Annotated in this window: 53 protein-coding genes and 1 pseudogene (1 of these 54 cut by a window edge); 33 read left to right on the top strand and 21 right to left on the bottom strand. The window is 60.6% G+C overall.

From position 1 onward, the window contains the following. From C1722_RS08710 to C1722_RS08695, 4 genes are all read left to right on the top strand, one after another. Window positions 1-1,145 carry the 3' portion of a helix-turn-helix transcriptional regulator gene (locus tag C1722_RS08710; protein ID WP_102378882.1) on the top strand. It extends 325 nt beyond the left edge of the window, so only the last 1,145 of its 1,470 coding nucleotides appear in the window; its start codon lies off the left edge, out of view; it ends in the stop codon at window positions 1,143-1,145. A gap of 432 nt (window positions 1,146-1,577) precedes the next feature. After that, complete coding sequence (locus C1722_RS08705) at window positions 1,578-1,970, top strand: SpoVA/SpoVAEb family sporulation membrane protein (protein ID WP_102378881.1); 393 nt, start codon at window positions 1,578-1,580, stop codon at window positions 1,968-1,970. Window positions 1,971-1,982: 12 nt separating this feature from the next. Continuing rightward, window positions 1,983-2,339, top strand: a complete 357-nt coding sequence (locus C1722_RS16970) for a hypothetical protein (protein ID WP_180995105.1) — start codon at window positions 1,983-1,985, stop codon at window positions 2,337-2,339. Window positions 2,340-2,407: 68 nt separating this feature from the next. Further along, the gene (locus C1722_RS08695; protein ID WP_102378879.1) at window positions 2,408-3,370 is read left to right on the top strand and encodes a trigger factor; all 963 of its coding nucleotides are present in this window, start codon (window positions 2,408-2,410) and stop codon (window positions 3,368-3,370) included. A 233-nt stretch (window positions 3,371-3,603) separates the two neighbouring features. Here C1722_RS08695 and C1722_RS08690 read toward each other — a convergent pair. After that, window positions 3,604-5,106 (bottom strand): annotated as a pseudogene (locus tag C1722_RS08690) (FAD-binding protein); the annotation flags it as partial. Beyond that, window positions 5,058-5,186: a twin-arginine translocation signal domain-containing protein gene (locus tag C1722_RS17875; protein ID WP_425319377.1), complete on the bottom strand. Its 129-nt coding sequence runs from the start codon at window positions 5,184-5,186 to the stop codon at window positions 5,058-5,060. The pseudogene C1722_RS08690 and the gene C1722_RS17875, both read right to left, overlap by 49 nt. A 1,552-nt stretch (window positions 5,187-6,738) precedes the next feature. Here C1722_RS17875 and C1722_RS08675 point away from each other — a divergent pair. Beyond that, the gene (locus C1722_RS08675) at window positions 6,739-7,536 is read left to right on the top strand and encodes a helix-turn-helix transcriptional regulator (protein ID WP_180995103.1); all 798 of its coding nucleotides are present in this window, start codon (window positions 6,739-6,741) and stop codon (window positions 7,534-7,536) included. Window positions 7,537-7,622: 86 nt separating this feature from the next. Here C1722_RS08675 and C1722_RS08670 read toward each other — a convergent pair whose 3' ends face one another. Both C1722_RS08670 and C1722_RS08665 read right to left on the bottom strand, forming a co-directional pair. Continuing rightward, window positions 7,623-7,937: a type II toxin-antitoxin system RelE/ParE family toxin gene (locus tag C1722_RS08670; protein ID WP_102378875.1), complete on the bottom strand. Its 315-nt coding sequence runs from the start codon at window positions 7,935-7,937 to the stop codon at window positions 7,623-7,625. Continuing rightward, on the bottom strand, window positions 7,927-8,196 hold the full coding sequence (locus C1722_RS08665) for a type II toxin-antitoxin system prevent-host-death family antitoxin (RefSeq protein ID WP_102378874.1): 270 nt from the start codon (window positions 8,194-8,196) through the stop codon (window positions 7,927-7,929). The genes C1722_RS08670 and C1722_RS08665 overlap by 11 nt, the downstream gene beginning before the upstream one ends. Before the next feature lie 270 nt (window positions 8,197-8,466). Here C1722_RS08665 and aspS point away from each other — a divergent pair, with 270 nt between their 5' ends. Both aspS and C1722_RS08655 read left to right on the top strand, forming a co-directional pair. Beyond that, complete coding sequence (gene aspS / locus C1722_RS08660; protein WP_102378873.1) at window positions 8,467-10,245, top strand: aspartate--tRNA ligase; 1,779 nt, start codon at window positions 8,467-8,469, stop codon at window positions 10,243-10,245. Between the two features lie 260 nt (window positions 10,246-10,505). Continuing rightward, on the top strand, window positions 10,506-11,360 hold the full coding sequence (locus C1722_RS08655; RefSeq protein WP_102378872.1) for a DegV family protein: 855 nt from the start codon (window positions 10,506-10,508) through the stop codon (window positions 11,358-11,360). 155 nt (window positions 11,361-11,515) lie between these two features. Here the strand turns inward: C1722_RS08655 and C1722_RS08650 are convergent, their stop codons facing one another. Further along, entirely contained in the window at window positions 11,516-11,734 is a 219-nt protein-coding gene (locus C1722_RS08650; protein WP_102378871.1) for an acyl carrier protein, read from the bottom strand. 244 nt (window positions 11,735-11,978) lie between these two features. Between C1722_RS08650 and C1722_RS08645 the strand changes: the two genes are divergently transcribed. Continuing rightward, a complete protein-coding gene (locus C1722_RS08645; RefSeq protein WP_102378870.1) occupies window positions 11,979-12,809 on the top strand; it encodes a C39 family peptidase in 831 nt (276 codons plus the stop codon). Window positions 12,810-13,154: 345 nt separating this feature from the next. Next, window positions 13,155-13,628: a YbaK/EbsC family protein gene (locus C1722_RS08640; RefSeq protein WP_102378869.1), complete on the top strand. Its 474-nt coding sequence runs from the start codon at window positions 13,155-13,157 to the stop codon at window positions 13,626-13,628. Here the strand turns inward: C1722_RS08640 and C1722_RS08635 are convergent. Beyond that, window positions 13,615-13,908 carry a DUF3795 domain-containing protein gene (locus C1722_RS08635; RefSeq protein ID WP_102378868.1) on the bottom strand — a complete coding sequence of 98 codons (294 nt, stop codon included), beginning with the start codon at window positions 13,906-13,908 and terminating at the stop codon, window positions 13,615-13,617. The genes C1722_RS08640 and C1722_RS08635 overlap by 14 nt on opposite strands. Window positions 13,909-14,085: 177 nt before the next feature. Here C1722_RS08635 and C1722_RS08630 point away from each other — a divergent pair, with 177 nt between their 5' ends. Continuing rightward, complete coding sequence (locus C1722_RS08630; RefSeq protein ID WP_244902501.1) at window positions 14,086-14,742, top strand: histidine phosphatase family protein; 657 nt, start codon at window positions 14,086-14,088, stop codon at window positions 14,740-14,742. A gap of 96 nt (window positions 14,743-14,838) precedes the next feature. Next, entirely contained in the window at window positions 14,839-16,374 is a 1,536-nt protein-coding gene (locus tag C1722_RS08625) for a helix-turn-helix transcriptional regulator (RefSeq protein ID WP_102378866.1), read from the top strand. Between the two features lie 630 nt (window positions 16,375-17,004). On the opposite strand, the gene C1722_RS08620 is transcribed toward C1722_RS08625, so the two are convergent. From C1722_RS08620 to C1722_RS08600, 5 genes are all read right to left on the bottom strand, one after another. Beyond that, on the bottom strand, window positions 17,005-18,555 hold the full coding sequence (locus C1722_RS08620; RefSeq protein ID WP_102378865.1) for an FAD-dependent oxidoreductase: 1,551 nt from the start codon (window positions 18,553-18,555) through the stop codon (window positions 17,005-17,007). 136 nt (window positions 18,556-18,691) lie between these two features. Next, entirely contained in the window at window positions 18,692-19,612 is a 921-nt protein-coding gene (locus tag C1722_RS08615) for a hypothetical protein (protein ID WP_102378864.1), read from the bottom strand. Window positions 19,613-19,729: 117 nt separating this feature from the next. Then, complete coding sequence (locus C1722_RS08610; protein ID WP_102378863.1) at window positions 19,730-21,376, bottom strand: MFS transporter; 1,647 nt, start codon at window positions 21,374-21,376, stop codon at window positions 19,730-19,732. A gap of 195 nt (window positions 21,377-21,571) precedes the next feature. After that, window positions 21,572-22,381, bottom strand: a complete 810-nt coding sequence (locus C1722_RS08605) for a helix-turn-helix domain-containing protein (RefSeq protein WP_102378862.1) — start codon at window positions 22,379-22,381, stop codon at window positions 21,572-21,574. Between the two features lie 44 nt (window positions 22,382-22,425). Beyond that, window positions 22,426-23,091, bottom strand: a complete 666-nt coding sequence (locus C1722_RS08600) for a GNAT family N-acetyltransferase (RefSeq protein WP_102378861.1) — start codon at window positions 23,089-23,091, stop codon at window positions 22,426-22,428. Window positions 23,092-23,358: 267 nt separating this feature from the next. On the opposite strand from C1722_RS08600, the gene aguA reads away from it, so the two are divergent. Next, the gene (aguA, locus tag C1722_RS08595; RefSeq protein ID WP_102378860.1) at window positions 23,359-24,480 is read left to right on the top strand and encodes an agmatine deiminase; all 1,122 of its coding nucleotides are present in this window, start codon (window positions 23,359-23,361) and stop codon (window positions 24,478-24,480) included. A 68-nt stretch (window positions 24,481-24,548) separates the two neighbouring features. On the opposite strand, the gene C1722_RS08590 is transcribed toward aguA, so the two are convergent. After that, window positions 24,549-26,705 carry a molybdopterin-containing oxidoreductase family protein gene (locus C1722_RS08590; RefSeq protein ID WP_102378859.1) on the bottom strand — a complete coding sequence of 719 codons (2,157 nt, stop codon included), beginning with the start codon at window positions 26,703-26,705 and terminating at the stop codon, window positions 24,549-24,551. Between the two features lie 237 nt (window positions 26,706-26,942). Here C1722_RS08590 and C1722_RS08585 point away from each other — a divergent pair, with 237 nt between their 5' ends. Together C1722_RS08585 and C1722_RS08580 are read left to right on the top strand one after the other, a co-directional pair. Beyond that, the gene (locus C1722_RS08585) at window positions 26,943-27,752 is read left to right on the top strand and encodes a MerR family transcriptional regulator (RefSeq protein WP_102378858.1); all 810 of its coding nucleotides are present in this window, start codon (window positions 26,943-26,945) and stop codon (window positions 27,750-27,752) included. A 97-nt stretch (window positions 27,753-27,849) separates the two neighbouring features. Then, the gene (locus C1722_RS08580) at window positions 27,850-28,290 is read left to right on the top strand and encodes a hypothetical protein (RefSeq protein ID WP_102378857.1); all 441 of its coding nucleotides are present in this window, start codon (window positions 27,850-27,852) and stop codon (window positions 28,288-28,290) included. Window positions 28,291-28,331: 41 nt separating this feature from the next. Here C1722_RS08580 and C1722_RS08575 read toward each other — a convergent pair whose 3' ends face one another. After that, window positions 28,332-29,717: a helix-turn-helix transcriptional regulator gene (locus C1722_RS08575; protein WP_180995102.1), complete on the bottom strand. Its 1,386-nt coding sequence runs from the start codon at window positions 29,715-29,717 to the stop codon at window positions 28,332-28,334. 332 nt (window positions 29,718-30,049) lie between these two features. On the opposite strand from C1722_RS08575, the gene C1722_RS08570 reads away from it, so the two are divergent. Continuing rightward, window positions 30,050-31,891 carry a flavocytochrome c gene (locus C1722_RS08570; protein ID WP_102378855.1) on the top strand — a complete coding sequence of 614 codons (1,842 nt, stop codon included), beginning with the start codon at window positions 30,050-30,052 and terminating at the stop codon, window positions 31,889-31,891. Window positions 31,892-32,051: 160 nt separating this feature from the next. Here the strand turns inward: C1722_RS08570 and C1722_RS08565 are convergent, their stop codons facing one another. Beyond that, window positions 32,052-32,669: a helix-turn-helix domain-containing protein gene (locus C1722_RS08565; RefSeq protein ID WP_102378854.1), complete on the bottom strand. Its 618-nt coding sequence runs from the start codon at window positions 32,667-32,669 to the stop codon at window positions 32,052-32,054. A gap of 373 nt (window positions 32,670-33,042) precedes the next feature. Next, window positions 33,043-33,297, bottom strand: coding sequence for a hypothetical protein (locus C1722_RS08555; protein ID WP_102378852.1), 255 nt, complete (start codon window positions 33,295-33,297; stop codon window positions 33,043-33,045). Window positions 33,298-33,362: 65 nt separating this feature from the next. On the opposite strand from C1722_RS08555, the gene C1722_RS17595 reads away from it, so the two are divergent. Then, window positions 33,363-33,491 (top strand): hypothetical protein, encoded by a 129-nt coding sequence (locus C1722_RS17595; protein ID WP_279611956.1) that lies wholly within the window; start codon window positions 33,363-33,365, stop codon window positions 33,489-33,491. A gap of 16 nt (window positions 33,492-33,507) precedes the next feature. Here the strand turns inward: C1722_RS17595 and C1722_RS08550 are convergent, their stop codons facing one another. The 3 genes from C1722_RS08550 to C1722_RS08540 form a co-directional block, all read right to left on the bottom strand. Beyond that, on the bottom strand, window positions 33,508-34,917 hold the full coding sequence (locus tag C1722_RS08550) for an aldehyde dehydrogenase (protein ID WP_102378851.1): 1,410 nt from the start codon (window positions 34,915-34,917) through the stop codon (window positions 33,508-33,510). Between the two features lie 68 nt (window positions 34,918-34,985). Beyond that, complete coding sequence (locus C1722_RS08545) at window positions 34,986-36,161, bottom strand: iron-containing alcohol dehydrogenase (RefSeq protein WP_102378850.1); 1,176 nt, start codon at window positions 36,159-36,161, stop codon at window positions 34,986-34,988. Between the two features lie 9 nt (window positions 36,162-36,170). Beyond that, complete coding sequence (locus C1722_RS08540) at window positions 36,171-36,686, bottom strand: D-alanyl-D-alanine carboxypeptidase (protein WP_102379597.1); 516 nt, start codon at window positions 36,684-36,686, stop codon at window positions 36,171-36,173. 475 nt (window positions 36,687-37,161) lie between these two features. Between C1722_RS08540 and C1722_RS08535 the strand changes: the two genes are divergently transcribed. The 11 genes from C1722_RS08535 to C1722_RS08485 all read left to right on the top strand — a co-directional run bounded on the left by C1722_RS08535 (window position 37,162) and on the right by C1722_RS08485 (window position 49,079). Then, a complete protein-coding gene (locus C1722_RS08535; RefSeq protein ID WP_102378849.1) occupies window positions 37,162-38,643 on the top strand; it encodes a S1C family serine protease in 1,482 nt (493 codons plus the stop codon). Window positions 38,644-38,957: 314 nt separating this feature from the next. Further along, the gene (gene pyrH, locus C1722_RS08530) at window positions 38,958-39,674 is read left to right on the top strand and encodes a UMP kinase (RefSeq protein WP_102378848.1); all 717 of its coding nucleotides are present in this window, start codon (window positions 38,958-38,960) and stop codon (window positions 39,672-39,674) included. Window positions 39,675-39,742: 68 nt separating this feature from the next. Then, window positions 39,743-40,300 (top strand): ribosome recycling factor, encoded by a 558-nt coding sequence (frr, locus tag C1722_RS08525; protein ID WP_102378847.1) that lies wholly within the window; start codon window positions 39,743-39,745, stop codon window positions 40,298-40,300. Window positions 40,301-40,322: 22 nt separating this feature from the next. Beyond that, window positions 40,323-41,102 (top strand): undecaprenyl pyrophosphate synthase, encoded by a 780-nt coding sequence (locus tag C1722_RS08520; protein ID WP_102378846.1) that lies wholly within the window; start codon window positions 40,323-40,325, stop codon window positions 41,100-41,102. Then, a complete protein-coding gene (locus tag C1722_RS08515) occupies window positions 41,103-42,011 on the top strand; it encodes a phosphatidate cytidylyltransferase (RefSeq protein ID WP_102378845.1) in 909 nt (302 codons plus the stop codon). A gap of 52 nt (window positions 42,012-42,063) precedes the next feature. Then, window positions 42,064-43,302 carry a 1-deoxy-D-xylulose-5-phosphate reductoisomerase gene (gene dxr / locus C1722_RS08510; protein ID WP_102378844.1) on the top strand — a complete coding sequence of 413 codons (1,239 nt, stop codon included), beginning with the start codon at window positions 42,064-42,066 and terminating at the stop codon, window positions 43,300-43,302. 11 nt (window positions 43,303-43,313) lie between these two features. Next, on the top strand, window positions 43,314-44,225 hold the full coding sequence (locus C1722_RS08505) for a carbohydrate kinase family protein (protein WP_102379596.1): 912 nt from the start codon (window positions 43,314-43,316) through the stop codon (window positions 44,223-44,225). A gap of 249 nt (window positions 44,226-44,474) precedes the next feature. Next, window positions 44,475-45,566 (top strand): site-2 protease family protein, encoded by a 1,092-nt coding sequence (locus C1722_RS08500; RefSeq protein ID WP_102378843.1) that lies wholly within the window; start codon window positions 44,475-44,477, stop codon window positions 45,564-45,566. Between the two features lie 15 nt (window positions 45,567-45,581). Then, entirely contained in the window at window positions 45,582-46,685 is a 1,104-nt protein-coding gene (gene ispG, locus C1722_RS08495) for a flavodoxin-dependent (E)-4-hydroxy-3-methylbut-2-enyl-diphosphate synthase (protein ID WP_102378842.1), read from the top strand. Further along, entirely contained in the window at window positions 46,682-48,433 is a 1,752-nt protein-coding gene (locus C1722_RS08490; RefSeq protein ID WP_102378841.1) for a proline--tRNA ligase, read from the top strand. The genes ispG and C1722_RS08490 overlap by 4 nt, the downstream gene beginning before the upstream one ends. A 10-nt stretch (window positions 48,434-48,443) precedes the next feature. Then, window positions 48,444-49,079, top strand: a complete 636-nt coding sequence (locus C1722_RS08485) for an HAD family hydrolase (RefSeq protein ID WP_102378840.1) — start codon at window positions 48,444-48,446, stop codon at window positions 49,077-49,079. A 49-nt stretch (window positions 49,080-49,128) separates the two neighbouring features. Here C1722_RS08485 and C1722_RS08480 read toward each other — a convergent pair whose 3' ends face one another. Further along, window positions 49,129-49,368, bottom strand: coding sequence for a hypothetical protein (locus tag C1722_RS08480; RefSeq protein ID WP_102378839.1), 240 nt, complete (start codon window positions 49,366-49,368; stop codon window positions 49,129-49,131). A gap of 216 nt (window positions 49,369-49,584) precedes the next feature. Here C1722_RS08480 and C1722_RS08475 point away from each other — a divergent pair, with 216 nt between their 5' ends. The 4 genes from C1722_RS08475 (at window position 49,585) to C1722_RS08460 (ending at window position 52,771) form a co-directional block, all read left to right on the top strand. Further along, the gene (locus tag C1722_RS08475) at window positions 49,585-50,838 is read left to right on the top strand and encodes a radical SAM/SPASM domain-containing protein (RefSeq protein WP_102378838.1); all 1,254 of its coding nucleotides are present in this window, start codon (window positions 49,585-49,587) and stop codon (window positions 50,836-50,838) included. Between the two features lie 290 nt (window positions 50,839-51,128). Further along, window positions 51,129-51,686, top strand: coding sequence for a DUF2975 domain-containing protein (locus C1722_RS08470; protein WP_102378837.1), 558 nt, complete (start codon window positions 51,129-51,131; stop codon window positions 51,684-51,686). Between the two features lie 17 nt (window positions 51,687-51,703). Further along, entirely contained in the window at window positions 51,704-51,964 is a 261-nt protein-coding gene (locus tag C1722_RS08465; RefSeq protein ID WP_102378836.1) for a helix-turn-helix domain-containing protein, read from the top strand. Between the two features lie 102 nt (window positions 51,965-52,066). Beyond that, the gene (locus C1722_RS08460; RefSeq protein ID WP_102378835.1) at window positions 52,067-52,771 is read left to right on the top strand and encodes a Pr6Pr family membrane protein; all 705 of its coding nucleotides are present in this window, start codon (window positions 52,067-52,069) and stop codon (window positions 52,769-52,771) included. Here the strand turns inward: C1722_RS08460 and C1722_RS08455 are convergent. Beyond that, window positions 52,762-53,643 (bottom strand): LysR family transcriptional regulator, encoded by an 882-nt coding sequence (locus C1722_RS08455; RefSeq protein ID WP_102378834.1) that lies wholly within the window; start codon window positions 53,641-53,643, stop codon window positions 52,762-52,764. The two genes, C1722_RS08460 and C1722_RS08455, sit on opposite strands and share 10 nt — an antisense overlap. A gap of 130 nt (window positions 53,644-53,773) precedes the next feature. Between C1722_RS08455 and C1722_RS08450 the strand changes: the two genes are divergently transcribed. Beyond that, on the top strand, window positions 53,774-54,721 hold the full coding sequence (locus C1722_RS08450; RefSeq protein WP_244902500.1) for a DMT family transporter: 948 nt from the start codon (window positions 53,774-53,776) through the stop codon (window positions 54,719-54,721). Here C1722_RS08450 and C1722_RS08445 read toward each other — a convergent pair. Further along, window positions 54,718-55,992 carry an aminopeptidase gene (locus tag C1722_RS08445; protein WP_102378832.1) on the bottom strand — a complete coding sequence of 425 codons (1,275 nt, stop codon included), beginning with the start codon at window positions 55,990-55,992 and terminating at the stop codon, window positions 54,718-54,720. The two genes, C1722_RS08450 and C1722_RS08445, sit on opposite strands and share 4 nt — an antisense overlap. A 445-nt stretch (window positions 55,993-56,437) precedes the next feature. On the opposite strand from C1722_RS08445, the gene C1722_RS08440 reads away from it, so the two are divergent. Beyond that, window positions 56,438-56,731: helix-turn-helix transcriptional regulator (locus C1722_RS08440; protein WP_146040678.1), on the top strand; the 294-nt coding region annotated here is incomplete at its 3' end.

The raw sequence follows: 56,731 nt of genomic DNA, 5'->3' as shown, positions 1-56,731 counted from the left end.
CGCTAGGCTTACGTCTCGTTTCAGGCGCAGCAGTCGGGCTGCTCATGGTGGTGTGGTCCGATTACGTTGCCAATCAGACGAAGGCCACGCTGTCGATGTCGTTCGTCATCGCGTTTGCGACGATGGGCGTCGGGATGGTGTCGGTGACGTTCCTGGATCCGTTTTCGGAGCGCATCGCCCTGGCTGCGGCAACACTGCTGTCGGCGGTTTTCTACATGACGATATCGCAGGGCATCAAACCGAGCCGCTTTGTCAGCAGGAAGGAATCGGCCGACACCCTGCATCTGAACATGCGATCATCGGTCTCGTACGCGATAACGGGTCTGGTGATCGGCAACGCCATCTGCCTGCTTTCCCGTACCATGCCCCTGTCGTACGCATTGCTTACTCTCGGCTTCGGCGTCTTGGGATCGGTCGTCGTCTCATGCGTTTTGGTCAAGCTGAAGCGGGGGTCGTGGCTTTTGCTGGGTCCTGTCGAGCGGTTTACATTCCCGGGCTTGATCGCGCTTTTGCTCGTCGCTCCGTATTCGTCGGGAGCTTGGGGAGTCGTTCTTGCCGTTTTGCTGCTCACCATGCTGTTCGTTAGGGACCTTGCCAGGATCGTGAACCGTGCGTTGCTGGCGACGGAGTTCGAGTGCCAGAGCTGCTATCTGTATGCTCGAACCGCATTGCCGTTTTTCATCGGCATCGGCGGCGGTTTTGCTTTGGGTGTCATTGCGAACGCGGCGGTTTTTCCGGTGGCCGAAGTCGTTTGCTCGATCGTGATGGTTGTGTTCCTTTCGGTCGGCATCACGGTTATGCCCTATGGCGCGGATCCCCTCACCATGCCGCTCGCCCAATTGCCGGAAGCGCCGTCGGACGAGAATCGGATTGGCCAGGGGTTGTGGAGGAGGGCGTGTGAGAGCGTAGCCCGCGAAGAGGGTTTGACGCCGCGCGAATGCGATATATTCCAGATCCTCTCGCACGGTCGTTCGGCAAACGTGATCGCGCGAGAGTTGGACATCTCGGTGTATACCGTGAAGTCCCATATGTACAACATTTACCGAAAGCTGGATATCGAAACCCAGCAGGATCTCATTGACCGTGTCGAGGACGAGCGCATGCGGATCAAAAGGGAGGTCGAAGAGCCTCATGTGAGACTCTGATCGGGTTTACGATGCTGTTGCGATACAACGGGGTGCTGCCATGTGCTTAACGTGCAATCCCTACTGCGGTCGATGCCATCCGCCTCGAAAACGGCGTCCGACGACGTGCGCGCAGTGCGGGAAAACGAATGATTTCTCAGACGGCAACCTTGCTCGCAGTACCTGCGAATTTTGCGGTGCCGATCTGCCGGCGGTGCGAACCCAGCCAACGGTTCGCTGCCGCCATACCGGTCTTCTTTGTTCGGAGCCCTGCGGAAGGGCGAAGGAGAAGCCCGAGGACGGGGTGCTGGCCTCCTGCGAAAACCGCGTGCCGCCCCTTTCGGCGGCGGAGTTTGCCAAAACCCTGAAACACGGTCCTTCCGAGCTGTGACGGTGCCCTGAGGCGCAGGTGCTCGGTTCGGGGTCGATCTGAAGAAACGAGGAGGTCAGTTCATGGATGGGAAACTTGCAAAGCGTCTTGCGGGTGCTTTTCTCGTCGGCGGTTGCCTGGGTCTGCTCGGCCAAGCGTTTTATACGCTGTGGCAAGCCGTGCTCGGTTCCGGTGCCGCACTGGCGATGCCTGCTGCGTTGGTGTCGTTGGGCATCGTCGGCGGCGTGCTGTACGTGTGCGACGTGTACCAGAAGATAGAGAAGGTGGGGGCCATTGGGGCTGCCATGCCGTTCAGCGGGCTGGTGTCTGCGGTGGCGGGCATGTTCCTTCAGGGCGCTCGCGAGCGCGGTTTTACCGGGGGGCTTTTCGGTGGGCTGAAGATATTTCTGTACGTGCTGGGAGTGGGCTCCCTGCTTGCCGCCGTCGTCGGCATTGTTGCGGCGCTGTCAATTTAGGAGGTGAACGAGGTGCCATTTTTCGGAGCGTTTATGGTGTGCGGATGCTTATGCGTATGCACCCAGTTGGTCAGCGAGTTCTTTTCCGATGTTGAAGGACCGACGTTGTTTTTGCTCGTGCAGACCGTCGCGGCGCTTCTCGTACCGACGGGGGTCGTTTCCGCGCTGACCGAGTTCGGGCAGGCGGGATTCGTCGTCACCGTATTTGCGGCTGGTTCGACGATATGCCAGGACGTCGGAATCGTTCTGGGTGGCGGCAGCGTGGAGCCTTTGGTGACTATACTGGCTGTATTCGCGGTGGTGGCCGTGGTAGGCATCATCACGGGCGCCGTGTATGCCGTCATCCATCGGGAGCCGAAAGGAAACTGACGGCACCCCGGAAAGCGACGTGCTGCGGCCTTTTTGTTGAACGGCGAGGGCAATCGGAAAGGAAACCAATGGCGAACCATGACTTGACATCGTACGATCCCGTGCGTATCGCGCTTCCGGGCGCAAGCGTTGCCGATGCGGACGTCGATGCCCGCATTCGGGAGATACTCGAGCAGATTCCTGAATACGAACGCGATGATGCGCATGGCCTTTGCATGCGCGATAAGGCTAAGGCATCCGTTACGCTCAGGGAAAACGGCGTGGAAATGCACGGTCTCAACCACGTTGATCTCACCATTACCGTTGGCGACGGGTTTTTCCCCGTCGCGTTTGCCGAGGGAATGCTGGGGATGAAAGCGGGCGATCGTCGGGTGTTCTCGTTCGAGGTTCCCGCTTTAGGCAGCTCGGGAGACGACGGATGCGTATCGGTTATGGATGCCGATATCGAGGTGCGGGAAGTGAGGGGACTGGTTCAGCCGATCCTGTGCGACGAGTGGGTTGCTGCCCACATTCCGCGCATGGGCACGGCGGCCCGCTTAAGGGAAACGGTTCGCGGGGAGCTCGAAGGCGAACGCAGCCGCAAGCTGGCCGATCTTAAGCGGGCGCGTTGCTCCGCCGCGCTGGGCGAGCGCCTGATCGGCGATCCCGACCCCGAAGTGGTCGATCGGGTTGCTTCTCGCATTCGTGAAGACTTTGAGCGGCAGGTTATCCGGGGGGAGGCGGGCGGCCGCTGCGGTCAGCTTGCCCGCCTGAGCGACGAAGAGCGGGAGCGTACGATTACGGCCGAGGCCGCGCGCATCGCGTCGGAAGGCGCGGCGATCGGGCTCATGGCCGAACATTTCGGTGTCGAAGCGAGCGATGACGAGATCGATCGAATTCTCGAGACTTCGCGAGCGGGGAGCGGCGCATCCTGGCAAGCGTTCGGCGAACTCGGGGATCGAGAAAGGATGCGTACGGTTGCGATCTTCGAAAAGACGCTCGATATGGTTGTCGAGTCGGCTATCGTGCTGCAGTCTTCTAACGAGGGGTGAACCGCGCGGCTTGTGTAAATGACGCGAAGCCGTCGCACGAGCCGGGCGGCGCGTCGATGGTAACGGCGATGCTCCGCCCGCGGTCTTGGCAGCCGCTGCGGCGGTTGCTTTGAGCTGCAATCCGCAACCGCCGCAGCATCGCAGGAAAAGCACGCGCGAACGGGCTTTTCCTGCGGGCGTGTACGCGCTATCGGGAGGAGACCGGTTGCGCGGGGTACTTGACGACTGCGCTCTTAGCCGAGGTACGCTCCGACCGACTTGCCGCATTCGCGGCCGAGCGTGATGGCCATGCCGAGGCTGCAGCCGGGAATGGGGGTGATGTACTCGTAGCCGAAGCGGCGGCCGCAATCGTTGCCCGAAACGTAGAGTCCGGGGATCGGCTCGAAGTTCTCATCGAGCGCGTTCTGCTCGCCGTCGGTGATGATGCCGCCGCAGGTGACCATCGTTTCGCCGAGAACCGGATCGAACGTGCAGGCGAAAAACGGCGGTTCTTTTACGGGGAAGAGCACCGCCTTATCGCGTCCGAATTCTTGGTCGGCGCCCGCTTCGCAGTAGGCGTTGTAGTTGTTGATCGTTTCGACGAAGTTCGTTGCCGCCTCACCGGTCAGGCCGAGCTGGCTCGCCAGACCTTCGAGCGTGTCGTCGGCAATGAAATCGATCGTGGTGACCGGCCCCATGCCGCCGCCTTCCCCTTCTTCCTTCTCGGGCTCCTCGTAGGTTCCCTTGAAGATCGCATATGCCTTGTCGAGCGATTCCTGGAGCGAGGCGATGTTCTCCTCGGTGGCCGTGAACCCGGCGTGCTGCGGGATGGTGTACTGGCGGTACTCGGGGAAGTTGGCGTCGCATACGGCGAACTTGGTTTTGCGGCTCTTGTATACGGTGGCGAGTCCGCGCTGCTCGGAGGTGGCGTAGTACTCGTTGCAGAAGCGCTTGCCGTTCTCGTCGATCCAGACGGACTGCGGCAGGCAGTTCATCTTGCCGGGAAGCGAAAGCCCCTTCATGTTCATGCCGGGGATGGGGCAGGTTTCGAGGTGCGCGCCTGCCCAGTAGGCCATCTGCACGCCGCGGCCGTCGTTTGCCGACATGGAGGTGAGCTGCTCGTCGCCGACGAGCGCGTGGTACATGTCGGGCATAAGGTCGGCCATCATTTCGGGGTTGCCGCCGAAACCTCCGCAAGCGATGACGACAGCTTTGGCGTTGAGCTTCAGGTTGCCATCGGCGTTTTTAGCGGCAAGGCCCGCCACCTGGCCGTTATCCATGATGACGTAGAGGGCCTCGGTGCCGAAGAGGAACTCGGCACCTTTATCCTGCGCAACGGCGCGGTTGTACTCGTGAATCTTGGTTTGGTTGCAATCGCCGTAGAAGCTGCAGACGCTCGGCCAGAACTTGATGGGACCGATGTTGTCGAGCTGATGGGGGGTTTTGGGGAAGAAGGCCGTCGTCATGGTGGCAAAGTCTTCTTCGGAAAGCTCCGAGAGGTACCAGTCGGAGTTCTCGCCCGAGTGCTGGGCGAATTTCATAACGAGTTCTTGGTTGGGGTAGTTTCCGGTGACGGTCATCCAGTTCTGGAAGAACTCCACGGGGTCGATCTCGGGAACGCCGCGCTCCTTGAGGATGGAGGCGTTGAGCGCTGCGAACTCGTTGCCGACGGCGGCATACGTGTCTTCGGGCTGCTTTTCAACGAGAATCACCTTGTAGCCTTCTTCGGCGAGTTCCCGGCATGCGGTAATGCCGGCGAACCCGTGCCCGCNCCCGCCGCGACGGCCGCCGTCGCTCCGAGGCCGAGAAACGCGCGCCGTGAGATTCCTGATTTCATGATAGCCATGATTCCTCCCTTGTCTCCTTGGTACCGATCGATCTGCGTTCGCTTATCCAATCGGCTTTTTCGGTTTCCGTTGGGAACGAACGCTTCGAGGGCACTCTACGGCGTGCCGCCGTCGGTGAAAATCGCTGCGCTGGGGGAATTTGCTGAAACGAGGTCGCCCGAAACCGCGAGGCAGACGGGACGCGTCCTCGCGGTTTTGGGGTAGTTGCAACAAGGTTGCAGGTGAGAAGGTTGTTTTGCGATGGCAGGCGAAACGGGCGCATGCAGGCGGCAACGAAGCCCGTTTCGAATCAAAGCCTTATTTTGCATGAGATTTACGATTGTGACTCCATGTAGGTAAGAAGCGCAGAATTTGATCTGCGGGTTTCGTGCGGCTGCATATGGTTATCGTGCCATTAATCCGCCTCGAGGGTTCACTATCGCAAATCTCATGCAGGAACCCCCTCGTACAGGAACCTCGCAGAAGCTCTGCGGAACCTCTCGAGAAGGCCCGCAGGAACCCCCTCGCACGGCAACCTCGCCGACCCCATCCTGCTGCCGAACCGATATTGGCATGCGGTCGAACAGGGCAGGGACCGCTGAACCGCCGCCGAACGCCTGCGCGGCCGCCCCGACCTCGGTTGAGCGGCGGACTTCCGGTCATTTGCGATGTTGGGTTCGCTGCGCGATTGGATAAGGCGGCGCATGCGCCCAAACGAAATGGCGTCATGTTTCTTGGGGTATACTGTGGGCGGTAACGACCCTGTGCGACGGAGGTGGAAGCAGTGCGTTTTTCGCAGGAGTTCAAACTCGAAACGTTGGCGTTCATCGCCTTCTTCGCAACGCTGCCGCTCTACTCGCCCAATCTTGTCTTGTTTTCGGAATACGGCGCTGCGGATGCGCTCATGCCGCCGTTCGTGAATACGATGATGGTGGTCGCCGCCCTTACCGGAGCGGCTTCGGCGTGGTTCGCCTTTCGACGCAATGCTGCGCTGTTCGCAACCCCGCAGCTCATCATTTCATCTTCGGTGCTCTATGTCGGCGGGTTCGCCCTCTTCGTTGCGGGACTCGGAGTCGAGGGATTCGGCAACGAAGGCGTGATGATCGCCGCAGGTGTCGCGGTTGCCTGCGGTATGGTTCCCCTCTGCATAGCGTGGGGCACGTACCTTGCCCTGTTCGACCTGCGTCAAGCGTTGTTCTATTTGGCCATCATGGTGGGTGCCGCATCGTTTATCGCGCTTATGCTTTCGTCGGTTGCCATCGAACCCGGGTTGGTGGCGTTTGGGCTGCTCGCGCTGATCGGCGTGGCGCTTCCCTGCGTGAAGGCGGTAGGCGGAAAGCTCGACCGCGGCGGTGCCGACCTTCCGAGCCGCGACGGCGATCGCGAGCTCGGCTATCTTGTCGGCGGCTCGTCCGCCGTTTCGGCCGACGGGAAAACCGATGCCCGCGAGATGCTCGCCAANAGCCAGGCGATCGCGAGCTCGGCTATCTTGTCGGCGGCTCGTCCGCCGTTTCGGCCGACGGGAAAACCGATGCCCGCGAGATGCTCGCCAACGTGCGCAGGATGGCTTCGGTTGCCGCGTTGCCGTTCGCGGGCTTGCTCGTGTTCGCATTCGTGATGGGCGTGCGCAAGTTCATGGTGTTCGATGCGTTCTACGTCGAAACGCTCGGGGGCATCGTGGCTGCTATCGTGGTGCTTCCCCTGAGTCTTCTCAAGATCGACCGGCCGCTCATGTCGTTTGTCTACCAGGTGTTCCTTCCGGTGTGCGCCATCGTGCTCGTCGTGCTCAACGCCTTTCCCTTTGGCACGGTCGCCCAGTGGCTCGCGGCAACGCTCTCGTATGTGTTTTACGGCATCATCGGCATTCTCGCGCTTTCGAGCCTCTGCGCGATGGCCCATGCCCGCGAATTCTCGTCGCCGTTCATCTACGGACTAACGGTTGCGTGCTTCATGGCCGCATCGTTTCTCGGCATATCGTTCGGATCGGTTTCCGCGTTTGCCGAAAACGCGGGACCTATCCTGCTCGTCATCAGCACGATGTACTTCGGATTCGTCGTGTTGGCTCCCTTGCTGTCGTCATGGAGACGGGAGGGCGCATCTGAGCGCGAGGTGCGCAGGGGGGATGGCGGCGAAGCGCAGAGCGAACTCTCGCGGCGTATCGAGGCGGTTGCCGTGCGGTTCGAACTTTCGCCGCGCGAGACCGAGACGCTTTCGTATCTCGGTCGAGGGCACGGCATCGTGTTCATAGCGAAGACGCTCGTCATCTCTGAAAGCACGGTTCGCACCCATGTGAAGAGCATCTACCGCAAGCTCGACGTTTCGTCGCGCGAGGAGCTGCTCGAGCTGATCGACAAGGGGTAGGGGCTCCGTTGCTTCGTTCGAAAGCTAGGATGCGTAGGAGGCTGGCGGGTCGTTCTGCCGATATCGAAGCGTCTTCCTGCGGAAAGCTACGTTCGCTCGGATTCGACCAGCTTGGCATAGTCTTGCCTTTGATGGAACAGATGCGCTACCACGACGGCATCGTCTTCGATGCAATAGAGGAATAGATACCTTCCCACAAGGGCGCAATGGTATCCGAGCTGTGCGAGCTCGGGCATGCGGGACGGCCCGTACGCTACGGTTTTCGAGCAGATGAGATCGAGCTGCAACTCGTACTCGTCTAGGAAGGCTTTTGCGGCATCTTTGCTGTGGCCAGCCAGATAGGCGACTATCTGGCTCAGTTCGCGATCGGCGCTCTCGAGGATACGGGGCCTATAGGTCATAATGCGCTCTCAGCGAGGCGATAGAGTCCTTGGCATTGGCGTGGAAGTTCGCTGCCCGTTCGCGCTCGGCTATCAGCATGCGCTCCATAATACGGTTTTTCGCTTGGAGCTCCCGTATCTCGTCGTAGTCCTTGCTGCGAATGACAACGAACTGATCGTAGCCGTTTTTCGTGACGATGACAGGTCCGGGCGATGTCTCCACAAGCTCGGCGAACGCCGCCGTGTCTCGTAAGTCTTTGATCGGTATGCAAGTTGGCATTGTGCCTCCTTCTAGTTTGACATAATTATAGCATTATCATGTATGCTCGAAAAGCTCGCCGAAACCGCCGGTGCCGTCCTGACTCCCGCGCCATCGCCTTCCGACGCGAAGTCCGAGCAGGTGCGATCGCGTTCGTTTTCCATGAAAAGATGCTCTCGGGGGTTGGTTTGTCGGCGTTACCTAGTACAATAACTAGGTTTGAGTGACGTTCGCCGTTGCCGGAGCATCCGCGTGGCGAATACCAATAGCAACGCTGAGGAGCAAGAACAGATGACGGACTTTATGAACGAGTACTGCATGCACACCGCAACGTGCGGCGAGCTGCGAGCTGAGGATGTGGGCCGCGAGGTCGTGCTGACCGGCTGGGCGTGGCACAACCGCGACCACGGCGGGCTGATCTTCATCGACCTGCGCGATCGTGCGGGCTACACGCAGGTGGTCGTCGACCCCGATTGCGTGAGCGCCGATGATTTTGCGAAAGCCGAGCACCTGGGCCGCGAATACGTGCTCAAGGTCACGGGCACGGTGCGCGACCGCGGGGCCGAGGCAGTGAACCCCAACATGGCTACCGGCGAAATCGAAGTGCTGGCCAGCTCCGTCGACGTGCTCAACACGAGCGTGACGCCCCCGTTCTCCATCGAAGACGGCATCGAAACCGACGAGACCACCCGCATGAAGTGGCGCTACCTCGACCTTCGCCGCCCTGAGATGTTCGATGCGATCCATCTGCGCCATAAGGTCGCCCAGGCGATGCGCACGGCCTTGAACGAGCGCGGCTTCCTCGAAGTCGAGACGCCGATCCTCGCGAATTCCACGCCCGAGGGCGCGCGCGACTACATTGTGCCGAGCCGTCCGAACCCGGGCCGCTTCTACGCGCTTCCGCAGAGCCCCCAGCAATTCAAGCAGATGCTCATGGTGGGCGGTATCGAGCGCTACTACCAGATCGCGCGGTGCTTCCGCGACGAGGACCTGCGCGCCGACCGTCAGCCCGAGTTCACGCAAGTCGATATCGAGATGAGCTTCGTCGAGGAAGACGATGTGCTGAAGCTCATGGAAGACGTGATGGCCGAGGTACTTGCCGCCGTCGGCGTCGAGCACGAATTTCCGCTCGAGCGCATGCCTTACGCCGAGGCGATGGATCGCTTCGGAAACGACCGCCCCGATACGCGCTTCGGCATGGAACTCGTGAACGTGACCGATATCGTGAAGGATTCGGGCTTTAAGGTGTTTTCGAGCGTGGCCCAATCGGGCGGCATCGTGAAGGCCATCAATGCGAAGGGTGCGGGCGATTGGAGTCGCGGCGAGGTCGAGAAGCTCGCCGACATCGCCGCAGAGAACGGCGCGAAGGGCATGGCCTGGATCGCGTTCACCTCCGACGGCAACGAGAAGAGTCCCATCATCAAGTTCTTCTCCGACGAGGAGTTTGCAGCGCTCAAGCGTGCGCTCGACGTGGAGCCGGGCGATCTCGTGCTGTTCGCAGCCGATAAGCCCGACGTGGCGAACGCCGTGCTCTCGGCGTTGCGCCTGCATATGGCCGACGCGCTCGACGTGCCGCGCGAGGGTCACAAGCTCATGTGGGTCGTGAACTTCCCGATGTTCAAGTACGACGAGGACGAGAAGAAGTACGCAGCCGAGCACCATCCGTTTACGCAGATCCGCTACGAGGACGTTGACAAGATCGAGGATGCGCCGCTCGAATGCGGCAGCTACTCCTACGACCTCGTCATGGACGGCTTCGAAGCGGGCGGCGGTACCATCCGTATCCACAACGCCGACATGCAGCGCCGCGTCCTGCGCAGGCTCGGTCTGACCGACGAGGAGATCGACGAGAAGTTCGGCCATCTCATCCACGCTCTCGAACTCGGTGCGCCCCCGCACGGCGGCATCGCGCTCGGCCTCGACCGTTTGGTCATGCTGCTTGCGAACAAGAAATCGATCCGCGACGTCATCGCGTTCCCGAAGACGAGCTCGGCATCCGATCCGATGACCGGCGCTCCGAGCTCCGTCACCGCGCGTCAGCTCAAGGAAGTGAACCTGCGCACGCTGTAGCCGGGCGTTCAACGGGATTTATCGGGGCCGCATCCGCTGGGTGCGGCCCCGTTTCGTTTCGGCGCTCAAAGCGGTCGGGGTGTAACCCAGCGGATGTACCCGCTGAAGCCAATCATGGAATAAACCGAACCAATCGAACCTATTTGTTGAAATAGTATTGCGCGCGGAGCCTTTGATCTTCATGATGAGTCGACTATGCAAAAACCATGCGTGTCGCCCGGGGGAAGTGCGATGCGTTTGACGAGAGAAACGAGACCCGCATGAAGATCATTGCCGACTCTTCGGTTATGTTCGACATCGAGCAGGGAAGGCGGCACGGTATCGAGATCCTGCCCCTGTCGGTCGCCATCGGGAGCGAAACTTGGGCCGAATACGAGCAGATGAGCTCCGACGAGTTCCTTGCGCGCGTGCGGGCCGGAGCCCTGCCGCAGAGTTCTTCTCCGTCTCCTGCGGCGACGCTTGCCGCCTACGAAACCGATGAGGAGGTCGTGCACCTCGCGATGGCGGACGGCTTGTCGGGGGCGTACGAGGTTGCATGCGGCCTCGCGAAGCAGGCGAGGCACCCCGAGCGGATCCATGTGGTCAATTCGAGAACGCTCTGCATTCCCCACAGGGCTTTAGCTCTCTGTGCAGTCGAATTCGCCAAGCAATGCGATAGCGCCGAGGAGGTCGTCAGCCGCCTGCTGCCGATAATCGGCAGCGCCCATTCGTATCTGCTGCCCGAAGATTTCGATTACCTGCGTCGTGGGGGACGGTTGACCCCTTTGGCGGCGAAGTTCGCCCATCTGCTCAAAGCGGTTCCCGTGATGATGCAGACGTCCGACGGCACGCGTCTTGAGCGTTTGACGGTTGCGCGAGGCTTCGGCAAGGCGCTCAATGCCGTTATCGGCGATCTGAGAAAACGCGGTATCACCGATACCAGCTACCTCGGCGTGAGCCATGCCGGCAACATCAAGCAGGCCCGCGTGGCGCAGGAGGCGTTGGCCGAGGCGTTCCCCTCATGCGAAAACGGCCTGTTCGAGCTGGGTCCCGCGTTCATAACGCAGGGCGGTCCCGATTGCATAGCGATCCAGGCCATCGACCTCAAAGCGGTACCGAACCTGCCGATGGGCTAGGCTAACGGCGCACCCGTCGATGTGCGCCGCTCGGGGTGGCGCGTTTACTCGTTCTGGATTGACGAGACGGGCCTTCGCATGCAGGGCGACCGACTGCGGCGAAACGCCGGGCGCGATGTAGGTTGCGCCCGGCGTTTGCTGATGGCAACGCTTTTTTACAGGCTGTCCACGTAGGAGACCAGGTCTCCTACTGTTGCGAGACCTTCGGGCTCGCCGAAGTCGATCTCGCACTTCTCCTCAAGGTCGCAGATCAGCTCGACCATGTCGAGGGAATCGACGCCGAGCGAATCGAACGTGGATTCTTCGCTAACCTGATCGGGTGCGATATCGAGGTTCTCCTGCAGGATTTCCTTAACCGTATCGATGGTGGCCATGTTCGTGTTACCTCCTGTTCTTCGATGCCGTCCATTGTACTAGAGTGCGCTTGCTCGGATGCTGTGAACGTACCGAGGATTACCTGTGTGGCATGCAACGAACATCATTCCCCATCCGTTTGTTTGTCGAGGGCTTGTGTGCGATTCGTGCAAGACCTGTTGGGCCGAACCGCGTTTCAGGTTGTTTTCAGGTGCGGTCGATACAGTTCGAATCGCGTCCGGACGCTCAACGAAGGGACAGGGTATGGACCGAGAGACGAACGAAAGCTGTACGCGCTGTTGCGCGGAAGCGGGCTCGCCGCGCACCGCTCGCTGTACACCGCATGGGCGGCGCGGGGTGTTCTTGAAAGCGGGGCTTGCCTGCATCTTCGCGTCGTCGGCATTCGCTGCCGCGTTCGGCCTCATCGGCGACCCCGTTGCCAGTGCGGCGGAGTTCAGCCTTGCAGATCGTGTGAGCGCCGCAGCGGCGGCAAGCGAAGCCGTGCGGACCGTCGGTTCGGCATCTGCAACCGTAGAGGTTCCATCGCTCCTTCAGAACCCCGAGCTTCCGACCGGATGCGAATCGGTCGCCTTGACCGACGTGCTCCTTTTCTACGGATTCGATCTCGAGAAAACCGACATAGCCGATTGGTGGCTGCCCACAAGCTCGACCGATTTCGTCTTCTCGTTCCTCGGCGATCCCCGCGATGCGGCATCCCATGCCTGCCTTGCGCCCTGCATCGCGCAGACGGCAAACTCCTATTTGTCCGATTGCGGATCGGTTCTTTCGGCGTCCGATACGACCGGCTGGACGTTTTCCGAAGTGCTCGCCAAGGTGGAGAGCGGATGCCCGGTAATCGTTTGGGATACAGTCGACCTCAAAGATCCGGGAGACGAGCCGTATCTGACCCAATGGGAGAACGGCCGCCTGTACGGATTGTACGCGAACAACCACTGTATGGTGGTGTGCGGTTTCGATACCGAGGCGTCGACGGTTACCGTATGCGATCCGCTCGAGGGGATCGTCGATTACGATATGGGCTTGCTGGCCGAACGGTTTGCCGAACTTGGTTCGCAGGCGGTTGTAATCGAATGATGCTCTGCCTCGGCGCACAGGTTCCTTTGAGAAAAGCGAGGCCCGGTCGCCGTCATGGCGCGTCGGGGTGAGCTGGATGGCAAGCTCCTCGACGGCCGTAATCGACGCGAGGGCGCACAGCGCATAGAGCGCTTCTCCGGATGCGTTGGCGGCGAGCGCGAACGGGTAGAGGAATAAAAGCAATCCTGTCGCTTTGTTCCCCACGTATGGATCATGCCGAACATATACGATGCCGAATGAATGCCACGGCGGGGAACGGCAGCGCTTAGCCGATGCCTCTGGGGCATCCGATGCGCCCTATGCTACCATGGGCGCATCGGATGGAAGCGTGCAAGGGAGAATGCGATGTCGATCGCCAGAGTTCGGGACTATTTTCGGGAGCGTGGCTTCGAAGAGCGGATTCGCGAATACGAAACATCGAGTGCCACAGTCGATCTTGCGGCGCAGGCCGCTGGGTGCGAGGCGGCTCGCATCGCCAAGACCCTATCGTTTCATGGGAGCGAAGGCACCGTACTCGTGGTGGCTGCCGGAGATGCCCGCATCGATAACCAGAAGTTCAAAGCTCAGTTCTGCTGTAAGCCGAAAATGCTTGCGTTCGAGGAAGTGGAGCCTGCCATCGGCCATGCCGTCGGTGGCGTATGTCCCTTTGCGGTGAACGAGGGGGTTGCCGTGTACCTTGACGAATCGTTGCGTCGGTTCGAGACGGTGTTCCCTGCGTGCGGCAGCGACAACAGTGCAATTGAGCTTACCATCTCCGAGCTTGAAGATCTTTCGGGCTCTCTCGGCTGGGTGGACGTGTGCAAGATCAGAGAGTCGTAGCTCTCAGGCGGGCGATGCGCTTGGCCAGCTCCTGCTGCTTGGTCGCTTCGTCCAGCGAGGGGTCGACGTAGTCGTCGAATGCGGAGCACGGCATCTCGTCGCACTCTCCGCAGTGGGCGAAGCCTTTGTCGACGACGCAGCACTGGTAAAAGAAGCATCGGTTGAATCCCGATTCTCGGGTCCAAGGCGCTTTCCCCTCAAGTTCGTTGCAGCCAGCGCACGAATGCGGGTATTCGGTGCAGTCTTCGGTGCAGCTCCAGCCGCAGCATGCTAGGTACATGGTGCTCCTTTTCCAGTTGATCGACGGGGCGCGGCAATCCTCGACGGCAAGTGGCGGCCCGCTACTCGGTAATAGCATACCATTATTGCCGTACGCGCGTCTGCCGGGTGCGGGGCATCGGATGTGGGTTACAATCGGGAAAAGGCTCGTTGACGCTGGTCGGATTGGATGGGTGGTATGGCTGAGGACGTGGTTTTTTCGGTGGTTCGCCATGGGCAGACGCTGTTCAACGTATTGCAGAAGGTACAGGGATGGTGCGATTCGCCGCTTACCGAGCAGGGGATCGCAGATGCGCGCATTCTCGGGAAAAAGCTCGCTTCCGTTTCGTTCGAAGCTGCGTATTCGAGCGACAGCGGCAGGGCGGTGGCGACCCTCGGCGAGGTTTTGCGCTTCAACGACGCTGCGCCGAAGCCGCACTCCGATCAGCGCTTGCGCGAATGGTGCTATGGCGATCTCGAAGGCGAATCGGGCATAAGGCTTCACGATGCGCTTGCCGAGGGGTTCGGAGCGGATCTGCCGATGACCGAGCTCAACGGGCTCATGCCCGAGATCGCCGACGTCCTGGCCGATCATGATCGCTCGGGTCGATCCGAGCGATTCGACGCGATCGAGGAGCGCCTGATGTCGTTCTTTCTCGAAGCGGGAACAGCCGCTCTCGACGCGGGCGGCGGCAGGGTGCTCGTGGTGACCCATGCGTTCGTGGTCAAGACGCTCGTGTACCTCTACGCGCGCAACAGGGTGAACGAGAGACCCAAGATCGAGAACCTGAGCGTGACCGAATTGCGATTCGACGGGGATCGTTTCGAGATCGGGGGAATCGGTTTGACGGCGTAGGGAAAGGGGATTTCGGCATGCGCTCGATAGCTCGGAGGATGATCGAACTCGTCCGTTGGGGTATCATAACCCTTTGAGTCGATAGGAGGAAGGCGCATGGTCAGATCGGGCATCCGATCGTATCTCGATGCAGTACGGCAACAGCTAAGCGAAGCACCGGCTTCGTGGCTTGCGTTCGCCGCGCTGCTCGCGTGGATGTTCGGTTTGTATTGGAGCGACCTGTTCGTTGCGCGCGTATCGACTGCGCAGTTCGACTTCCTGCAGCTGCGGGCGTTGTGGCTTGCCGTCGAGGCGGGCACGCTGCTCGTTGCATGCGCGTGCGTGCGGTTCGTTTCCGAGCGGTCGCTTCCCATTGCGGTCGGTGCAGGCACCTGCCTGTTCGCGGGTACGGTGCTCGTCCTGTTTGCGCCCGTCGATGAGGCTTCCGATGCTCTGAGGGTTGCGGGCGTCGCGCTCACCGGCTTCGGAAGCGCGGTGCTGCTGGTGCTGCAGGGCATCGGGTTCGCCCGCAAAGGCCCTAAGCCGCTTCTTATCAACGTGGCCCTCGCCCTGCTCGTTGCCTCGGTTTTCGACTCCGTCCTGCTGTACCTGTCTCCCGACCTTCAACCCATGATCGTTTCGCTGTTGCCGGCTATCTGCGTGGTTCTCCTTGCCGTATCGACGCGCAGCGGCTCGGGCGCTTCGAGCGCGCCTCCGTTAGGTTCGGGCGACCCGAGTGCGGCTCCTTCCGGATCGGCCGCCTCGGATACCGCCCTATCTGGCTTCGGCGCATCTTCGAATCGCGCGATCGCGATCCGCGTCGTTGCCCTGCCGCTGGTGGTCGGGCTCGCTTACGGCCTGATGCAGCGCTTGACCGGTGATGCGTATACCTCCGGAGCCGCCGAGGTGAACATCGCAACCATCGTCTCGTTCTTCCTTTCGGCCGTGTTCATCGCGCTTGCGGCTCTGTTCTTCGATTCTCGCAAACTCATTAAGCTCGTGTGCTTTGTGGCGATTCCCATCATCGGCATCGCATTCGTGATGCTCCCGCTGTTCTCGGACGCGGGCGAGGCCGCGCAGGCTATCTGCATCATTGGATTCAACAGCTTTTACTTTATGGTCTGGGCGCTTTGGGCGGGCGATCAGGGAGGCCTCGCTCTGCCGAAGCGATTCATCCTCGGACTGTTCGTGCTGGTTGGAGCCGAGTCGCTCGGATCGCTGATCGGCATACAGGTCGTAACGGCCGTGCGCGATTCGGGTTCGACTCTGGCCGTGGTTTCTCTTGTGGTCGTATATCTGCTGCTGATGGCGGGGATATTCTCGTTCGATCGCTCGGGCGGTGCGCGGGATGAGCAGGCGCAGCGGTCGATTGCGGCGTCGGACGACCCCGGGGCGAGCGGGTTTCTTGCGGGAACCGATGCCGCCGCACTCGACGGCTGGGCGAAGCGCTTCGGGCTCTCTGCGCGCGAGACCGAGGTGTTCGAGCTGCTTGCGAAGGGGCGCAACCGGGTGTACATCTCGAAGACCCTGTTCATCTCCGACAATACGACGCGTACGCATATGAAGAACGTCTACCGCAAGCTCGGCGTGCACTCGCAGCAGGAGCTGATCGACCTGCTTGAGGGGAAGCGCGCAGGCGAGGCCGCCGAATAGTGGGCGCCGTTGGGGGGGGGGCGGCTGGGCCGAGCTTTCCCTGCCGCGTGCCGCGGTCTTGTTTCGTTGCGGTTCTGCTTTGTCTTCTATGCCGCTTCCGACGACAAGGTTGTCCCGATAATGCGGTTTTACGCGAAAACGGTCCGTAGATGGCGGCCAATCGCCGTTTTGCGAAAAACAGAGAAGCGAGTTAGGCAAGGTCTATTTTGTGACCTGCGGTTTCGCAGGTCAGCGTAACGCAATGGGCTCCGAAACCGCCTTCGAAGGCTGGTTATTTTCGCAAAACGACGATTGGTCGCCAGTGCATGGGATTTTTTTTGACAAAACCTCATTATCGATAAAACCGAGCAGTGACACCCGGAGGCTCCCATTCGCAACCGCTTGCGAATGGGAGAAAAGAGGGGAGGGGAAGGAAGGGGGACGGATCGAAAGCCGAGCCGCAGGTGCAAGCAGTCGCGACGATGGGCGGGATCGGCAAGCGGCCGCATGTCGATGAGGTCGGAGTCGGCAAACACCCGTTGCCTTGCCGCGCTGTTCGGGGTGCAATCGAAGATGGGGCCGAAGCGCGACAAGGCGATTCGGCCCCGATTGCATGCACGCACGGTGCGCCGTACGGGTTCGGTGGGCGCTCTACGCCTCCGACTCGGCAAGCGCGTGCTCGCCGGCGGCGCGGCCGAACGCGAGGGTAGAGAGGATACCCGTGCCGGTTCCGGGATAGTAGGATCCCATGAATCCGCCTGCAACCTGGCCTGCGGCGTAGAGATGGGGGATAACTTTGCCCGCAGTGTCGAGCACCTGTGCGCTCGTGTTGATCTTCAGGCCGCCGAGGGCGCCGAGATTGTAATCGTAGGTGCGTGTCGCGTAATACGGCGGCGTGTCGATGGCTTCAAGGCCGCATGCGCGAGTGGGGAACTGGCTGTCGCGCTTCTCGGGCGTTGCCATATCGGCATTCCAGGTGTCGAGCGCTGCCTGGAGGTTCGCTGCGGGCACGTCGATCTGGGCGGCGAGCTCTTCGATGGTGTCGGCTACGAGCACCGAACCGTCGGCGATCTCCTTGGAAAAGTCGTCGCTCATGGGGCTCACGCCGCCCACGACGGCACCGGTGAGAGCGGCTGCCTTCGAGTCGAAGACGCCCCAGGCGATATGGTCTTCCTGCGAGAAGACCGCACGAAGGACCCAGGCGTAGTGGTCGGATTCGCTCACGAAGCGGCGGCCGTACTTGTTGACGATGATGCCGGGGACCTCGGGAACGCCGGGAAGGGTGGGCGTGCCGCCGATGTTTCCGGGCAGCCCGATGAACCCGCCCATGCCTTCGAGCGCCGCACCGACCGACATGCCCATGCGCAGGCCGTCTCCGGTGTTGGTCGCAACCGTGAGGGATCGGCCGTCTTCGAGCGCTTGCACCATGTGGTAGTTGAACGCCTTGGCGAACTCCTCGCTGCGATCGTAGCTGCAGGTTGCGAGGATGACGGCCTTTTTGCCGCGATAGCGTTTGTTGTCGTCGGCGACGACGCCGGTCACAACGCCGTCGGCGTTCTGCACGAGCTCTTTGCCGGCGGTTTTGTAGACGAACTCGACACCGGCATCCTCCGCCGCCTTCAGCAGGGCGGCTACGTGCGCCTGCCCGTACATGAGGTCGTTCTCGTCGGTTCCCGCGAGGTGGATGCGGGGTTTGATCACCTCGGGATCGACGTTGGGTACGGTTCCGTTGCCGTACACCACTTCGTACTTGATGCCGAGGTCCTTCATGAACTCGATGCAGGATGGGGCTTGCTCGCAAGCGAAGCGGACGAGCTCTTCGTCGAGCTGGCCTTCGCCGCATTGCAGGTAGTACTCGGCATGCTTCTCCGGGGTGTCGTCGCTCACGCCCGCGAACTGCTTCTGCTCTTCGGTGCCGGCCGCTTGGATGACGCCCGAGGAGTTGGCGGTGTTGCCGCCCGCCATGGCCGCCGCTTCGAGTACGGTTACCTGTGCGCCACCCTTCGCCGCGACAACGGCAGCCGCGAGCCCTGCTCCGCCTGCGCCTACGATGAGGATATCGGTCTCATGATCCCATGTACCCGAATCGGCGGTCGACGCGCTTTCGCTCGGCGAACAACCGGCGAGGCCGAACGCCGCCAAACCTGCTGCTGCGATGCCGGCGCCTGCGAGAAAGTTCCTTCGTGTTACGTTTGTCTCCATGATTCCCTCCAAATTGAATCGATGTGCCCGCACGATGAGGTGCGATGGGACGCACTATAGGTTCAAGCACGGTTTCGGGAATCACATAGGTGATGTGAAAAGCGATGTGAAAGATGCATCGGGGCAGGTGAAAGCTTTATCGATCGGGTGAGGGAATCGGATGGTGCTGCTCGATGTTCTCGCTTATCATGCGGTCAAACCGTCCTTTGTCGTCTACGGCGATGCCGATCGCCTCGATCTCTCGAGCGCCTCCGAAAGAGGTTTCGACCGTAACGGGCTCGTCGAACACGAGCCACCCGCTCGCGGTGCCCATCATGCCGAGGTTGACGATCCGCTTGTTGTCGGCCTTCGGCGCCTTCTTCTCATACGCTGCGACTCGCTCCAGCGGAATGTCGGCGGAAAAGCGCATGCCCGAACGGATCTCGAGCACGCTTCCCTTGAAGGCGATCGGCCGGAGCACCGATGCGCGGCAATCGGCTACGAGCCAGAGCGTTGCATAGAGCGAGCCTGCGGTGAGCACCCATGCTGCGACGTCGCTCCATTGCGAAACGAGCAGATGGACGACCAGCGTTTCAACGGGTATCACGAGCATCATGCCCGCAATGAAGGCTGCATACCCCGAATCCCTGTGGTACGCAAACACGCCGTCCTGCGATGCGGGAGCGCGCCGTTTCCAGGAGAAGAGGGCAAAGTAGAGCATCGCGAGCTCGTTGGCCGCGAGTCGCGAAGCCTTTGCGTTGTTCGTCATCTGCATAAACGGTGCGGAAAACCAAGCGAGGGCGTCGTCCGTCTTGCGCCGCGCCGCGCGAAACGCACGGGCGAAGCGCGCGATCTCGCGGGCGGCGATAGCGACTTCGACGACGAGGGCGCCGAAGCCGAGGACGGCCAGTACCGCGGTGTCAGAACCCTGGGCGAAGAAGGAGGCGAGAGCACCGCCTGCCCACATGACGGGGAGCGCGAACAACGGCGAAAGAGCGTACCTTCTGATAACGAGAAGGTAGAAGAGGGCTGGGAGAACGATCATGCAGTCGATCGGAAACGCATAGGCGGCGAGCATCGCCCTCGTCGGTGCAGTCGGCGCTGCTTGGATGGCGAGGATTCCCGCGAGATAGAGCAGGGCGAGGCCCGCGACAGCTGCGGCGGTGAAGAACGTTTTTTTTCGATACGGTTACCTTCATGGTGCCTCCGGTTCTCTCTGCGCGTTGGTGCGACGGGGCTTGCTCGGGGTGTTCGGGGCGGATGCACCGGTTGCCCGAGCGGACCCGGTACCTTCTGGCTTCGGGGCGAGTTCGCTCTCTTCGAGCTTGCGCATGCTCTTCGCGAACAGCGCGGCCACGGTGATGGCGAACCATGCTGCCACGAGCACCCACGAGGCGATTTCAAGCCCGATGCCCGTTACGAGCACCGAAGTGGCGAACAGCGCTGCGGGCGCAGCGACGAGCAAAAGCGAGTTCTGCGTGCCGAGCGCGCTGCCGCGCCGCGCTTCGGGGATGCGGTCGAACATGAAGAACCCGAGCAGCGCCGAGGCGGGACCTGCGGTGAGTCCAAGCGCGAATGCGCCGGCAAGCATGACGGGGTAGCTTGGGAGCGATCCCATGATCGCAAGGCCTATGGCCATTCCGATCAGCGAGAAGGAGTACCAAGCCCTTCTGCTGAGCTTGTGGGTGAGCGCGGCGTAAACGAGCGACCCGATGAGCAACCCGCACGACATGGCGGAAAGGGTATAGCCGAGCAGTTCGGGCGCGTTCGCCTCGGTGAAAAACACGGGGAGCACGAGCCCTTGGTAGCTTCCCATAACCATGACGATGCCGAAGGTCATGAGCGTGGCGGCACGAAGGACCGGATCGTCCTTGAACAGCACGCGCGCGCCGTCAAGCGCCGATGCCCAGGCGGTTTTGGCAAGCGAGCCGCAACGCGCGACGGTCGAGGAATCGCCGTGCACCACGACGGTGGCAACCGAGGCGGTTTTCCCTGCGGCTTCTACGGGAGCCGCAGAACCGGAGCCGATCGCGCCGATCGAACGCGGGAGCGTTGCGGTTACGGCAGATGCCGAAAGGGAGAGCGCCGCGGTTATCCACAGGCACGGCACGCTGCCGACGACGCCCATGAGGAAGGCTGCGAGCGCGGGACCGACGATCGTGACGATGGAGTCGAGCGATTGGGATATGCCGAGGAAACGCTGCAGGCTCACGCCGTCACGCTCGACGACAGTGGGCAGCATGGCGTCGCGCGCGGTCATGCCGGGGATGTCTCCGACGGCGCCGAGCACGCCGAAGAGCGCGAACCATCCGAAACTCAAGCCCACCGTCATATCGACGATGGGCAGCGCGGCTACGCACAGCGCCGNGAAGGCTGCGAGCGCGGGACCGACGATCGTGACGATGGAGTCGAGCGATTGGGATATGCCGAGGAAACGCTGCAGGCTCACGCCGTCACGCTCGACGACAGTGGGCAGCATGGCGTCGCGCGCGGTCATGCCGGGGATGTCTCCGACGGCGCCGAGCACGCCGAAGAGCGCGAACCATCCGAAACTCAAGCCCACCGTCATATCGACGATGGGCAGCGCGGCTACGCACAGCGCCGAAACGATATCGGAGAAGATCGAGACGTTGCGGCGGTTGAGGCGGTCGAGCACGGCTCCGCCGAGTACGCCTGCGAGCACCTGAGGCACGGCGCAGATGATGGCGAGCGTGCCCGCTGCGAGCGGGTCGCCGGTGGTGGCGAGCAGGATGAGGGGGAGCGCGATTCCCGCAACCGAGTTGCCGAGCAGCGAAAGCGCGCTCGCGGTGAGGAATCGGACGGTCGTGGTCTTTCCGGGCATGATGCTTCCTTTCTTCTCAGAAAGGAGTAAAAACCCTGACGTTACGTCCGGGTCAAGAGGCATCGTGAAAATGTGCAGGCTCCGTGAACCGCACGAACGTTGAATGGCGATGGCGGTGCGATGGCGTTCGGTTTGTCGGGTGGGTGGCGGCAGGCGCTTCGCCGGGGCCGCGTTGCCGCTTTGCGGCTGGTCCGCCTACTGAGGCCGATCAGCCTGTTCCCGCTTCCCGAGCACGAGCTTTTCGATACGCGCGATCGTGCGATCGCTCACCTCCTGCTGCGCGGGGTTGAGGGATTGGGCCTGGTACTGCCTCAGGAGAGCTTCGCTTTGCAGCTCTGCTTCCGTCGGTTCCTCGTCCCAGTTGCCCGGATCGAAGCAATCCAGGAGGGGTTCCATGACTTCGATGATCCTCTCGACGACAGCGGACTTGTCCTTTTCGGTTGCATCGGGCGGCAGATCCATGATCCAGCCGTTGATCTTCACGTAATCATCGATGAGATCGCGTTCGACGAGGGCGCGATACACCCTCTCGGTTTCGTCAAGGTCGTTTTCGCTCAGCACCGCTCCTGCGAGCAGCATGACGTCCCGCTCGCTGTTGAGGGCGTCCTCGGGCAGGCCGTGGTTCTTGAGCATGTCGACGATGGCGGCAAGCCGCACGGGGATATCGGCATCGAGCTCCTTTGCCCGGACGAACGCAAGCGTGCGACGCTTCTGCTCGAGCCGTTCGATCTGGTCTACCAGGCTACGATCAAGCTCGTCGAGCAGATCGGTCGCTTTCGAACGGTCGTCGGAGTCGAGGGTCGCAAGCATGCCGCCGATATCTTCGAGGGAGAAGCCGAGCGCGGCGAGGTGCTTGATGCGCAGCAGGCGCAAAAGGTCGTCAAGCGTGTACTCGCAGTACCCGTTATCGCTGCGGTTCGGCTCGGGCAAAAGCCCGATCGAGCGGTAATGGCGCAGCGTGCGCACCGTAACTCCTGCAAGTCGTGCGATCTCTCCGCTGCGCATGGTCGGTTCCTCTCGTTCGGTGCGGCTTGGTCGTCTCGTTTCGGCTAGCGGGGCGTGCGCACCATTGCACGTTCGTACACATCGAATGCCGGATCGGTGAAGCGGTGCACCGTTTCGAATCCGAAATGACCGTACAGGCTCTCGAGCCGATCGGTGTAGCATTCGAGGTAGCAGTTGATGCCGCAGCTGTCGGCGAACTCGAGAAACGGCGTCATGAGCCTGCGGAAAGCTCCCGAGCCGCGCATGTCGGGATTGACGCCGATCGAGAAGAAGTGGATGAAGTCATCGCCTTCGGCTTCGGGAACCATCCATTTGAAGTTCGAGATGCCCCCCATCTCTTCTGCGCGCTTGAAAAGCGCCGCCTTCTCGTCATCCGTCAGGGTGGCTTCTGCCATCAGCTCGGTCGCCTCGTCCTCGAGGTCGCTCCAGATGCGCCCGCCAAGGTCGCTGGAAAGATATGCTCCGGCACCCGCGGCAAAGTCGGGAAGCATGTAGCAGCACTGATGGCGCGTACCCACCATGAAATCGTACTTCATAATCGCACGGGATATCTCGAGCTTGCGCTCGTCGGTTGTGCCGAGGCAGTCGAGCGATTCGAGCCAGGCTTCGGTCCAGAGTTCCTCCATGAAGCTTTTACCCATCATATGGGCGAGCTTCTCGATGGTGTCGGTCTGGTCGGGTTTGACGGTAACGAGTCCTGGCAACTGCATAACGCTGATCCTTCTTTCGTGACGTTCGTATCAATCAACTGACGATTCTGCCACACCTTGGCAGGCGCGTCGAGTTCGCGGCGCGCTAATGCAGAAAGCCCGCATGTGCGTAAGCAAACAGGGGCGCAACAGAATCGTCCGAAAAGGTCGTTTCGGGGGAGAATAGGCGGCAAGCATCGGAAGGCGATACCGTCGAGAGCCGGTGAAGACGCCGTCGGCTGCGTGACGGTGGAACGAGACCGGCAAGCGATGCGAGGGAGAGCTGCCATGAGAACGATCTACGAGAGCGAATCGACTCCGAAGCGGGACGGATACCGTATGCTGGGCGAATTCGAGCCCCAGACGAGAATATGGATGCTCTGGCCCCATCGTACCGACAACTGGCGCGACGGGGCGAAGCCCGCTCAGAGAACCTTCGCCGACGTGGCGCGCGCCATCGCGCGGTTCGAACCGGTCACCGTGTGCGTGAAACCCGACGATTACGCAGCCGCACGGCGCATGCTTTCCAACGAGGAGCGAATCCTCGTTGTCGAAATGGAGTCGGACGACGCATGGATGCGCGATTGCGGCCCGACGTTCGTCGGTAACGACCAGGGCGACGTGCGCGCGGTGCACTGGCATTTCAACGCGTGGGGCGGCCTTGTCGACGGAATGTACTTCCCTTGGGACAAGGATGCCCTCGTGGGCGTGAAGGTGGCCGATTTGGCGGGCGCGGTGCGCTACCGTCCCGATTCGTTCGTTCTCGAGGGCGGTTCCATCCACGTCGACGGCGAGGGCACGGTGCTCACAACCGAGATGTGCCTGCTTTCCGAGGGTCGCAATCCCGAGCTTTCGAGGAGCGAGATCGAAGAGAAGCTGTGCGAATACCTGGGCGCCGAAAAGGTGATCTGGATACGGGACGGCATCGACCCGAACGAGACGAACGGCCATATCGACGATGTGGCCTGCTTCGTGGCTCCGGGCGAGGTGGCGTGCATCTGGACCGAGGACGAAACCGACCCGTTCTACGAGGCGAGCCAGGCTGCGTATCGGGAGCTTTCCAAGACGGTCGATGCGCGGGGCCGCTCGCTTAAAGTACATAAGCTCTGCCTGCCCAAGAAGCCCGTTTACATGACCGGGGAGCAGGTGGCCTCCATCGACCTTGTCGACGAGACCGTCGAGCGAACCACCGACGAGCCCTGTATCGCTTCGTACATGAACTTCCTCATCGTGAACGGGGCTGTGGTCGTGCCGCAGTACCGCGACGAAAACGATGCGCTGGCGCTTGAGCAGATCCAAGCGATGTTTCCCGAGCGCGAGGTCGTAGGCGTCGATACCGTCGAAGTGGTGTACGGCGGCGGGAACATCCACTGCATCACCCAACATCAGCCGAGCGGCATCGGGCGATAAGGTACCTGGAAGCCGCTCGATACAAGCTGCCCCGCCAGCGCGTCGCCCCGCCGGGAGTGTCTTTGCCGCTACGCGACAGGTTCGATCTTCGCGCGGATCCCCCCGCGCAAATTGGGCAGCCCCTGTACGGGGTCGAGGTTCCACGGCTCGCCGCTGAACAGCATGCCGTCGTTGTGAAGGCACGCCTTGCTCAGGCCGTTTGCGAGTCCTTGGGCGGTTTCGGGCTTCCACCAGCCGTGCGGCACGCGCAACGTGCTTTCGGGTTGACGCGCATCCGCCTTGACTGCAAGCTCGATCGACCCGTGCGGGGTGCTGACGAGAGCCCACTGCCCGTCGCGCACGCCGTAGCGTTCGGCGTCTTGGGGATTGAGGTACGCTTCGGGCTCCGGTCCCCGTGCGCGCAGCGTCGGCATCTGGTGGTGGTTGGTGTTGTAGCAGAACGCGTCGCGCGCTCCCGTGAAGATGACAAGCGGGTAGTCCGCCGCATCGACGTTCGGCTCGCCGGGGTCGACGTACGAGGGGAGCGGATCGCAGCCGAGCGCTTCGAGCACGGAGCTCTTGAGCTCGACCTTTCCCGACGGCGTGAGAAATGCACCCGGAGCTACGGGCCTGGCGGGTATGGCGGGCTGCTCGCGAACGTCGTCCCAGGTTTTTCCCAGGGGTGCGAGACGCCAGTCGTACAGCTCGTAGCGGGAAGCCCAGGGAAAGACGTCGCCGAGGCCCATGCGGTCGGCCAGGCCCTTGACGACGAAGTACCAATCCTTGCATTCGCCTGCGGGCTCGCAGAACGCTTCGCAGAACGTACTTGCCGGTGCAGCATCCGATGTCGGCCCCATGATGTCGCGCTCCATCCAGGCGTCTCCCGGCAGCACGTAGTCGGCCAGCTGGGCGGTCGGCGTCATCCAGTGATCGTACGCGACGACGAGGTCCTGTGCCATGAGCCCGTCGATGATGCTCTGTTGGTCGGCGTAGCTCATCACGGTGTTGTTCGCTACCGAGAAGAATGCTTTGACGGGATAGGGGTTTTCGGTTTGCATGGCCGTGAACAGGCTGTTCGGATGAGCGGTACAGCTGCAGCCCATGATGTCGGGCGTGTAATCGATCCCCGCTTTGCGGCTCGCATCGTCAAAGAGCGCCATGCCCTCGAAGCTCATGAGGGGGTATGCTCCAGATCCGATCTGCTTGGCTCGCTGCTCTTGCGACAGCGCAGGGTAGTCAGCGAGCTGCGTAGTGGTGAGGGCCCCTTTGGCCGGGCCTCCGACGAATTCCGACACGTTTACGAAGCCGCAGATGGCGCGCAGGATGCATTGGGCGTGGAGCACGGAGGTCGAGTTGCGCTGCATGTCGCCCACGACGCCCCACGGGATGATGGCGGCTTTGGCGTTCGCGTACATACGCGCGGTCCTGCGGATGGCATCGGCGTCGATGCCGCAGATCGAAGCAACGCTTTCAGGAGCGTAGGCCTGCACCCGCTCGGCGAGATCCGCAAACCCCACGGTCGATGTTTCTACGAACGCGTGGTCGTACAAATCCTCTTCGATGATGACGTTGATCCATGCGAGCAGCAGCGCCGCATCGGTTCCGTATCGGATGCGAAGGTGCTCGCAGGCGAGCAGCGCCGTATCGGTTTCTCGCGGGTCGACCTCGATGAGCTTTGCCCCGCGCGCGAGTGCGGCTTTGAGTTTGAGGTATTCCACGGGCCAGAGCTCGGGCCCGCGGTTTTGCCCGAAGTAGACGATGAGATCGGTTTCGTCCCAGTTCGAGCTCGTGTACCATCCGTACACCGCCCGATGCACTTGAGCGGTGTTGCCCATGCACAGAAGCGTGGGCGCGATGTAGTTCGGCGATCCCAGGTGGTTCATAAAGCGACGGGTGATGCCTCCGAATCCGGTGTTCAGGGGCATCTCCGAAACCGCAAGCGCTTCGGGCCCGTAGGTGTCGATGATCGCGGACAGGCGATCTGCTATCTCGTCGAGCGCCTGATCCCATTCGATTTCCTGCCAAACGGGATTCGAGCGTTCCCCGATGTTCTTACGCGGCTTCACCACGCGATCGGGATGGCTGCGGTACTCGCGCCACAGATGCGCCTTCGAGCAGATGGCGGGCAGGTTCGGGTTAAGCGGAGAAACGGTGACCTCGCCATCGTTTCGAATGGCGACGGGACAGCATCCGTCGCAGAACACGCACGTGCTGTGCCTGGATTCCCCTGGTTCGATTTCAGTCATGAGAATCCCCTTTCCCGCACTGCTCGTCCTGTGAATATAGTACCTTTTTCCTTGCGCGCCGAACAGGCTTTCGAGAAAAGGGTTTCGGGATAGACGTATCGGGCGCTGCGAGGTGCTTCGGCGGGTGCGCTGTCGGCTGCGCTCGCAGCCGCAAGAAAACTATGAGAAAATGCAAAAAACTTCTTGACCCTCCTCTAAGAGGAGACGGTTGAATGTGATGTGGAAGGAGGTGCGAACATGTTCTACATTGGGAGTTTCTCGAAGATGGGCAAGACGACGGTGAAGACGCTGCACTACTACGACAGGATCGGTCTTCTCCGCCCCGAGGAGGTCGATCGGGCAACGGGATACCGCCTCTACACGACGCGTCAGCTGGTCGAACTGCATCGCATACAGGCGCTGCGCCAAGCCGGTCTTTCGATCGACGAGGTCGTCCGAGTATTCGACGGCGCCGACATACGCACGGTGCTCGAGCAGCGTCAGGCCGAAGTGGCCCGGGAACTCCGCGAGCGCGAAGGGCAGCTCGCACGCATCGCATTCATCTTGGACAACGAAGAGAAGGAGTTTTTCATGGACTATCAGGTGACGATCAAGGATATTCCCAGCTACATCGTGTACACCAAAGAGCTGACCGTGCCGGACTACACGGCGTACTTCGAGGTCATCCCCGCGATCGGCCGAGCGGTCAAGGCGGCCAATCCCGATCTTACGTGCGCCGAGCCCGAGTACTGCTTCATCACGTATCTTGACGGGGAGTACAAGGAGAAGGACATCAACATCCAGTACAACGAGGCCGTCACGGAATTCGGCAACGAGGTAGACGGCATTTACTTCCGTGAGACCAACCCGGTCACCGTGGCGTCGGTCATGCACAAAGGATCGTACGCCGACGTGCCGCAGGCGTATGCGTTCGTGATGGATTGGGTGGAAAGCAACGGCTACCGTGTGACGGAGAGCCCGCGTGAAAGCTACATCGACGGCATATGGAACCAGGCCGACGAGGCCGATTGGCTCACTGAGATCCAGGTTCCCATCGAACAGGCGTAAATCGTTTTCCAATCGGCGTCGATGCCCCGAGGGGTGCCGGCGCCGATTTCGGGTATGATTGACGGTGATGGGAAAACAACGTGGTGGGAGGAAACCGGTGCCAGATTTCGTTCGCGTGATCATCGTTATCGCGATTCTCGGCGTGCTTGCCGTGCTCGTGTACAAAGGCAAACTCGGAGCGGCCAAGGGAAGCGAATCCCAGGCGAAAGACGGCGTGGTCGACGAGAAGCGCGCCAAGAAATACGGTCCGGTCGACAAGGCCTACCTGCTTGCCTCCGACGGCAAGAACATGGTGACGTTCGAGGTCCATTACCAATCGGGAAAGAGCGCCACGGAAATCGTAAAGGTTTACACGCCGCGCTACGAAACGCTCAAAGAGAGCGAGCCGCAACGCGAAAGCCTTCGCACGAAGCGGGGCAATATCATCGAGATCACGTACGAAGACGGCCGCGTCGTCGACTGCAAATGCTCGTGGATGAGCTTTGAGGCCACGCAGCTCCGCCAGGAAATGTTCTCCAAGAAGCCGTCTGCCGAGTAGCGCTTAACCGCCGCGTTTCGGGCGGCAAAGGTGTGCACCTATCAGGTTCTTTCGCCCGCTGAATGTACGAGGTCGATGATCTCTTGTTTTGAGTGGGCTCCCGTTTTGCGGTAGATAGAGGCTATATGCGTCTTGACGGTGTTCGTCGAAATGTAGAGCAGTTCCGAAATCTTCTGCGTGCTGTATCCGAGCGCGAGGTATTCGAGCACATCGTGCTCTCGATCGGTGAATCCGTACCTTGCGGAAACCAGCTCGACCGCAGCGCGTGATTCCCGTTCCCCGTCAGCCTCCCTTCGATCCCGTTCGTCACTTGCGAAGAACATCGCGCTCCCGCGGGTGTAGAACAAAAGAAACAGCGACCAGCAGACGACCAGCAGAAACCCGATGATGGCGATGTAGAACACGAGTTTGCTGCCAATCTGGGGGTAGGCGTAGGAAAGGCCCATTTGAAACAGTTTCGAGACGATCGAGGGAACGAGCAGTACCAGTACGAACGTCGGAGCTGCTTTCATGCCGTTGCGGTAGACGATCATTGCGACAGTGAAGAAGACGACGATCTTGATGATCCTTCGAAGCATTTTCGTTAGGTCGTACGAGTAGGCGCTTCCTGACGATATCGATACGGAAACCATGAAGAACACGAGAAACGACAGGATAACCGAAGCGACGAGTATGTTGATAAACATGCCGTCCCAGAATCGTGCGCTTGAGTCGGAGCATGCGAGAATCGCAAGCAATACGAGAATGGCTACGAAGAGCAGTGCGAAGCAGTAAGGATTCTCGTCGGAAATCGGTACGTAGCCAGGGGCTATGAACTCGACATAGGCCATAAGGTGCACGAGAAACGAGAACGCCGCCAACATGAAGAGGCAGAGCCTTACGGGTTTCGCAGCGTGGCCGCTTTCGATGGGAGGCGAACCCGGCCGATCGAATACGCTTTTTATCATGGCGAGCGATACGCCTGAGATGAGGGGCGAAAGAATGACGACGACCTGGCCGTACGCTGAAGACCGTGCGGTGCTCGGCACGATAAGGAAGCTCACGGCGATTGCAACAAGGGAAACGGCGAGAACGTTGAATAGTCCGTATTCGAACACAAGATCGCGCAGGCGAACAGACCACAGGATAAATACGATGCTGAACGAGACCGCGTATACAATGCCGTAGAGCGTGGCGATCGGCGTGGATAGCGGCGCCGATCCGTTGGACGAGATCGCCAAAAGCCCGAGCGCGCATGTTCCGAGCACGCCGGCCGCTAGAGGGATCGCCTGAAGTGTGCGTATGCGTTCGAGCATCTTGTCGCGAACGGCGATCACGCAGGAGGCTGTGCAAATGACGAGCAGGGCAACCGCGTATGCGAAGAATCCCCCCTGATCGGTCGAGTAGGAATATGCGGCTTCTCCGAAGAACACCTTCTCGAGAGCCAACCAGATAAACATCCATCCAACGAAAAGAACGATCCCGTTTTTGGTGCGAAGCATCGAGAGTACGTGCAACGAAGTCCACCTCCATCCCTTGATCCCTGCGGACGATTATACCTATTAGGTCGAATCTCTCAGGTGTTTTTTGCTCGCATAGTGCGATCTCGTTAGTTTTGGGTGAGGTGAACCACCCCTTGCGAACGAGCGGAAAAAGACGAATCACCTCTCTCGGCGGAAGAGTGCAGAGCCGCGAGCTCCTAGGATGGACGACGTTGGATGCGGATGCGAATCAGACGCATCCGACGATGGAAACCTACAAGGCATAAGGGAGGATAATCATGGAACAGGTAAGCAGGCGCTCGTTTATCAAGGGAGCTGCAGTCGTGGGGCTGGCTGGAGGTCTTGCGGGACTAGCGGGGTGCAGCCAAGCTCAGGGAAGTCCGAGCGGAGGATCGGCTGCGTTCATGCCTGGTAAGTATGCGGCTGAGGTTATGGGGCATAACGCGCCCTTTACGGTGGAGGTGACGTTCAACGAGTACGCGATCGTCGATATCGATACGAGTAGCAGCCTAGAATCGCCGGGAGTTGGCCTTTATGCGATGGACAGGATCGCGGAGCAGATCATATCGACCCAATCGTTCGACGTCGACACGGTTGCCGGCGCTACGCTTTCGAGCATGGCGCTCATCCAAGGGGTGCAGGATTGCATCGGGCAAGCGGGTGGCGGAGAGCTTTCGGCTGTTGTCGATTCAGGCGAAGCGGCGGAAACGGAGTATACCGCAGATGTATGCGTGGTCGGTGGTGGCGGTGGCGGCTGCGTGGCTGCGATTCGTGCGGCGCAAGCCGGTGCCAAGGTGGTCGTGATGGAAAAATGCGGCATTCTCGGCGGGTCCACGAACGTGTCGGGCGGGGCCCTCAATGCAGTTGATCCGTATCGGCAAGAAAAACAAGGGATCGAGGATTCGGTCGAGAAATTCTACCAGTCGACTCTCGAAGGCGGCCACAACATCGGCGACCCCGTGCTCGTCGATTTCCTTACAGCTCATGCCATGGAGTCGGTGGAGTGGCTTGAGGAGATAGGCTGCGCATTCAAGATGAAGGTGGGTTCTGCGACGGGTTCTCTTGGCGAGCGCAGCCACTATACGGTAAAGCCCGCAGGTAGCGGCTACACGGATGCGTTCCGCGATTGGATTGCAAACAACCCTGACAAAATAATCGTCGTGGCGGGCACGCAGGCAACGGAACTCATCACGGGATCCGACGGAAGCGTGACCGGCGTGAGGGGCCGGCGCGAAGACGGCGAGGAAATCGCGGTTACAGCAAAGTCGGTCGTTCTTGCGACGGGTGGCTTCGGGTCGAATGTCGAGTACCGCCAGCAAGTCAACACCGGTGTGTGGGCTGAGGTGCCGCTTGACGAAACGATCGGTTGCACCAACATCAAACCCTGCGCCCAAGGCGATGGCCTGAAGCTCGCCGAATCGGTCGGTGCCGAACTCATCGGGCTTTCCGATATCCAGCTCCATCCGTGCGGAACGCCGGGCACGGGCTTGATGCAGCACATCAGAACGTCGGGTCGCAACCGCGTGTTCGTGAACGAGGAAGGCGCTCGGTTCGTAAGCGAAGGCGCGGCGCGCGATACGCTGTGCAAGGCGATATTCGACCAGACTAATTCGACGTACTGGATCGTCGTTAACAAGGTGCGCTACCCCTCGTTGACCGAGCCTGATAAGGATGGAGAGAGGCTTAAGGACATGATCGCCCTCGGATCGGTGATCGCCGCCGACACGCTCGAAGAACTCGCGTCGGCGACGGGCATGGACGAGGCGAAGCTCAAGGACTCGATCGATACTTACAACGCCGTTGTGGCGGGCGAAATGGAAGATCCGTTCGGTTTCGAGGCCAACAACAGCGCTGATGTTCAGTTAACCGAGGGACCGTGGTATGCATGCAAGAAGGTTCCGACCGTTCATCACACCATGGGGGGCATCAGGATCGACGTGGATTCCCAGGTGCTCGATGCCTCGGGCAGCCCCATCGCCAACCTCTATGCGGTGGGCGAGTGCACGGGCGGAATTCATGGTTCGAACCGTCTGGGCGGCAACGCCATCGCCGACATCATGACGTTCGGACGAAACGCCGGTCTTCATGCTGCCGAGAATGCGGGGGCAGCAGTCGAGTAGTATCTTGGCATAAGGGGCTTGGGTTGGTTCTCGATGATCTTTCCCCTAGTTTCCTATCCGCAACGATAAAACCGGATTCGCTTCGCACGAATCCGGTTTTTGCGCGTTTCGATATCGCGGTGCTTTTTCGCGCCAAGGCTGCGCGACCGTTCAAGTCGCTCTAGCCCCGCGCGCTCTGCCTCACCTGGAAGTACACCACGACGAGGCAGAGGGTGATGTAGACGAGCCAGAAGAGTGCGAACGCGATGATCGGATCCGCCACAAGCGGGTACGGCGCCGTGGTGCCGGTGAACAGCACGTTGTAGGCGAACGAGAGCGGGATGAACGCGATGAGCCACACGTTGACGATCCAGAAGGTACGCTGCGCGCTGGTCTTCGAGCGCGGATCCGAATTGATCATGCCGACCCCGAACACCATGCATCCGAGCGCTATGAACACGAGTCCGACGACGAGTGCCATGGGTAGCTGCTGCTCGTACCACAGCGCTGCCGCTATGACGACGCCTACGAAGTCGAGCACCGTGCCTACGATGACGAAGATGCGTGCATCGGGGCGCCTGGCCTCGTCTGCATGCGGGTTCTCGATTCCCTTGAGCAGGTAGTCGGTCGTCACATCGAAGTAGGTGCTCATGATGATGACCTTGTCGATGTCGGGGATGCTCTGCTCGCTCTCCCATTTCGATACCGCTTGGCGCGACACGCCGATCTTGTCGGCGAGTTCTTCCTGCGACACGCCCTTCACCTTCCTCAAGTGCTGTATGCGGTCGGCTATGTTCATGGCAACCCTTTCTCTCTGCGGATTTATCATAGTCCAATGATCGCCACCGCGCGGTTGCGATACCACCACCCGCGCATGGCGTTTCGGCAACCCGCGGTAGCAAAAGGTCTCGCACCGCTCTTTTCGCACCTTAAGCTCGCGATGCGAAAAAGGAACTGCGCCAAAAGCGAGCGCTCGCGACGTTCGATGTTTTTCGCGGTATCTCTCCGCTTGCTGCCTTGTGCAGACGCTTCGCGCACGCTTTTGACAAGCAAAACAGCCCCTATGGGAGGCAAAGCCTTGTCAAAAGCGTGCATGAAGCGTCTGCAGTGCACTTGCAACGGTCGTGCTGGGGGCGCGAGCAGGGCGTACGTGGAATCGATGCGAACGCCGCTCATGGCCGAGAGCAGCCAACCTGAGAGTTTGCGGGCGCGGAACGGGCCCCGTCAACCGCGGTGAACCTGAAAGGCACCTTGCGGAAGTCTTCGTCGACTCCCTTCGCGGCGAGTTCGGTATATCGCTCGACGGTGGTGAGCGTCCCTTCTTTAGGCAGCCCCATCATGTCGACGAGCTCTTCGATGATGTCCGCCTCGAGGGGCACGCCGTTGTCGACGCTGGGATCGATGGGCGCGCTCTGCCGTTCTCCCACGTTCGTGCAAGGGCAGCACTGGCCGAGCTGCTCGAAATCGACTTCTTTGTGCTGAGGCGCAGTGCATGACGCAGGATTGGGTGCGCGGCGGCATGGTGCAATCGGCTCGCGCAATGACGAAGCTGCGCATCGGTTTCATGCCCGAGTTCCTCATCAAAGCCCTTGAGCCGGCGAAGCGCATCGTTCGTCCGTAAGCTAGACAGCGCGCTGCTACTTCATGAGCATGCGCAACAGCTTGATCTTATCGCCGAACGGGGGAACGCGCACGGGAAGCTCGAGCCAGGTTCCCTTTTTGAGCGTCGATTTGTAGTGCGTGAAGCAGTCGAAGCCCACCTTGCCGTGGTAGGCGCCCATGCCCGAATTGCCCACGCCGCCGAAGCCCATGTGGTTGTTGGCGAGGTGGATCACCACGTCGTTGATGGTTGCGCCGCCGAAGGGCAGCTCGCGGATCACGCGCTCCTGTACGCCTTTGTCGTCGGAGAAGACGTAGGTTGCGAGCGGTTTCTCGAAGGTGCGCACGATGTTGAGGGCCTCGTCGAGCGTTCGGTAGGTGATGACGGGCAGCACGGGTCCGAATATCTCCTCGCCCATAACCGGATCGTCGAGCGTTACGCCGCGAAGGCACGTCGGCTCGATCTTGAGCGCCTGCGGATCCCCGTGCCCGCCGAACGCGACGGTTGCACCGGGGTTGCGGTTCTCGATGAGCCCCATCACGCGTTCGAAGTGGTGGCTGTTGATCATGTGAGGCCACTCGTCGCAGGCGAGGATGTCCTCGCCGTAATACTGGTGGAAGCACGCATCGAGCTGGGCTACGAGATCGTCGACCACGCTTTCGTGCACGAGGAAGTAGTCGGGCGCCACGCAGGTCTGGCCCGTGTTGATGCCCTTGCCCCAGGCGATGCGCTGGGCCGCGCGCTTGATGTTGGCGGTTTTGTCGACGATGCACGGGCTCTTGCCCCCGAGCTCGAGCACGACGGGGGTCAAATGTTTGGCGGCCGCCTCCATGACGGTGTGGCCCACGTTCGGGCTGCCCGTGAAGAATATCTGGTCCCAGCGCGTCTCGAGCAGCCAGTCGTTCATATCGCCCGATCCGGGGAACCCGCACACGAATTCGGGTGGGAACACGGCGGCGAGCATGTCGATCAGAAGCTCGCTTGTGGCCTTCGACGTACGCGAGGGCTTGAGCGCTACGCAGTTGCCCGCCGCGATGGCGTCGACCATGGGCACGAGGGCAAGCTGTGCGGGGTAGTTCCAGGGCGAGAGCACGAGCACGACGCCCATCGGGCTTGGGTAGACCTTGGAAGACGAGCGGAAGTGGACGATGGGCGTAGCCACCCGCTTGGGCTTCGACCAGCGGTTGAGATGCTTGAGGCAGGTGGTGATCTCGTCGTAGACGATGCCGAGCTCGGTGGCGTAGCCCTCGAAGTGCGCTTTGCCGAGGTCGGCCTTCAGGGCGTCGAGAACGCGCTCCTCGTTCGCCTTGAGGTACGCGCGAAGCTGCGTGAGCGCCCGTCTGCGGTACTCCACGTCGAGCGTCGCGCCCGTAGCGTAGAAGTCGCGCATGCGCTGCGCCTGCTTTTGAACGTCCCCGAGATTCTCGAATTGCACCTTCTGTCTCATCGATCCTCCTGCAATCTCGTCTCGCCCCGCATTCGCTTGGCTTGCGGCAAGCGGGGCTGCTGCTTTCTCTAGTACGCGGCGTTCAGGATGCCCATTGCGACATCGATCGTTATTTCGCTGTCGTTGTAGAGGGCGGCGCCGTCGTAGCGCGCCTGCTTGGCGATCTCCTCGAACTGTTCGGGTTCGACGCCGAGGTCGCGCAGTTTGATGGGCACGCCGTATTCCGCATGGAACCGCTCGTTCATCTCGTGGAGCCTGCGGGCGAACACCGTATCGCGATTGTCGGGATCGGAGGCGACGTAGCACGCTTCGTCGAGGTCGCGCAAAAGCTCGCCGTAGAGCCCCTTGTGAAAGCCCTGGGAAATGTTGTAGTCGACGCAGTGGGGGAGCAAGAGCATCATGGCCTGCCCGTGCGGAATGTGCGCAAGACCGCCGAGCGAGTGCCCGATGGCGTGCACGATGCCCACCATAGCGTTCGAGAAGGAGGCTCCCGCCATGAGGCTTGCGAGCGCAAGCGATGTCCGTGCATCGGCGTTCTTCCCGTCGGCGCACGCGGTAAACAGGTTGTCGGCGATGAGCGTGATGGCCGAGCGCGCAAGCGAATCGCTCACGGGGTTCTTCTGAATGGAGGTGTACGCTTCGACGGCGTGCGTGAGCGCGTCCATGCCGGTCGTTGCCGTAAGCTTGGGCGGCAGCGATTGGGTGAGCACGGGATCGAGGATCGCGACGTGCGGCACGAGCTTGTAGGACGTGAAGCTCAGCTTCACGTGCTTTTCGGTATCGGCGACCACCGCTACGAGCGTGACCTCGCTGCCGGTCCCCGCCGTGGTGGGAATGGCGACGAGGGGCGGAAGGCTGCCCTGCAGAATCTCCGAGCCCTGCAGCGTGGCGAAATCGACGCCTTCGGCGGAAAGCGATGCGGCGGCACCTTTGGTCGTGTCGATGACCGAGCCCCCGCCGAGTGCGATGAACCCGTCGCAGCCTTTATCGGTGTAAAGGGCGGCCACCTCGTTCACCACGTCCATCGACGAATCGGGCGGCACGTTGTCGTACACCTCGTAGGGTACGTTCGCTGCCATGAGCTCGTTGAACAGGTGGTCTGCCACATGCAGCTGCACGAGGCCCTGATCGGTCATGACGAGCGGCTTGGCAATGCCCTGGTCGCGCAGCTCGTCGGCGATTTTCGCCAGCGATCCTTCGCCGCACACGATCTTGGTGGGACATGAATACTCGAACCCTTTCACGGTAACCTCCTAGTTGGTGCTTGCGACGGGCTGGTTGCGGTAGGCGCGACGCCAGAAGAAAAACGAGCGGAGAAGCGCCGTGAACATATAGGTGAGCGAAACCCCGGTGCTGTTGGGTCCGCGCGTGGTGAAGGCGCGTTCGGCCAGGGCGTCTTGGAGCGATTTGCCGCCCGAGAAGCACTGGAATGCATACTCGAGCGAGCGGAAGGCGATCACGTAGTCGACGGTGACGGCGTCGTTCTGCGCGCTCGAAAGGCCGCTTCCCGGCTCGACGTCGGTTGCGACTTCGCGCAGCGGCACGCGGCGAAATCTTCCCTCCTCGGTTTTCCTGCAGATGCAGGTTAGATCGGCGCCCTTTACGTCGAGCATGAAGGTGTACCCGACATCGAGATAATCGATTTCGGCCTGAACTTTGCGCGACACGTAGCGCATGTTGCTTGAAAGAAAGGCCAGCATGCGAAGAAGGATGCGCACGTACAGCTTCTTCATCCGTTCGCTGAACGTCGGTTGCGTTTGCGTTGCCATGATCACTCAAATCCCCTTATCGGCTCTGCAGTCAGGGCGATCGTGTACGATCGTCGCGTCTTCGGGCGCCGCAGCGATTCGGGCAGCGCCGCCCGAGCGTCGAACCAATAATAGCGGGTTGTGCTGTTCGCGGAGCGCTCGTTCATGGGAAAATCACCGTGAAGCCAGCCGAGCGGCCGCTGCGGTTCGCTCGTCGAGCCCGCTTAAGGCGTCGGCCCGCATTCGGGCGGTCGTTCTCAGGCACCGGTTTTTCCGTCGGCTCGATCGTTTCCCGCAGCTGGGCACCCTTTTTCTGTAATGACTTCCCCGCACGAGGTCACGCCCTCATACTTGGGGTGTACTCCATCTGGTGTAATTCCATGACACGACGATGACGGATTGGTTGCGTGTAGGTTGAGCGGAGAAAAGCGGTGGTAAGGTTGCGGCAACACAAATCGAACCGCGTGCAATGCGCGCACTAAGACGGAGGTAAACAATGGATAACACGAATGGAAACGGTGCGCCGGTTCCACCGCCCCAGGGCAATGGCGGCTACACCGCGCCGAATCAGCCGACGCAGCCCGGCCAGCCGACGCAGCCCGGCCAGTCCGCCCAGGGAGCTCAGCCCCTGCCGCATCATGCCCAGCATTCGCAGCAGGGATACTACCAGCAGCCCTCTTACCAGGCTCCTTCGGCCCAGCCGGTCGAGCCCGCCAAGAAGTCGACCGGTCCGAAAACGTTTCTGCTCGCATTTGCGGGTGCGGCGCTGGCCTGCATCATCGCCCTGTCGGGCTTCGGCATCTACAATGCGATGAGCGGCGGCAGCGGTTCAAGCGACTCCGGCTCGTCTACGGTCATCGGGTCTTCCGGCAACGGCAGCATCGACGCAACCGATGACGATGCGACGCTTGCCGAAGCGGTCGCCCAGAAAGCCCTGCCTTCGGTCGTAGCGGTCGACGTCTACACGAGCCAATCGTCCGGCATGTACGGGTACGGCGCAGGCTCCGGCTCCGATGCGAACTCGCTGACGCAGTCTTCGCTCGGCAGCGGCGTTGTCCTTTCCGAAGACGGCTACATCATCACGAACTACCACGTCGTCGAAGGCGGCGAGGCGTTCAAGGTGACCATCGAGGGCGAGGAGTACGACGCCGAGGTTGTCGGCACCGATCCGAGTTCCGACCTCGCGGTCCTCAAGGCGCAGAACGCAACGGGTCTGACTCCGATCGAGATCGGCGATTCTTCCGACCTCATCATCGGCGAATGGGTTATGACGCTCGGCAGCCCCTTCGGCCTTGAGCAGTCCGTGGCGACCGGTATTGTCTCTGCGACGAGCCGCTCGCAGATCATGAACTCGCAGACCGACGGCTCCACGATGATCTATGCGAACCTGATCCAAACCGACGCCGCCATCAACCCCGGCAACTCCGGCGGCGCGCTCGTCGATGCGGACGGCAAGCTCATCGGCATCAACACGCTGATCACGTCGTACTCGGGCAACTACTCCGGCGTCGGCTTCGCGATCCCCGTGAACTACGCGGTCAACATCGCGCAGCAGATCATCGACGGCAAGACCCCGACCCATGCCCAGCTCGGCGTATCCCTCTCCACGGTGAACGAGCAGATCGCCAAGCGCTACGGTCTCGCGGTTAACCAAGGCGCCTACGTCGCCAACGTGAGCGAGGGAAGCGGCGCTGCCGAGGCCGGCATCGAGGTGGGCGACATCATCACCAAGTTCAACGGCACGACCATCACGTCCGCCGATGAGCTGATGCTCCAGATCCGCGCTTTGAACCCGGGCGATAAGGCCGAGGTCGAGATCAACCGCAACGGCCAGAGTGAAACGCTCGAGGTAACGCTCGGCTCCGACGAGAGCACGCAAGCCGCAACCCAGCAGCAGAGCCAGGGCGCAGGCTCGCTCGAGGACCTGCTCCGCAACTACGGCGGCAACGGCTACGGAAGCGACGGCTACACTTCGTAAAGCCTGCACCGTAGATTCTCGAAACGGTTCAGCACCGCCAACCCTACGGTGGATCCGCGAAAGCGGGTCCACCGTTTTTTGCGCCCGCACAGCGTCCGCTCGTCTCGCATCGGCTGTTGCCGCTTTCGCTAACCTCGGGCGTACCTGTTTGCTCATTACGTGGAAAGCCCCAGATTGGCTGTGCTCGCTTGCGTGTCGAACCGGTTTTTCGGTTACTATAGTCGCGGCGAATACACGCTTGGATTGCGGCTGCGGTTTGGCGCCGCCAGCGGATCCGGCGCTTTCATATCAGATACGGTGAGAAAGGTCGATGAATGTCTGAAGGCTACAAGTACAAGCGCGTCCTTCTAAAACTGTCCGGCGAGGCCCTGGCGGGCGATGCGGGGTACGGCATCGATCCGAAGGTCGTCGAGGACCTGGCTGTTCAGATCAAAGATATCGTCAAAGACGGCGTCGAGCTGGCCGTTGTCGTCGGGGGAGGAAACATCTTCCGCGGCATGGCTGCGAGCGCCGAAGGCATGGAGCGCGCCCAGGCCGACTACATCGGCATGCTTGCCACCGTCATGAACGCGCTTGCCCTGCAGGACGCGTTCGAGCGCCACGGCGTTTACTCCCGCGTGCAGAGCGCCATCAACATGCAAGAGGTTTCCGAGCCCTACATCCGCCGCCGGGCCATCCGCCATCTCGAGAAGGGCCGCGTGGTCATCCTCGCCGCCGGCACGGGCAACCCGTACTTCACCACCGACACCACCGCAGCGCTGCGCGCTTGCGAGATCGATGCCGAATGCCTGCTCAAGGCGACCAAGGTCGACGGCGTATACGACAGCGATCCGCGCACCAACCCCGACGCCAAGAAGTTCGACAAGATCAGCTACCTCGACGTGCTGTCGATGGGGCTCAACGTCATGGACTCCACGGCCACCTCGCTGTGCATGGACAACGACCTTCCCATGATCGTGTTCGATCTGACCGTTCCGGGCAACATTGCCAAAGCTCTCAAAGGCGAAAACGTCGGAACCACGGTACAATAGGGGCGAAAAGCTCCGCGCCGACAAGGGAAGCGGCGCACAACGCTTGGATCGGTTGAAAGGAACTGCAGATGGTTGACGATATTATGGCTCAGGCCGAAGAACGAATGATGAAGGCGATCGAATCGCTCGGCACGAATTTCGCCGCAGTCCGCACGGGCCGCGCCAGCGCTATGGTGCTCGACCGCATAAAGGTGGATTACTACGGCGTGCCTACGCCGATCAACCAAATGGCGGCCGTTAAAACCCCCGACGCCCATATGCTCGTCATCGAGCCGTGGGACAAATCGACGCTTTCCACCATCGAGCAGGCGATCCAGCAGAGCGATCTGGGCGTGCAACCCTCCAACGACGGCTCGGTCATCCGCCTTCCGTTCCCGGCCCTTACCGAGGAGCGCCGCCGCGAGCTCGTGAAGCAGTGCAAGAACTACACCGAGGAGGCACGCGTAGCCGTTCGTAACGCGCGCCGCGATGCGAACACGGCGATCGAGAAGCTCAAGAAGGATTCCGAGATTTCCGAGGATGACGCCAAGCGCGCCGAAACCGAGAGCCAGAAGCTCACCGACAGCTACGTCGCGCAGATCGAAGACGCTTTCAAGAAGAAGGAAGCCGAGGTTATGGAGATCTAATCTCCTTCTACCCGAGGTCGACGTGAACAAGCCCCTTGCCGAGATATTCCCCGATCCGCCCGCCGATCTCAACCCGGCGGCGGTCGATGTCGGGCGCATTCCCGTCCATGTTGCCGTCATCATGGACGGCAACGGTCGATGGGCGAAGAAACGCGCTCTCAACCGCTTGAAGGGGCACGCCGCCGGCATCGAGGCGGTGCGCGAGACCATTCGTGCCGCAAACGACATAGGTGTGAAGTACCTCACCATCTATTCGTTCTCGACCGAGAACTGGAAACGCCCCGAAGAAGAAGTCGTGGGACTCATGGACCTCTTCGCGCAAACCATGCTCGCCGAGGTGGACGAGCTGCACGAAGAGCACGTGCGCGTGATGACGATCGGCCGCACGGGCGCCCTGCCGAAGAAAACGCGCGACGCGTTCGACGAGGCGTGGGAGAAAACCAAGAACAACAGCGGCATGACGCTTGTGGTCGCCATCAACTACGGGGGCAGAAACGAGATCATCGACGGCATCAACGCGTACATGCGGCAGGCCCACGAAGCTCTCGCCGCAGGCGGAACCCCCGAGGAGCTTTCCGAGGAAACGTTCGGGCGCTACCTGTACACAGCCGACATTCCCGATCCCGACCTGCTTATACGCACGAGCGGGGAGATGCGCGTATCGAACTTCCTTTTGTGGCAGATCGCCTACACGGAGTTCTACTGCACCGAGGTGCTGTGGCCCGATTTCGATCGCTACGAGTTCCTTCGCGCGCTGCTCGATTACCAGGGAAGGGATCGCCGGTTCGGGGCGGTGGGGTAGATGGCCGCCGACGAGTCGAAGGACAATCCCGGGAGCACGGGGCGCATCAAGAAATTCGCCCTCGATAAAACGCCCGAGAAACTCAAGAACCCGACCGATATCCAGGTGCGTTTTCGCACGGGGTTCATCTACATCGCCATCTCGGTCATCTGCATTCTCGTAAACGATATCACCACGGTCGTGCTGCTTGCAGCCACGGCTGGTATATCCGCAGGTGAATTCTATTATATGCTACGATCCGACGCGAAGCTCCCCAACGAGTTGCTCGGCATCATCGCGGCGATCCTCTACCCGTTGAGCGTGTTCTTCTTCGGGCTTGCGGGCGCGCTCATGGTAAGCGTCGGCCTGCTCGTTACCCTCATCGCGTGGTACGTGTTCTGGACGCGCGCGCGGGTGCCCGATGTGGGCGTGAGCTTTTTCGGTGCAGCCTACACGGGGCTGCTCCTTTCGGGCATCATGGTCGTGCGGATGTCGCTTCCCGATCCGTGGGGAGGCGTTCTCGTGCTCGGCATCTTCCTCAGCGTATGGGCCAACGATACGTTCGCCTATCTGATCGGCCGAAAATTCGGAAAGCATAAACTCGCGCCCCGGACGAGCCCTAAGAAAAGCTGGGAGGGCTTTTTCGCCGGTCTGGTGGGATCCATGGTCGTCTGGTGCGCGATGACCTACATTCCGGGTGTCACCATGGATGTGGTTCAGGCGTTGTTCTTCGGTTTGATCTGCGGTCTTATGGGCGTGCTCGGCGATCTCGCCGAAAGCCGCATCAAGCGCAATTCAGGATTCAAGGATTCAGGTACGATCATGCCGGGCCACGGAGGCTTGCTCGACCGTACCGATTCGCTGTTCCTCGTCTCGGTGACGTCTGCGATACTGCTGGTTGCCGGAGGCTGTATTCCGTTTGTCGTTTGAGGCCCGCGTACGGGTGCGCGGCGTTGCTACGTCGCGGAAAGGTGCATGCCATATGTCTTCCAGGAAGCGCATCGTCGTTCTCGGTTCGTCGGGATCCATCGGAGGCCAGACGCTCGACGTGGTGCGGAGGCACGCCGATAGGCTCGAAGTGGTCGGCCTGGCGCTCGGGACGCGTGTTGACGCGCTCGAGGCGCAGGTTCGCGAGTTCGGCGTTCTCCATGCGGCGGTGGGCGACGAGAGCCTTCGCGAAGCGCCGGCCGCCCGATCGCTGGCGGCGCATCTGGCGCTTGCCGGCGATGCCGAAAACGCGGCAACGCTGGGATTCGGCCAGGATGCGGTCGTCGACCTCGTTCGGCTTCCCGAGGCGGACGTTGTGGTGAACGCGCTTGTGGGCGCGGCAGGGTTGCGCGCGAGCTACGAGACGCTCCGCGCGGGCAAGGTGCTTGCGCTTGCGAACAAGGAATCGCTGGTGGTAGGCGGCGATCTTATCATGCCGCTGGCCGCTCAAGTCGATGCGCAGCGGCGTGCAAACGGACTCGCCCCGAAGACGGGTCCTGCGGGTGCGCTCATGCCCATCGATTCGGAGCACGGGGCAATCTACCAGTGCCTGCTCGGCGAGCGTGCCGACGAGGTGACCAGGCTCTGGGTTACCGCCTCGGGCGGACCGTTCAGGGGCCGCACCAAAGAGGAGCTTGTCGATATCACGCCCGCTCAAGCGCTCGCCCATCCCACGTGGAACATGGGTGCGAAGATATCGATCGATTCATCGACGCTCATGAACAAAGGCCTCGAGGTGATCGAGGCTCACCATCTGTTCGACATGCCCTACGACAGAATCGAGGTTGTCGTGCAGCCGCAGAGCGCCATCCATTCGATGGTGGAGTTCTCCGACGGCAGCGTGAAGGCGCATCTCGGCACCACCGACATGCGCATCCCGATCCAGTTCGCGCTTTCGTATCCCGATCGATGGGATGCGCCGGTGCGGCCGATGGACTTCCGCACGCTCGGCTCGCTGGAATTCGCTGCACCCGATGCCGATACGTTCCGGTGTCTTGCGCTTGCTCGCGAGGCGGGGCGCGCGGGCGGTACGCTGCCGTGCGTTATGAACGCGGCAAACGAGATCGCGGTGGCCGCGTTTCTCGCCGAACGGTGCGCGTACCTCGATATCGCGGGGTGCGTAGAAGCGGTCATGGAAGCGCACGAGACGAGGCCGGTCGAAAGCCTCGAGCAGCTCGAGGAGACCGACGGGTGGGCACGCCGTACGGCGGATGCATGGATCAACGCGAGATAACGGGGGATCGCATGGTGCAAGAGAAAGCCGTTCTCTCGATCGGTGCGATCATGGTGGATATCGTGTGCAACGTCTCGCGCCTGCCCGAGAGGGGCGAAGGCGTGGTGGTGGAGCATCGCGATGCGATAGTCGGGGGAAGCGCATTCAATTCGGCCAACGTTATCCGGCAGCTCGGAAGACCGGGATTCTTGTTCGCGCCGATCGGAAGCGGCGTGTTCGCCGATTTCGTCAAAAAGGAGATCGAGGCGCGCGGTTTGGCGGCGCTCCGGATCGATACTTCGCTCGATTGCGGTTCGTGCACCTGCCTTGTGGAGCCGGATGGCGAGCGGACCATGATCACGTCGCCGGGAATCGAGCGGCGCTTCGAGCCTGCATGGTTCGAAGCCGTCGACGCCGCCCGGTTCGGGCAGGCTCTTGCGAGCGGCTACGAGATCGAGGGCGCCGGAGGCAACGCGATAATCTCGTTTCTCGAGGAGCATTCCGCGATTGAATTCTTCTACGCACCCGGTCCGCGCATCGAGGGTGTCGGACCCGAAAAGACCTCCCGCATCAACGCTCTTCATCCGATATGGCACCTGAACGAACTGGAGGCGCTTGCGTATACGGGAAAATCGACCATTGGGGAAGCGGCGCGAGCCATCGAGGCTGCGAGCGGCAATACCGTCGTGGTCACCGAAGGGGCGCGGGGCGCGCATCTGTTCTCAGGAGAAGAGCATCTGTTTGTGCCGACCGACCCTGTGGAGCCCGTCGATACGGTTGGCGCTGGCGACGCCCACCTCGGTGCGCTTGTGGCTGCGCGTAATGCGGGGTGCGGTTGGGAGGACGCGCTCGCGATTGCGAACAAGGTTGCGGGTGCCGTGTGCACGGTCGCGGGTGGCACGCTTTCCGATGAAAGGTTCGCGCAGCTGGGAGTTTGTCTGTAAGCCGAATCTGCTCTGGGCGGATCGGGTTTCCGCTTCGCATCGAAGTTCGCTGCGTGCCGCGTTGCAAAGGATGCGGGCTTCTCGCTGCTTCGAGGACCTTCGCCCTACGCCTTTTGCGGTATTCGGACGGAGATTCTTGCGTAAGTTTGTGGGATTACCGTGCGTCTGGCCGTTTGAATGTAAGTCTTTCTATAATAATACCCTCGACATTTTATCGGCGGATACGCCGTTTTTCATAAGGAGCAGCATATGGACGTCATCCTGATGATCTTGTACGGCATCATCGTACTGGGATTTCTCGTCTTCATCCACGAGGGCGGGCACTACCTTGCAGCGCGCGCGTTCGGCGTTCGCGTTACCGAGTTCATGCTGGGCCTTCCCGGTCCGAACATCGGCTTTATCCGGGGCGGAACCAAATTCGGCGTGACCGCTATCCCGCTTGGCGGCTATGCGCGCATTTGCGGCATGGAGCCCGGCGGCGAGAGCCCTCATCTCGAGCGCGTGCTCGCCTGCGTCTACCGGCGCGGCGTTGCCAACATGGAAGATGTCGCATCGGAACTCGGCATTACCGATGACGAGGCCTACGATGCGCTCGAGCAGCTCACCGAATGGGGCAGTATCGCCGGACCCACCAAGAAAGACCAGTTCAATACCTACCGTGCACCCGAAGTGAAGCCGAGTGTCAAGGAGCTTGCGAAGGGCGTCGAGCCCTACGAGCTCGGACAGCAGCGCATCGTTGCCGATCCGCACGGGTTCTTCGAGAGCGAGCGCAAGCAGCAGTACCGCAGCCTTCCGTTCTGGAAGCGCTCGACCATCATCCTCGCGGGTCCGCTTGTGAACCTGCTGTTCGCCATCCTCATGTTCGTGATCCTGTTCTCGATCATCGGCTTCGACGTGCAGAACACCCAGACGGGTGAGATATCCCATATGACCGTGAACCCGCTGCAGGCCGTCCAGGCCGGGTTCAACTACATCGGCGCGGTGGTGTCGGCGGTGATCGGACTGTTCAATCCCGCAACGTTCGGCGATACCGTTTCGAACTCGACGTCGGTTATGGGCATCGCCGTTTTGGCCAAGGACTACGCCGATGCGGGCATCGTGATGTTCTTACAGTTCGTGGCGATGATCTCGGTGTCGCTCGGCATCATGAACCTCATCCCGATCCCCCCGCTCGACGGTGGGCGCTTCATCATCGAGGTGTTCCAGAAGATCACCAAGAAGCTCGTGACCATGCGCGCGCTCAACTACATGAGCACGGTCGGCATGCTGCTGTTCGTCGGGCTGTTCCTGGTGATGATCAACCAGGATATCCAGCGGTTCATATTCGGGAACTGGGGTTAGCGATAGGGGTTTGCGATGGAAGAGGAGCGAAGCGGCAAGGGAGCTGCTGACGAGGCGGTACGGGCGCGGCCCAACGCGAGGACGCGCCGTGTGATGGTGGGCGAAGTGCCGGTGGGCGGCGGTGCGCCGTGCGCCGTGCAGTCGATGCTCAACGCGGCAGCCGACGATGCGGCAGCCAACCTGGCGCAGATCGAGCGGCTTGCCGAGGCTGGATGCGAGATCGTGCGCATGGCCATTCCGCGCAAAGCCTGCCTCGGCACGTTCGAGGCCGTGTGCAAAGCATCGCCCCTTCCCGTTGTCGCCGACATCCATTTCGACGCCGATATCGCCATCGAGGCCGCCAGGCGGGGCGCTGCGAAGCTGCGCATCAACCCGGGCAACATCGGGGGGCTGGCCGAAACCGATCGCGTGATAGCGGCGGCGCGCGAAGCCCGCATTCCCATCCGCATCGGCGTGAACGCGGGCTCGCTCGATTCCGAACTGGCTGCGCGAAGCGATATGACCTTGCCGGAAAAGCTTGCGCGTTCGGCTGCCGATTACGTAAAACACTTCGAAGAACAGGGATTTTACGATATAGTTGTGTCTGCGAAGGCGCATGATGTCATGACGACGGTGCTCACGTATCGCATGCTTTCGGCTGAGATTCCCGATGTGCCGCTGCACATCGGCGTCACCGAGGCTGGCACGCTGTTCCAGGGCATCGTCAAATCCGCGAGCGGTTTGGGTATTCTGCTCGAAAGCGGCATCGGGGATACGCTGCGCATTTCGCTTACCGACGATCCCGTCGAGGAGGTTCGTGCGTGTTGGACGCTGCTTGCAGCGCTTGACCTGCGCCGCCGATCTCCCGAGATCATCAGCTGCCCGACGTGCGGACGCTGTCAGGTCGATCTCATCGCGCTCGCGAAAGAGGTCGAAGCACGGCTGCGGTCGGTAGCCCTACCGGTGAAGGTGGCTGTAATGGGATGCGTGGTGAACGGACCCGGCGAGGCGGCCGATGCCGATATCGGCGTGGCGTGCGGCAAGGGTTCAGGAGTGATATTCGCCCAGGGCAAGACCTTGCGCAAGGTCGAGGAGGGCGCTATTGTGGATGCTTTGATGGAGGAGATTGGAAGACTATGACTGACATTATGCGTATGAGCGAACTGTACGTTCCCACCTTGAAGGAAGATCCCGCCGATGCCGAGATAGCGAGCCATCGCCTGCTCGTTCGCGCGGGTATGATTCGCAAGGCCGCATCGGGCGTCTACACCTTCCTCCCGCTCGGCAAGAAGGTTCTGGCGAAAGTCGAGAACATCGTGCGATCCGAGATGGACGGCATCGGCGCCCAGGAGATCATGATGCCGGTGCTTCAGCCGGCGGAACTCTGGCACGAGAGCGGCCGTTGGGATGATTACGGCCCCGAGCTCATGCGTCTCGTCGACCGTCACGATCGCCCGTTCTGCCTCGGACCCACCCATGAGGAGATCATCACGGCGCTCGTTCGCAATGAACTGCGTTCCTACAAGCAGCTTCCGCTTTCGCTGTATCAGATCCAGGTGAAGTTCCGCGACGAGATCCGTCCGCGCTTCGGGCTTCTGCGCGGTCGCGAGTTCATCATGAAGGACGCCTACAGCTTCCACGACTCCCAGGAATCGCTTCAGCAGACCTACGATGACATGAGCGCCGCCTACGGCAGGATCTGCGAGCGCATGGATTTGGACTATCGTCCCGTCGAGGCGGACTCCGGACAGATCGGCGGCAGTGTGACCTGCGAGTTCATGGCTCTTGCCGACGCGGGCGAAGCCGAGCTCGTGCACTGCTCGTGCGGGTATGCGGCCAATACCGAAGCAGGCGAGGGCCTTGCCCGTCCGACCGAGTATACGGCGGCCGACGCGCTTACGAAGATCGCAACGCCCGACGTGCACACCATCGCCGAATTGGCGGCGTTCCTCGACATTCCCGAATCGTCAACGGTCAAAGCGCTTTCCGGCAAGGGCAAGGATGGCGTAATCACCGTGTTCTTCGTGCCGGGCGATCACGACCTCAACGAACTCAAGGCCGCTCGCGTGGTCGAGGGCTTCGAGCTTTTGACCGACGAGGAAATGGAGGCGGCGGGCCTGCACAAGGGCTCGATGGGTCCTGTGGGCCTTCCCGAGGGCGTTCGCATAGTTGCGGCCAGCAGCCTGCAGGCGATACCCCGCTGGGTGGTCGGCGCGAACGAGGACGGTTACCATTACGTCGGTGCCAAGCAAGGCGAGGATTTCGAAGTGGACGTGTGGGCCGATCTCGTGGTCGTCAAACCGGGCGACTGCTGCCCCAAGTGCGGTCTTCCGCTCGAGGGGGCCCGCGGCATCGAGGTGTCGCAGGTGTTCCAGCTCGGCGACAAGTATTCCAAATCGATGGGCGCTACGTTTTCAGCCGAAGACGGTTCCGAGCAGAACTTCCTCATGGGGTGTTACGGCGTGGGCATCTCGAGGTCCATGGCGGCTATCGTCGAACAGCATAACGATGAGAACGGCATTTTCTGGCCCGTCTCGGTGGCTCCCGCGCACGTGTGCGTCATTCCGCTCAACGTGGGCGACGAAGAGGTGCAGCCTGCGGCGGAGCGCCTTGCCGCCGATATCGCGCGTGCCGGCTTTGAAGTGGTCATCGACGATCGCGACGAGCGCGCGGGCGTGAAGTTCGCCGACGCCGACCTCATCGGTTGGCCGTTGCAGATCGTGCTTGGCAAACGCGGTCTTAAAGAGGGCAAGGTCGAGATAAAGCTGCGCAGGACGGGCGAAAAGCGCGATATATCCATCGCTGCGGTAGCCGAGGCGCTGGCCTTCACCAAGCGCAACATCAAAGGTTCGGGTATCGGCGCCTTCGGCAGCCTGTTCTCGGAATAGTACGGCATCCATGACCAAAGCGATTCTCTTCGACCTCGACGGAACCCTGCTCGATACGCACGACCTCATTCTCGAATCGATGCAGCATGCGGTGAAAACGGTGCTTCGGGAGGAGATTCCTCCCGAGCGCCTTATGGCCAAAGTCGGCCAGCCCCTTACGACGCAGATGTGGGATTTTACAAGCGATCAGACGCTTCACGATGAGCTGCTCCGTGTGTACCGTGAATACAATGCGATCAAGCACGACGGCATGGTCAGCCCGTTCGATGGCACCGAGGAGACGTTGAAGGCGCTTGCCGCTGAGGGGTATCCGCTCGGCGTCGTCACGTCGAAGCGCCACGAGGCTGCTATGCAGGGATTGCAGCTGTTCGGGTTGGACGCGTATCTGGGCTGCATGATCGGCTCGGACGATTGGCCCGAGCACAAGCCCCAGCCGGGGCCGGTCATTCACGGCGCTGCTCTTCTGGGATTCGCCTCCGAAGACTGCATGTACGTCGGCGACAGCCCGTACGACATTCAGGCGGGAAACGGTGCGGGATGCAAGACGACGGCCGCCCTGTGGGGCATGTTCTCCGAGGCGACGCTGTTGGCTGAGCGACCCGATTTCGCCTGTGCCGGTATCCGCGATGTGCCCTGCTTGCTGTAAGTGGCTTGCCCGGTTGAATGTAGCGGTGGGGGTCCGGGCGGGGGAATGCCTATATGCTATTGAAGAAGACGACGATCAATATGCCCATGAGCATGAACGTCGAGCAGCAAAGCAGGGTGATCTTGCATTCAGCCGTTGCGAGCAAGCCCATTTCTGAACGTTGCCCCCTCCAGCGTACGAGTTTGACCACCATCGCGGATACCGATCCTATAATCGCCACATAGCCGACCGCGAGACAGAGCGGGAAGAGTACTTCCGAGATATCTGGAATGATAAAACCCTCAAACATAGGGCGCTCCTCGTATGGTACTGACTCCGTCCCGTATGCAATAAGCTACATGAACGATTAGGCTTAAGAATTTATCATAAAACGATAAAAATACCAGTAGGAACTTTTCTCCCACTCGTCCATAATGAATATCATCACAAAAATGGTGGAATCCATCATGTAATACAGGGGTCTATCGGTGTACTCTATCGATAGCACGCAAGGAGCGGAGGTTGGATGAGGTTCGGCGATCAAGCTGTTATGTTCGATTTCGAGGGCATTCCGATGATCGGAAACTTGAACACCGGGTACGCCATCGGACTGACGGCCGAAGGACGGGACATCTGCCAGCGTCTCATGCATGAAGACGTACCTCCCGCCGAGATCGTCGCCGTTGACGAGGCGTTGTTCCAACACCTCGGCATTGGCGGCTTCTTCGGATACAAAAAACCTGACGATTCTCTCAAATCGGCGTACGTGCACATTACGCAACGCTGCAACCTGCAGTGCGTCGGTTGCTACTCTCTTGACGATGATCGCAACAGGCTCGCGGATGCGCCGACCGAAAAGATCAACCACGCCATCTCGCAGCTCGCTTCGGCGGGAGTGGAACAGATCGTCATATCGGGCGGAGAGCCGTTCCTTCGCGACGATCTTGCCGCCATTGCCGCCTATGCGAAAATCGAATGCGGCATTCCTTCGGTTGTCGTTCTTTCGAACGGCATTGGGCTTGACGCGCATCAGCTCAAGCGGGTTGCCCCGTTCGTTGATCGCGTGTCGATTTCGTTCGACGGGTGCACGGCGTCGTCGCCGGCCTATATCCGCGGTCAGCAGCGATACCCCGAGCTTGTCCGCGCGATCGAAGCCGTAAAGGCAGCGAACATTCCTGCGCACATGATAGCTACGATCCACGCTAAGAACATCGACGACGTTCGCGGCTACCTCGACCTCGCCGAGCGTTTGGGCGTCACGGTTTCGTTCAGCCTGCTTTCGTGTTCTTGCGACGATGCGGCGTTGGGCGAACTCGTTCCCCGCGAGACCGAGCTGCGGAAGCTCGGCAGGTCGATGCTGACGGTTGGCGAGGGCGGTCCGATGCCCGTATCCGACTCCCCGATCGGGGCTAACCTCACGGTTAAGAGCTCGTGCGGAGCCGGACGCGGGATGGTGAGCGTCGCTGCCGACGGAACCGTGTATCCCTGCCATATGCTCCACCGCAAAGAGCTCGCGATGGGCAACCTGTTCAGCGATTCCATGCACAGTGCCCTGTCGAGCGAGGTGGGCCAGGGGTTTCGATCGCTGAACACGAAAGACTTCGAAGGTTGCGCCGAATGCGAGTACGAGCTGCTGTGCGGGGGAGGGTGCCGGGCCCGGTCGTTGTTCGGGTTTGGCAATCTACGATCCCCCGACGCGTATTGCGTAATGATGAAAGAGTTCTTCAGCGGCTACGGCGAAATGGTCAAAGCCGCTGTGGCGATGCAGGGAAGGAGGTGACGATATGCTGTTTCATAGTGAGGCGGGAACGCTGGCTGCATGTGTAGAGGTAGGCTACGGATTTTGCTTTAAGGTTGGTCTGTAGTGGCGCTAATGGATTCCGCCAAAGACTCGATGGCCCTCAGTAGTAACGGGGGCCATTTGTATTGCTTTCGTTATTACTGACGGTGGGTTTACGTGTATGCCTCTGGGCAATCTAGTTGAGTTGTTTGTATAATGCATGGAAGTGGCTGGATTTTGCTGTACGGGACGATTCGCCTAAGCGCTATTTCGTATGAAGGAATCATTTTATGACTACTGAGGAATATACAAAAACCGAAGCCTCTTTGAACCGGCTAAAAAAGTCAGCAAAGGCAATCAGGGTATTCTTCAAAGTTATCTTTGTTTTGTTCTGTATAGTCTGGGTTATGCTGGTTGCTTTGTTTGGATGCCTGTCCTTTTTTCCTGAGATTGTTTCTCCGGATGCGGAATCAGCAGGCGCCGTCCCCTTTATCCTTTGCATAGTTTTCGGTTTGTTGATTGCGGTGTTTTTAAGGCAGGCTATACACTTCCTTAGCGACATCGAAAAGGGAGAGTCGCCTTTTTCGATGCGCCAGGTTAGAAGAATCAGGGTTGTCGCTCTTATCTTTATTGTATACGTTGTGGTGGAGGCGGTCTTCTCTATAGGGCAAACCACTCTGGTCGAGAGTGGATCGCTCATGGTCAAGTATTCTGTGACGAGCGTTAATAGCAATCCAACGTTATCTATCAACTTTGGCATGTTGAGCGCGGCCGCGATACTCTATTGCCTTTCGCTTGTGTTCGAGTACGGGACGCTCCTCCAGCAGCTTTCTGACGAAACGTTGTAGGGCGAGGCCGGGTAGCGATGCCAATCATCCTCAGGCTCGATCGCATCATGGCTGATCGGAAAATGTCCCTTAACGAGCTTTCCGAAAAGGTTGGCATATCGAACGTGAATATGTCGCGCATAAAGACGGGGAAAATCAAAGCGATTCGCTTTTCCACGCTCGAAATGATCTGCGAAACGCTCGATTGTCAGCCGGGCGATATACTCGAGTACGTCCCGAACGGCGAAGGGATTTTCATCGACGAGAGATCCGATATCTCGTCAGAGGATGCCGAATAGCTTACAAAGCATGTGTTTTCCGAGTGCGACCCTGTAGGCAGCGCTATATTAGATAAGAACATAACTAATATGCCCGCGCGACTGGGACGGGAGTGAATCTCGATGTGCATCACGAACCGATACACTTCCCTTGTGTGGAAAACGGCTCTGGTCCTCGTCGCGGCATGGGGCATCTTCCTCAACTCGGGAATACCCGACGGCCGGCTCAACGCGTCGACGTTTCTCTACTACACCATTCAAAGCAATGTTTTCGTGCTTGCGTACTTCGCCTATGCGGCTGGCAAATGCGCACGCGAAATCAGATTCAGCGGTGCGGTGGGAACCGTCAACTATTCTCCTGCGGTCAAGGGCGCGGTTACCATGGGGATCGTGGTAACGCTGCTGATATACTGGTTCGTGCTGGTGGGAGCAAATTTCTCTATGGTGCCGAACGGGTCTGAGGCCTCGAACTTAACCGTGCATCTCGTCGTTCCCCTTATGGCCGTGGCCGACTGGCTTCTGTTCGATCGGAAAGGATCGATCAGGCCGTTCGATCCGGTTAGGTGGTTGGCTCTACCGCTGTACTATCTCGTGTTTGCTCTGGTTGCCGCTCCGCTTGGCGCTACGTATCGAGGCGGATCAAGCTATCCTTATTTCTTCATCGACCCGAACCTTATCGGATGGTCGGGTGTGGCCGTCAACGTCGTACTTGTGAGGGCAGCGTTTCTTGCGCTCGGCTACGCGGTGTTCGCTGTTGATCGGCTGCTGGGAAGGCTCTCGGAAAGTCGCGGGGGACCGCTTGGCGAGGTGGACGCTTCTCAGCCGTAGGCTTGGGCAACCCATTCGGTTGTGCAGTCGATGAACGCATGCGTAGCCGTGGACGCATCGGAAAACGACCTTACCGCGATGGCGAGTTCTCGGCTCGTGGGGATCTCCGGGTGCTTGCAGACGATGTCGAATAGGGGATCGCGAAGGATCAGCTCCGGGAATACGCTGTATCCCAATCCCTGATCGACCATGGCGAGCGCCGCGTAGTCGTTAGCGATGGAGAACGCTATTCTCGGCTCGACTCCGTTGCGGGCGAATACCTCGTCCATTTCGAGATCCGACCCATCGCTCAGCTTGATGCACGGGTATTTCGCCATCGCTTCGCGCGAGAAGCGTTCCTTGGAGGCTTCGGGATGGTTTCGGGGCAGGACGATCAGCATCGGGTCGTGGCGCAACGAGATCGTTTCGAGCTCCAGTTTCACTGGGAGGGCGAAGAATCCGCAATCGGCGTCTCCCGACCACACGAGCGATTCGACCTCGCTTTGGTTGTCGTTGCAGATGAATTCGAGTTCAATGGTCGGGTGGCGCTTGTGAAAGAGCTTCGTGATGCCCGGAAGCCAATGAATGGAAGTGCTCGTGAACGTGGCGACTCGCACCGAGCCCCCTTCAAGCTGTTTGAGCTCCGAAAGCCTTGCGGCGAGCTGCCGCTCGCTGTTGCGGACGCTGTGAACCCAAGGGAGGAGCTCTTTGCCCTCCGACGTAAGGTGCGTGCCGCCGTATTCGCGGACGAACAGCGTGAGGCCGAACTCCTTTTCAAGCGAATTGATCATATAGCTGATGCCCGCTTGGGTGTAGCCGAGCTCTTCGGCCGCCTGCTTGAAGCTGCCGGTTTCGGCGACTTTGATGAACGCTTCGTATTTTTGCTCTCCCATGCCGTCTCCGCTCGGGGTTTATCGTTCGTTCAGAAAACAAGAAGTACTTTAATTCTTTTGAAGAATTTCTCGTTTTACTTATATCAAGCTCAACAGTACCATGTTCTCCGGCAATTGGAAAGGACGGGCTGTGGGTTCGAAAAGCTGGACACACGTATGGTGCATTGTGGCGCAAACGGCGATATTCGGGTTGGGAAACGCCGTAACCAAGCTTGCCTACGACAGCATCACGCCGTTTTGGTGTTTGGCTTTGCGTTTCGGGCTCGCCCTGCTTGTGTTCGCTGTATTCTTCGGACGTCGTATCGTATTGCAGCTTCGGCAAGCGAACCTCGTGGACTGGCTTCCGGCGGCGCTGTGCATGGCCGTCTCCTACATTTCATGCAACGTGGCGCTTGCGTTGACGAGCGCCACGAACGTGGGGTTTCTCGTTGCGCTGCCTATCGTGTTCACTCCGGTCGCGGCGGTTTTCGTACTCAAGCGTCCTTACAAACTCGTGCATCTCCCGTTTCAGGCCCTCGCGGTTTTCGGCCTGTACCTTCTGTGCTGCAACGGCGGGGCCTTCGTCTTCGGATGGGGAGAGGTGCTGGCCCTCGTTTCCGCTGCGTCGCTTGCCGGAGCCCTGGTGTTCGGCGAGCGCGGCTTGAAGAGCCTCGACGTGGCGACGGTGTCGGCCGCCCAGATAGGCGTGACGTTCGTCCTGTCGCTCGTCGGGGCGCTCTCCCTCGAGCCTATGATCGACGTCGCGGCCGTGCAGCCGCCTGCGTGGGGCGTTATCGTGTTTCTCGCGCTGCTGAGTACGTGCTTGACGTTTGCGCTGCAGAACGTCGCCCTTACGAGGCTCTCCTCGACGACGGTATCGATGCTGTTGTGCGGCGAGCCTCTGTTCACGGCTGCGTTCTCGTGGATCGTTCTCGGTGAAATGCTGAGCGGTGTCGGATTCGCCGGTGCGGGGCTTATCGTGGCATGCGTGCTCGTCGAGACGTATCTCGACGGCCGCCTCGCCGCGAATGTACGCAGTAAGGCGAGGCGGGGGTCGCGGGCAAGTCAATCGCCCGCATTGGAATCCGGTTCAAGCTAGGCGAATATCCCAGCCCAGTTTCCGTTCTCGAAGATCGGCAGAACCGACCCGTCCGCCTTGATCCCCTCGATGCGGAGGTCCTCGGTGCCGATCATGAAATCGACGTGGGTCGCGCTCTTGTTGACGCCCGCTTCGAAGAGCGATTCTGCATCCATTTCGGTGCCTCCCTCGTAGCAATCGGGGAAGCCCTGGCCGAGCGCCAAGTGGCACGAGGCGTTCTCGTCGTAGAGCGTGTTGTAGAACAGGATACCGGTTTCGCGAATGGGGGAAGCGAAAGGCACGAGCGCGACTTCGCCGAGCCTGCACGAGTTCTCGTCGGTCTCGATGATGGATTTAAGCGTGTCGTATCCTTGTTCTGCCGAGAAATCGACCGCTTTGCCGTCTCGAAACGTAATGCTGAAGCTATCGATGAGCGTACCGTTGTGGATAAGAGGCATCGCCGAGACGACGGTGCCGTCGGCGCGAAGGCGATCGGGGGTTGTGAATACCTCCTCGGTGGGAATGTTGGGGAAGAACGGCGTACCGCCTTGCGTGGTGTCGCCGCCGCCGTTCCAGAGGTGCTTATCCGTAAGCCCTACGGTGAAATCGGTGCCTGCGCCGTTGCGGTAGCGAAGTGCGTCGAAGCGCTGCTCGTTCAAGAGCTTGGTGCGGGCTGCAAAGCTTTTGCGGTGCTCTTCCCATGCCGCGACGGGGTCGGCATCACCTATGCGGGCTGTCGTGAAGATCGCACCCCAGAGCTTCGCGACAGCTTCGCTTTCCGAAACGCCGGGGAAGACCTTGCGCGCCCATGCGGATGAGGCAGCTCCCGCGATGCACCAAACGTTTCGGCCGAAGTCGAGAGCGTCGTAGAATTCGCTGCAGGCGAGGTGCGAGGCCCGTGCGTTGGCGACGGCTTTTGCCGGATCGATGCCCGTCATGATCTCAGGGTCTTCCGATATGATCGAAAGGATGGCCGCGCCTTCGCGTGCCATCGAGTTGTTGAGCATCGCCGCCCATTCGGGCATGGTTTCGAACACGGCGAGGTCGCAATGGTCGTAGTGCATGCGAGATATCTGTTCGTCGGTGTACCGTACGGTTACGTGACGCGCTCCGCGTTCGTAGGCTATGCGGGTAACGAGGCGGGCGAAATCCGCGGTCTCCACCGAAGCGGTGAGGAAAAGCTCTTGGCCTTGCTGCACATTGCAGCCCGATTCGACGATGAGGCGGGCGTATTTCTCAAGGTTCGATTCGAAGCATGCGGAGGAATCGGTTGGGCGGTCGGTGTTTTTCATGGGGCTCCTTACCGGCGGTTGTGCGAGACGGACTCCTATTGTATAACGCAGCTGCCGAGTCGATGCAAGGGCGCTTGCCGCTCGCGATGGGTCGACGTGCATGCATATCGGGGCTTTGTCTTCGACGGACGATGCGGGTGTTACTCGACGCGCCTCTTTCGGTGTCAGGTTAGATGGCGATGGGCTCTCGGTCGAGATACGAGGTTGGTTCTGTCCCTCGTTTCGGTGAGCCTGTGGTGCGATGATGGACGAATCGCCTTTTCTTCGGAGGGCGTTTCTGCTCCACGTTGGTAAGTATAGCTTACGAAATGCCTGTTCAGCGCTTTGGCGTATACCCGCAACCAATAGTTTCCTAAAATTCCAACTGGAATTGGTCGAATCAACGGAGCCGCAACCGTAAGCTTGGATAAGGTAAGATGATTGAATACCGAAGAAAGGGTTACGCATGAACGTTGAGATCGCGGAGCGCCTCGCGGCACGGCGCAAGGAAGCAGGGCTTTCCCAAGAGGGTTTAGCGGAAAAGCTCGGGGTTTCCCGGCAGGCGGTTTCGAAGTGGGAGCGCTCCGAATCCTCCCCCGATACCGATAACCTCATCGCGTTGGCGAAGCTGTACGGAGTCTCTCTCGACGACCTCCTCTACGTAGACGGCAGCATCGAAGACGATGTGGAGTTCGAAATGTCCGATCGCGCAGCGCAGCGGGCTTCCGTGGGCGGAGAAGCGCAGGCTTCCCCCGGGACG

Origin of the sequence: Raoultibacter timonensis, assembly GCF_900240215.1 — a bacterium.
Lineage (GTDB): Bacteria > Actinomycetota > Coriobacteriia > Coriobacteriales > Eggerthellaceae > Raoultibacter > Raoultibacter timonensis.
This window is presented reverse-complemented; position numbering and strand designations above follow the sequence as displayed.

Excerpts from the sequence above, each read along its gene's own strand:
- C1722_RS08705 (WP_102378881.1), top strand. The coding sequence starts at position 1,578 with ATGGATGGGAAACTTGCAAAGCGTCTTGCGGGTGCTTTTCTCGTCGGC.
- C1722_RS08695 (WP_102378879.1), top strand. The coding sequence starts at position 2,408 with ATGGCGAACCATGACTTGACATCGTACGATCCCGTGCGTATCGCGCTT.
- C1722_RS08675 (WP_180995103.1), top strand. The coding sequence starts at position 6,739 with ATGGCTTCGGTTGCCGCGTTGCCGTTCGCGGGCTTGCTCGTGTTCGCA.
- C1722_RS08670 (WP_102378875.1), bottom strand. The coding sequence starts at position 7,937 with ATGACCTATAGGCCCCGTATCCTCGAGAGCGCCGATCGCGAACTGAGC.
- C1722_RS08665 (WP_102378874.1), bottom strand. The coding sequence starts at position 8,196 with ATGCCAACTTGCATACCGATCAAAGACTTACGAGACACGGCGGCGTTC.
- aspS (WP_102378873.1), top strand. The coding sequence starts at position 8,467 with ATGACGGACTTTATGAACGAGTACTGCATGCACACCGCAACGTGCGGC.
- C1722_RS08655 (WP_102378872.1), top strand. The coding sequence starts at position 10,506 with ATGAAGATCATTGCCGACTCTTCGGTTATGTTCGACATCGAGCAGGGA.
- C1722_RS08650 (WP_102378871.1), bottom strand. The coding sequence starts at position 11,734 with ATGGCCACCATCGATACGGTTAAGGAAATCCTGCAGGAGAACCTCGAT.
- C1722_RS08645 (WP_102378870.1), top strand. The coding sequence starts at position 11,979 with ATGGACCGAGAGACGAACGAAAGCTGTACGCGCTGTTGCGCGGAAGCG.
- C1722_RS08640 (WP_102378869.1), top strand. The coding sequence starts at position 13,155 with ATGTCGATCGCCAGAGTTCGGGACTATTTTCGGGAGCGTGGCTTCGAA.
- C1722_RS08635 (WP_102378868.1), bottom strand. The coding sequence starts at position 13,908 with ATGTACCTAGCATGCTGCGGCTGGAGCTGCACCGAAGACTGCACCGAA.
- C1722_RS08630 (WP_244902501.1), top strand. The coding sequence starts at position 14,086 with ATGGCTGAGGACGTGGTTTTTTCGGTGGTTCGCCATGGGCAGACGCTG.
- C1722_RS08625 (WP_102378866.1), top strand. The coding sequence starts at position 14,839 with ATGGTCAGATCGGGCATCCGATCGTATCTCGATGCAGTACGGCAACAG.
- C1722_RS08620 (WP_102378865.1), bottom strand. The coding sequence starts at position 18,555 with ATGGAGACAAACGTAACACGAAGGAACTTTCTCGCAGGCGCCGGCATC.
- C1722_RS08615 (WP_102378864.1), bottom strand. The coding sequence starts at position 19,612 with ATGCTCGCCGCCTATGCGTTTCCGATCGACTGCATGATCGTTCTCCCA.
- C1722_RS08605 (WP_102378862.1), bottom strand. The coding sequence starts at position 22,381 with ATGCGCAGCGGAGAGATCGCACGACTTGCAGGAGTTACGGTGCGCACG.
- C1722_RS08600 (WP_102378861.1), bottom strand. The coding sequence starts at position 23,091 with ATGCAGTTGCCAGGACTCGTTACCGTCAAACCCGACCAGACCGACACC.
- aguA (WP_102378860.1), top strand. The coding sequence starts at position 23,359 with ATGAGAACGATCTACGAGAGCGAATCGACTCCGAAGCGGGACGGATAC.
- C1722_RS08590 (WP_102378859.1), bottom strand. The coding sequence starts at position 26,705 with ATGACTGAAATCGAACCAGGGGAATCCAGGCACAGCACGTGCGTGTTC.
- C1722_RS08585 (WP_102378858.1), top strand. The coding sequence starts at position 26,943 with ATGTTCTACATTGGGAGTTTCTCGAAGATGGGCAAGACGACGGTGAAG.
- C1722_RS08570 (WP_102378855.1), top strand. The coding sequence starts at position 30,050 with ATGGAACAGGTAAGCAGGCGCTCGTTTATCAAGGGAGCTGCAGTCGTG.
- C1722_RS08565 (WP_102378854.1), bottom strand. The coding sequence starts at position 32,669 with ATGAACATAGCCGACCGCATACAGCACTTGAGGAAGGTGAAGGGCGTG.
- C1722_RS17595 (WP_279611956.1), top strand. The coding sequence starts at position 33,363 with ATGACGCAGGATTGGGTGCGCGGCGGCATGGTGCAATCGGCTCGCGCA.
- C1722_RS08550 (WP_102378851.1), bottom strand. The coding sequence starts at position 34,917 with ATGAGACAGAAGGTGCAATTCGAGAATCTCGGGGACGTTCAAAAGCAG.
- C1722_RS08540 (WP_102379597.1), bottom strand. The coding sequence starts at position 36,686 with ATGGCAACGCAAACGCAACCGACGTTCAGCGAACGGATGAAGAAGCTG.
- C1722_RS08535 (WP_102378849.1), top strand. The coding sequence starts at position 37,162 with ATGGATAACACGAATGGAAACGGTGCGCCGGTTCCACCGCCCCAGGGC.
- pyrH (WP_102378848.1), top strand. The coding sequence starts at position 38,958 with ATGTCTGAAGGCTACAAGTACAAGCGCGTCCTTCTAAAACTGTCCGGC.
- frr (WP_102378847.1), top strand. The coding sequence starts at position 39,743 with ATGGTTGACGATATTATGGCTCAGGCCGAAGAACGAATGATGAAGGCG.
- C1722_RS08515 (WP_102378845.1), top strand. The coding sequence starts at position 41,103 with ATGGCCGCCGACGAGTCGAAGGACAATCCCGGGAGCACGGGGCGCATC.
- dxr (WP_102378844.1), top strand. The coding sequence starts at position 42,064 with ATGTCTTCCAGGAAGCGCATCGTCGTTCTCGGTTCGTCGGGATCCATC.
- C1722_RS08505 (WP_102379596.1), top strand. The coding sequence starts at position 43,314 with ATGGTGCAAGAGAAAGCCGTTCTCTCGATCGGTGCGATCATGGTGGAT.
- C1722_RS08500 (WP_102378843.1), top strand. The coding sequence starts at position 44,475 with ATGGACGTCATCCTGATGATCTTGTACGGCATCATCGTACTGGGATTT.
- ispG (WP_102378842.1), top strand. The coding sequence starts at position 45,582 with ATGGAAGAGGAGCGAAGCGGCAAGGGAGCTGCTGACGAGGCGGTACGG.
- C1722_RS08490 (WP_102378841.1), top strand. The coding sequence starts at position 46,682 with ATGACTGACATTATGCGTATGAGCGAACTGTACGTTCCCACCTTGAAG.
- C1722_RS08485 (WP_102378840.1), top strand. The coding sequence starts at position 48,444 with ATGACCAAAGCGATTCTCTTCGACCTCGACGGAACCCTGCTCGATACG.
- C1722_RS08480 (WP_102378839.1), bottom strand. The coding sequence starts at position 49,368 with ATGTTTGAGGGTTTTATCATTCCAGATATCTCGGAAGTACTCTTCCCG.
- C1722_RS08475 (WP_102378838.1), top strand. The coding sequence starts at position 49,585 with ATGAGGTTCGGCGATCAAGCTGTTATGTTCGATTTCGAGGGCATTCCG.
- C1722_RS08470 (WP_102378837.1), top strand. The coding sequence starts at position 51,129 with ATGACTACTGAGGAATATACAAAAACCGAAGCCTCTTTGAACCGGCTA.
- C1722_RS08465 (WP_102378836.1), top strand. The coding sequence starts at position 51,704 with ATGCCAATCATCCTCAGGCTCGATCGCATCATGGCTGATCGGAAAATG.
- C1722_RS08460 (WP_102378835.1), top strand. The coding sequence starts at position 52,067 with ATGTGCATCACGAACCGATACACTTCCCTTGTGTGGAAAACGGCTCTG.
- C1722_RS08455 (WP_102378834.1), bottom strand. The coding sequence starts at position 53,643 with ATGGGAGAGCAAAAATACGAAGCGTTCATCAAAGTCGCCGAAACCGGC.
- C1722_RS08445 (WP_102378832.1), bottom strand. The coding sequence starts at position 55,992 with ATGAAAAACACCGACCGCCCAACCGATTCCTCCGCATGCTTCGAATCG.